The sequence below is a fragment of the Bacillus sp. DJP31 genome (assembly GCF_049310945.1).
Lineage (GTDB): Bacteria > Bacillota > Bacilli > Bacillales > SA4 > Bacillus_BS.
The window spans coordinates 1-55,733 of sequence record NZ_JBMERO010000024.1 but is presented as its reverse complement, the minus strand read 5'-3'; the positions used below and the strand labels follow the sequence as shown (position 1 = coordinate 55,733).

The window sequence follows — 55,733 nt, the reverse complement described above, 5'->3', positions numbered from 1 at the left end:
ACTTTTTCGCGATAGCGAAAATAGCTTTCAATAGTTCCCTCACAAAAGTGAAAGGAACCTTCATCTGTATGAATACAGATGTTTTGTTACATTTTTGACAAGGACTAGAAAGTCCTAGTCAAGCTTGACGTTCTGTTTAGTTTTCAAAGAACTTGTGTGCCGCTCTCAAAAGCGACTTTATAAATATACCATCATTGTAAAGAATCGTCAACACTAATTTAATTTTTTTACAAACAATTAAACAATTAATATTTGCTTTTCAAATATTTTTTCGCGACAACGTTTATAACTATAACACCTTCATTCATTTTTTTCAACAGGAAATATTTTCATATAAGTTTGAAACTAATTTTCGGCATAGATATTACAAAAAAAGCCCGCTGAGGTTCTCAGCAAGGCTTTTGTTTATTACTCTGATTTTATATTTTCTCTATGTCTCATCTGCGGAAATAATAGTACATCTCTAATAGAAGGGGCATTAGTCAATAACATCACTAATCGATCGATCCCGATTCCAAGTCCTCCCGTTGGAGGCATTCCATACTCCAGCGCTTCAATGAAATCCTCATCCATCTCTTGAGCTTCATCATTTCCTTGCTCTTTTTCTTTTAGTTGTGCTTCAAAACGTTCTCTTTGATCAATTGGGTCATTTAGTTCAGTAAAGGCATTTGCATGTTCTCTAGCGACAATAAATAGCTCAAAACGATCAGTAAAGCGAGGATCCTCTGGATTTTTCTTAGCTAAAGGAGAGATTTCAACTGGGTGTCCATATATAAAGGTCGGCTGAATTAGTTTTTCTTCTATCTTTTGTTCAAAGAATTCATTTACGATATGCCCATATAGCATATGCTCACTTATTTCTACACTGTGTTCTTTAGCGAGTTGTCTTGCTTCCTCTAATGACATCTCTCTCCAAAAGTCTACACCTACATATTCCTTAACTGCATCAACCATATGAAGTCTTGTCCATTGAGGTGATAAGTTTATCGTGTACTCTCCATATTGCACGGTAGTAGTTCCTAACACTTCTTGTGCGATATGAGCGACTACATTTTCAGTTAGGGACATGATGTCATTGAAATCTGCATATGCTGCATACAATTCAAGCATTGTAAATTCAGGGTTATGTCTAGTAGATACCCCTTCATTCCTAAATACTCGACCAATTTCATAGACCTTTTCTAAGCCACCAACTATTAACCGTTTTAAATGGAGCTCAATTGCGATACGCATATAAAGAGTCATATCTAATGCATTGTGATGAGTCACGAACGGACGTGCCGATGCTCCTCCAGCAATCGAGTGCATGGTTGGCGTTTCAACCTCTAAGTATCCTTGGTTATCAAGGTATCTTCTCATTGACTGGATAATTTTACTTCTCATAATAAATGTATCACGGCTTGCTGGATTCATAATTAAATCCAAGTAACGCTGTCTATACCGTTGTTCCACGTCCTTTAAACCGTGGTATTTTTCTGGCAAAGGCTTGAGTGATTTTGTCAGTAATTCAAAACTAGTAGTCTTGATGGACAATTCCCCGACTTGTGTTTTAAAAACAAATCCAGTCACTCCAACAATATCTCCGATGTCCGCAGTGTCAAAAATTTCATAGGCCTCTTCCCCAACAGCATCTTGTCGAATATATAGTTGAATTTGCCCGCCTAAATCTTGAATATGTGTGAATCCTGCTTTACCTTTTCCACGCTTTGTCATAATTCGGCCAGCGATCGTAACCTCGATATTCTGTCTATCTAGTTCTTCTTTAGAAGCTTCACCATAAAGGGAAGTCAACCCCACAGATGTATGTGAACGTTCAAAACGTTTTCCAAATGGATCTAATCCTTTTTCACGTAGCTTATGTAATTTTTCCCGGCGCACCTTTACCTGATCATTCAACTCTTCAAAACTCAACATTCTCACTCCAAACTTAATGGGTTTTATTTATAAATGAATAAAACTGCCAGTAGCGTACAGGCAGTGGGCAATCTTCTTTATGGGTATTATAGGTCAGTCTGATAGGTAAGTCAAACGATTAAACGACTTGAACTTCGTTTCGCTCTCTTGCTTCTACCTCTTCTACTAAATAAGACAATAACGTAACTAAATCACTTCTGGTGTTACAGTCGTTAATGCTATTTCGTACCTTTGCATTTCCTTTTATTCCTTTTAAATACCAAGCAGCATGTTTACGCATTTCTCTAACAGCAATCATTTCACCTTTAAGAGCTATTAATCGGTCTAAATGAAGAATACAAACATCAATTTTTTTTCTGATCGATGGCTCTTCCATAAGCACACCTGTTTCTAGGTATTTAACGGTTTGATAGATCATCCAAGGGTTACCAAGAGCAGCACGACCTATCATGACTCCATCAACACCCGTTTCCTCTAGCATGCGCTTTGCATCTTGAGGAGTCTGTATATCACCGTTTCCAATCACAGGAATCGATACCGCTTGTTTAACTTCTTTAATAATGTCCCAGTTTGCATGACCTTCGTACATTTGAACTCTCGTTCTTCCGTGAAGAGCCACGGCCTTTCCACCTGCACGTTCAACCGCTCTAGCATTTTCAACCGCAAAAATACGATCTGAATCCCAGCCCATTCTCATTTTTACAGTAACAGGCTTATCAACAGCATCTGCTACAGCTGCGACCATTTCATAAATTTTATTAGGATCTAGAAGCCATTTAGCACCCGCATCACATTTTGTGATTTTCGGTACAGGACAGCCCATATTGATATCGATAATATCAGCTGTTGTATTTTTATCTACAAATTTAGCAGCTTCCACTAAGGTATCTTTTTCACCACCAAATATTTGGAGGCTAAGAGGTTTCTCGCGTTCATCTATATAGAGCATTCCCATTGTTTTGGCATTTTTATAAAGAATAGCTTTGTCACTGACCATCTCTGCACAAACAAGACCTGCACCAAATTCTTTTACTGTTAGACGAAAAGCGGCGTTACATACTCCGGCCATGGGAGCAAGAACGACTTGGTTTTTCATCTGAATATCACCTATTTTTAGCATGGATTAACCTCCTTTTTAGTTTTCTTTTGGTGTTAAATCTTCTATTGAAATATTAAGTGACTCTGCGACACTATTTAGCAGCTCTTCACTAGGCGCTCTATTTCCACGTTCAATTTCCCCAAGTATTGAAACCGAGATACCCAAATACTTGGCAAAACCTTCTTGTGTATAGCCCTTTAGTTTTCGAAAAGCTCGTATACGCCTTCCCCACATCGAAGCTTCCATATTTGAACCCCATCTCTATCTAGTTGTTCCATATATATATCTTTCACTTTTCGTCCATTAACGGTTAGCTCTTGATCAATCTCAAAGAGTGGGACAATAACAAATGCCCGTTCGTGCATTCTTGGATGTGGAACAATTAAGTCTTCTGCTATAATATTCTCTTGGTTGTATAACAAAATGTCAAGGTCTAAAGTTCTTGGCCCCCACTTCATCTCCCTATTCCTACCAAGTACTAATTCAATGTTTTGTATAACAGATAAGAGTTCATGCGGAGACATACTAGTAGAAATTTCTATAACCATATTCAGAAAAGAATCTTGTTCTGTAAATCCAACAGGCTCTGTTTCATATATTGAAGAATAATTAAGGATTTTTATTCGTTCATTTTTCACTAATGCTTTTATAGATTCTTCTAAATAATAAACTCTTTCCTGGATGTTGGAACCAATACCAATAAAAACCCTATTCTTCATGCCTACTCCTTGTCAAGACAACACTGACAGATTGGTAATAGCCTGGAATAGGAGGGTCAGGTTTAATTAATTTTAATGTACATTCTTGAATCAAGGGAAACTCGTTTAAGAGCTTCTCACATAGGTCCTCTGCTAGAGATTCAATCAGCTTTTTAGGTTCTTCGCCTTCGACGATACGGCGACAAAGGTCATATACTTGTGCATAATTGACTGTATCATTCAAATCATCACTTTTTCCCGCTTTTGTTAAATCTAATGAAAGGGAAAGATCCACAATAAATCGCTGACCAAGTTTCGTTTCCTCTTGTAAAACTCCATGATACCCATAAAACATCATCTGTTGAAGTTCAATCTTATCGATGCTGTCCATCTCCTTTGCCAACTAGAGTGTCCATGACCTTCGCCATTCTTGAGATAGGCTGTACATCATGAACACGCATGATACTGCATCCCTTTTGAATACCTAGACATACCGTTGCACCTGTTCCTTCCATTCTCTCACTAGGTGGAAGATCAAGAATTCGGCCTATAAAGGCTTTTCTGGATGTGCCCAATAAGACAGGATAACCCAGTGCTACGATTTGATCCATATTCTGTAGCACATTAATATTCATGTCAAAATCCTTTGCAAAGCCAATACCAGGATCTAGAATAATGTGTTCATCTTTTACTCCTGAAGCTTTAGCGATGGATATACTCTCCATTAGGTCTTTAATAACATCACGCATTAAATGCGTATAATTTTTATTATCACGATTATGCATTAAGACAATTGGCACATTATAATGTGCAGCAACTTGTGCCATCTTTGGATCCGCTTTAGCACCCCATACATCATTAATCATATGTGCACCCGCTTCAATAGCCCTTTTCGCAACCTCAGCTTTATATGTATCAATTGAGATGGGAGCATCAATACTCGAAGAAAGAGCTTTTATCACAGGAATTATTCTTTCCAATTCCGTATCAAGAGCCACTTCACTGGCCCCCGGTCTGGTTGACTCTCCCCCTACATCTAACAGATCTGCCCCGTTTTGAATCATGTATCTAGCATGGTCAACTGCAGCCGGAATGTTTGTGAAGTTCCCACCATCTGAGAATGAATCTGGAGTAACGTTTAATATGCCCATGATGTAGGTCTTTTTTTTACTATCTAGTTGATATGAGCCACAAGGGATAATTGTATTTATAAATGTAGACAATTTTCATCATACCTCTCCACCCTAGTTTCATTGTTTAGAGTATGTGTTTTAATTCATTATATTTTTTCTGCAACCACCTTGTTATATGTCTCTCACTTTTAGGAAATAGTTTATGTTCTATTTTGTATAAAGGAATAATCTCCTGAATAGAGTTAGTTATAAAAGCCTCATCACTTGATAATAGATCATCTAAACTAAAAAATCCTTCTTTATAGGTTATTTTCGCCTCTTCAAGTAGCTTTAAAACAAACTGTCTAGTAATTCCATTCAGGATTCCTGTCTCGATGTGAGGGGTGTACACGATTCGATCCTTTACCCAGAAGAGATTTGACACAATACCTTCAGCAACAAAACCCTCTTTTGTTAAGAAAATCCCTTCGAGTTCTGTATTTTGTCCAATTTCTTGTTTGCCCAAGATATTATTTAAATAATGGTGGGATTTTAACCGGTAGGATCCTTCCGGAGTATTACGACGTATTTTAAGAAAGACGCCCTTCTTCTCCTTCACCATTTCAGGTATCTGCTTGACGTAAATGATTGTTGTAGAATCTTTATAAGGTTCTGTTATTAGACCAAGACCACTTGGACCCGCTGAAACATTAAGACGGATGTAAGCATCTTGAAGTTTATTTTTATGAAGGATCTGTTGAATAGCATCAACGACCTGTTCATTAGTTACATCCCACTGTATTTGAAGCTCTGTTAATCCTTTTCGCAAACGGTGTAAATGATCAACTAATAAAAAAGGATGACCTTGATAGACTCGAAACGTTTCAAATAGCCCAAGGCCATACATAAATCCGTGGTCAAATACGGAAATAACTGCTTCTTCTTCTTTTATGATTTGGCCATTTAAATAGATGTACATACCACGGGTTCACCTTTTTTTCCATACAACTCAACAAAGTTCTTCAAAAGTTGTTTTCCAGAAGAAGTCATGATTGATTCTGGGTGGAATTGAACTCCTTCGATTGGTAATTCCTTATGACGAATTGCCATGATTTCTTGCTCTTGTGTCCATGCAGTAATTTCAAAAGTATCTGGTAGACTTTCCTTCTTTACAATCAAGGAATGGTATCTAGTTGCTACAAAAGGGAGTTCAAGCCCTTTGAAAATCGTTTTTCCATTATGATGGATTGGGGAGGTTTTTCCATGCATTAAACGCTCGGCTCTCACGACTTCACCACCAAAAACTTGAGCAATTGACTGATGACCTAAACAAACTCCGAAGATCGGTATTTTTCCTGCAAAGTATTCGATTGCCTTTAAACTTATTCCCGCTTCATTTGGACTACAAGGACCTGGTGATATCATTAATAAGGAAGGATTTAGCGCCTCAATCTCTTCAATTGTAATTTGGTCATTTCTTTTTACAACTAATTCTTGCCCTAGCTCTCCTAAATATTGAACTAGATTAAATGTAAATGAGTCATAGTTATCAATCATTAAAATCATTCTCTTCTCTCCTCTACTCAGCTACTTTTTGTCTATTCTCTTTCTCTTCAGCCACTTCTTTAGCCTGCCATAAAGCCTTTGCCTTCTTTAACGATTCTTTATATTCGAAATCTGGGTTGGAATCGATGACTACTCCTGCACCCGCCTGGATGTAAGCTATCCCTTCCATTACCATCATCGTTCGAATCGAAATATTCAAGCACATATCTCCATTATACCCTATCCAGCCAATTGATCCTGTGTAAATACCTCTTCTAACGGGTTCTAGTTCCTCGATAATCTCCATTGTTCTTATCTTTGGAGCACCCGTAATGGTACCTCCAGGAAATACGGCATTTATAACATCATATGCATCATATCGATTTAACAATGTGCCTTTTACGTTAGAAACGATGTGCATAACATGAGAGTAACGCTCAATGACCATGAATTCATCAACCTGTACCGTCCCATATTGACAAACTCTACCTAGGTCATTTCTCTCGAGATCGACTAGCATCACATGCTCTGCGCGTTCCTTTTCATTGTCAATTAGCTCGCGGGCTAGCTTTTCATCCTCCATTTCATCCTTGCCTCTCGAACGGGTACCTGCAATTGGTCTCGTACTTACTTGATCCCCATCCTTTTGAATAAGCAACTCCGGGGACCCACTAACTATTTGAAAATCAGGTGTGTGCATGTAAGCCATGTATGGAGATGGATTGATTTCCCTTAACACTGAATAAACATCTATCGCATTCACCAGTAGGGCTTGTGCCTGTCTAACAGAAAGGTTAACTTGAAAGACATCCCCTGCGGATATATATTCCTTTATTTTTTTTACTGCTTGTCCAAATTGAGGTTCTGTAAGGGACACTTGTAACTCATCCGCTACAGTTGGAGTCAAGGTGCTTGCCTCGTCCTTACCTTCATTAGATATAGTGGTTGTTTCCCAAACTTTTTGCAAGTATAGTAATCTTTCCTCTGCATCTGACTGTTCATTTTTCTCCATGCATACAATTATATAAAGCATTTCTTCTTGATGATCAAAGACAAATACATCGTCGAAGATCATGAAAAATAAATCTGGAACATCCAAATCATCAATTGAACTCTGTGGTAATTTCTCAATATACCTTGCATAGTCATAACTCAAAAAGCCAATCGCTCCTCCTTGAAAAAATGGAAGACTTAGATTGGTTTCTATCTGAGCTTCTTTCATCCAGTCTCTCATTAAAAGTAGAGGATTACCTGTTTGAGTAGTTGTCTTACCTAGGTTGGATATTTCTAAGATATTGTTCTTACCTTTTAGGATAGCAACTGGATCTAACCCCATTACGCTATACCTACCACCTCTTCCACTTTCAAGAAGTGCATGATGGGTATTTTCTCTGCTAATGTATTGGTAGAAAGGAAACCAGCTTTCCTTTTGTATGCTTATTTTTTTATAGAACGGATATTTCTTCCCCATATGACACTCTCCTAGTAAAGTTACTTATATTTTACATGATTCCGTGAAAGCGGACATCTTTTTCGTTCATTATTTCAAATGAACTTTATGGGAAAAGTCACTTGGAAAATAGGAGTACAAAAGGCAAAAGCAACCCATTTTGCTCAGGTATAGCAGATGTCCTTAAGAATTATAGGCGCATTTTCGCCCTTGGCCGCGCGGTTTTGTGACCTCAGGCGAGCTTGACGCTGGTGCAGGATGTATATAAAGCATCTACTTCCTACTATAAAAAAAAGCAACCCTTTGCAGGCTGCCTACTCTTCAAATTGATATAGTGCTGTAGTTAGATAACGCTCTCCATTACTCGGAATAATGGCAAGCACTTTTTTACCTTTCCCTAATTCTTTTGCAACTTTTATTGCGGCAAAAATGGCTGCACCAGAGGAAATACCACCAAGTAGACCTTCTTCACGAGCCGCACGTCTTGCATACTCGAAAGCTTCTTCAGTCTTCACATGGATAATTTCGTCGTAAATCTTTGTATCCAAAATTTCCGGAATAAAATTTGCCCCAATTCCTTGTAGCTTGTGTGGTCCTGGCTTTCCACCTGCCAAAATAGGAGAATCAAGGGGCTCAACTGCATATATCTTAATTGTTGGATAATTCTCTTTTAAAAATAAACCGGCACCTGTAATCGTACCACCCGTGCCAATCCCGGAAACGAAGGCATCTAGTTGTTCTCCCATTTGCTTAACGATTTCTGGACCTGTTGTTAAACGATGAACCTCAGGATTTGCTGCATTTTTAAACTGCTGTGGCATGAAGTAACCGTGTTCAATAGACAGTTCTTCCGCTTTCTTCACAGCCCCGTTCATCCCTTCAGATCCTGGGGTTAAAACAAGTTCTGCCCCATAGGCACGAAGTAGATTGCGTCGCTCCATGCTCATCGTTTCAGGCATTGAAACAATCAGCTTATATCCCTTTGCTGCAGCTACCATCGCTAACCCAATCCCTGTGTTTCCACTAGTTGGTTCAATGATTGTGTCTCCTAATTTTAATGTTCCGTTCTTTTCAGCCGTCTCCACCATAGCTAGCGCGATCCGATCTTTTACACTACTTCCAGGGTTCATAAATTCTAATTTCAAATAAACTTCAGCCATATCTTCATCGACAAGATTATTTAATTTAACAATGGGTGTTTCCCCAATTAGTTCTGTAATTGAATTTGCCACTCTCATCTAAAGCACCCCTTAATTCCTAGTATTATTATAGGTTTTATTTAAAATTTAACAAAAGGTGTTAGAATTGTCAATTATTTCGACTTATCATAAAACCAATTGACATCAACTTCATCCCAAAATTGTTCAGCTGTTACCTTGCCTTCAATTTGTCCTAAAGCTAGCTGTCTACGAATATGATCCTTTATGTCGTCATAAGAAAACTCTTTTCCTTCCAATGTCTCGTGAAGAAAGAGAACTGCATATTCTTCTCCTATTTGAATTGGACCTTCCCACTTCTTTTCTTCTAATGTTGAAAGAAGCACATCATATTCTTTAGGTAAATATCCACTTTCTCTTGTAACAAAACCTAGATCTCCTCCATCATTTGAAGAAAATTCGTCTGTTGATTTTTCCATTGCTAAAACGGAGAATTCAGAACCAGCTTTTAGCTCATCAAGCACTGTTTGGGCTTCTTCCTTTGTTTTAACCTTTATGTGCGAAAGATGATAGGTAGTTGGAATTTGGAAAAGAGTTTGATTTTCGTTATAAAACTCTTGGATAAGTTCCTCTGGGATTGTTACATCTCTTGTTAACATTTCCTCTAACAATAGGTCATATTTAATCTGTTCTTTCCATTCTTCTTGATCAGATATTTCTTCATTTTCTACTGAATTATACATAGCTTTGATCATTAGTAATTCTTGCTCAACGGTTTCATCTGATACTTTAATAGTATGTTTGTCTGCGAGCTGATAAATCACTTCTCGGTTAATTATTTCTTTTAGTGTTTCTTTTCCATATAACTTTTCTAACTGATTCAGCCAATCCTGATGTGTAATATTTAGATCTCCTACTGTTGCTACAACCTCATCGGTAGCAGAAGAGGCTGTTTTTACAAGAGCAGGTATCGCTAGTCTCTCCTGCTTACCCGTAAACCACATTCCTAATGTAAGACAATTCGTTGCAACTAGAATGAAGACTGCCACCCATACCCCTTTGTTATTCAAATTTCTCTCTCCCTATATAACTATTCTTTAGCTATTCTTTAGGTAATAAATTTTCTAGCTCTTCTTTTGTGAGTTCGTATCGTTCGTTACAGAAATGACATTGTGCTTCTGCTTTTCCCTCTTTTTCAATCATATCTTCAATTTCTTCCTTGCCTAAGCTCTGGATCGCGCTCTCAATTCGTTCCTTTGAGCAGTAACAGTGAAACCCAATAGGGAATTGACCTATTACTTTTACTGTCCCTTCACCCAGAACTTCATCTAAGATTTCCTCTGGAGTTAATCCTTTTTGAATCAGCTTTGAGACAGGCTCAATTGTTTGTAGCCTTTTTTCAATTGCATCAATCGTTTCATTGCTAGTACCAGGGAGTAATTGAATGATAAAGCCACCCGATGCTAAAATTGTATGATCGGGGTTTACTAAAACCCCCACACCAACTGAGGAGGGAACTTGTTCTGAAGTGGCAAAATAATACGTGAAGTCCTCTCCAAGTTCACCCGAGACAATAGGAACCTGTCCTGAGAAATATTCCTTTAATCCTTGGTCTTTCGCAACAGCTAGATAGCCATCTGTTCCAACTGCTCTTGCAACATCTAGTTTTCCAGCTTTGTTCAAATCAAAATGAACATGCGGATTTGTCACATAGCCACGAACTTGTCCTTTACCATCACTGTCGACAATGATTGTTCCAATTGGTCCGCCGCCCTCTATCTTAATCGATAATTTGTCATTCCCTTTAAGCATAGCCCCCATCATAACACCAGCGGTAATAGCACGCCCTAGAGCCGCTGAAGCAGTTGGCCATGTGTCATGGCGTTTTTGGGCTTCACCTACTGTTTCCGTTGTTCGTACAGCAAAAGCACGAACTTGTCCTTCATGGGCTAATGCTCGAATTAAATAATCAGACATTAAAATGTCCCCTTTCTACTTCCACGTTTCTTTGGTTGCGTAAATAAATCATATATAGTCCTTTTAACGTAAGAAAAGGATCAATGATATCAATGACAGTAGATTCATTTGAAATCAATGAGGCAAGCCCACCTGTTGCGATAACCTTTGGATTGGTGCCAGATTCTTGTTTCATCCGTGTAACAATTCCCTCAACTTGTCCAACATATCCATATACAATTCCCGCTTGCATGGCACTTACTGTATTTTTCCCCACAATGGTTTCTGGCCTTGCAATTTCTATACGAGGGAGCTTAGCGGCCTTTGAATATAAAGCTTCTGTGGATATATTGATTCCAGGAGCTATGGCTCCACCCATGTATTGCTTCTCTTCATTTATGTAACAATACGTAGTAGCTGTGCCGAAGTCAACAATAATGAGTGGACTACCATATTGCGCAATACCTGCCACTGCGTTTACTATTCGATCCGCACCAACTTCTCTTGGATTTTCGTACTTAATATTTAACCCCGTCTTGATTCCCGGTCCAACGATAAGAGCATTCAAATGAAAGTATTTCTGACACATACGCTCTAATGGAAACATAATAGGGGGAACAACAGAAGATATAATAATTCCCGTTATATCCGAAAATGTGATTCCCTCGTGGAGCAGTAGAGACTTAATGAGCATGCCATACTCATCCTCTGTCTTATTACGATTCGTCTCAAACCTCCAATGGTACTTTAATTTCTCTTTATCAAAAACACCTAATACTGTATTGGTATTCCCTACATCTAGCACAAAAATCATATCTATCACCTTCTAAATTTTCTCGAATTTACTTTGAACCCAACTATAACTATCTTATCATAATTTACCTTTTACCCGAGCTTTTCTTGAACTACATTCTGTAAAAATGACTTTAGAAAACACTTCATTTAGTCATGAACCAAATGAGGTCTCACTTTTAGTAAATTTGTCTGATGAAAAAAAATAAGAAGCTTGGGCCTAAGCCCGAGCTTCTTATTTTTCTTCATCTAATGGTTCTTCTTTTTTGGTAGAAATAGTAACTTTTATTTCGTCGATCTTTTCTTCTTTAGGAATTTTCACGATAGGTTCAGGAAGTTTTCCTTCTTCAACTAGGTGCTTAATCTGTCTAGCATCTAGTGTTTCTACTTCTAACAATGTCTGAGCAACTAATTCAAGCTTATCACGATTGTCAGTCAGAATTTGTTTAGCCTTTTCAAAGGATTCCTTAATAAATCGCTGGATCTCTAAGTCAATTTCGTAGGCGAATTTCTCACTGTAATTCTGTTCGTTATGAAAATCTCTACCTAAGAAAACTTGACCGCCTTGAGCCTGACCAAATTGAAGAGGTCCAAGTCTTTCGCTCATTCCATATTCGGTAACCATTTTACGAGCAATTCCGGTAGCACGCTGAAAGTCATTATGCGCACCGGTACTTGCTTCACCAAATACAAGTTCCTCTGCAACGCGTCCACCTAGTAAACCTGTAATCTTATCAAGTAGCTCCGGCTTTGTCATAAAGTAACGGTCTTCTTTCGGAAGCATGACTGCATACCCTCCAGCTTGACCCCTCGGTACGATTGTTACTTTGTGAACGATATCCGCTTCACTTAACACAGTGCCGATAATGACATGTCCAGCCTCATGATAGGCAACAATGTTTCGTTCCTTTTTTGAGATAACACGACTCTTCTTAGCTGGACCCGCGATTACTCGGTCTGTTGCTTCGTCGATATCTTCGTTATCAATTTTCTTTTTACTATGTCTTGCAGCTACAAGCGCCGCTTCATTTAAAAGATTTTCAAGATCAGCACCTGAGAAGCCTGGTGTCCGCATTGCAATAGCTTTCAGATCAATATCATCAGAAAGAGGTTTATTTCTTGAATGAACCTTCAGTACAGCTTCACGACCCTTAATATCTGGGCGGTCAACTGTAATTTGACGGTCAAAACGTCCAGGTCGTAACAAGGCAGGATCTAAGATGTCTGGACGGTTTGTAGCAGCTACAATAATAACTCCTTCATTGGCACCGAATCCATCCATCTCAACAAGTAACTGGTTTAGCGTCTGCTCTCGTTCATCATGGCCTCCACCTAAACCAGCACCACGCTGACGTCCAACTGCATCAATCTCATCTATAAAGATAATACAAGGTGCATTTTTCTTGGCATTTTCAAATAAGTCACGAACACGTGAAGCTCCAACCCCAACAAACATTTCAACAAAGTCAGATCCACTAATTGAGAAGAATGGAACTCCTGCTTCTCCAGCAGTAGCTCGAGCGAGTAGGGTTTTACCTGTTCCTGGTGGACCCACTAGTAGAATTCCTTTTGGAATCCGTGCACCTAATTCAGTAAACTTACGAGGATCCTTTAAAAACTCCACTACTTCAACAAGCTCTTGCTTTTCCTCGTCAGCACCCGCAACATCTTTGAAGCGAACCTTTTTCTTTTCTTCACTGTAAAGCTTAGCCTTACTCTTACCGAAGTTCATGACACGACTACCGCCGCCTTGAGCTTGGTTTAATAAGAAGAAGAATAAAATAAAGATAATGACAAACGGGATAATGGATGTAAAGAATGTTACCCATCCACTTGTTTCTTCTGCAGTCTGGATATCCACCTTTTTCTGTTGTGCTAATTCCTCAATACGTTCAAGTGCTTGAGGACTATTTGTTACATATGTAAGAAATGTCTTGTCTTCATCTTTGCCATAAGCCTCTAACCTACCTCGAACTTCAAAGACGCCTAGTTTTGGTTGCATTGTTATTTCAGTTACTTCTCCATTATCAAGGTGTTGAATGAACTCATCATATGTTAATTCATCAACTGGCTGGTTTGAACCTGTAAAGAAACTAACAACCCCAATTACGACTAAAAATATTAATAGATAAAAGATGGTATTACGGAAGATCCGATTCATCCCTTTCCTCCTCCCATGTATACAAACTATGTTAAATCGTACCATATAATAACAGTGTATTACAAATCATTGCCTTTAGCCTACTAATACGATTTATTATGCATTCTGATAAACTTCTGGCTTCAAGACACCTATATAAGGAAGATTGCGATATCTTTCTGCATAATCCAAGCCGTATCCAACTACAAACTCATCTGGTACGATAAACCCTACAAAATCAGCTTTAATATCGGCCTTTCTTCCTGTTGGCTTATCAAGCAGTGTAACAATTTTGATTGACTTGGCTTTCCTGTATTTGAATAGCTCTACAAGATAACTTAAGGTTAGGCCACTATCGATGATATCTTCAATAATCAAGATATCTCTTCCTTCAACTGATGTATCTAAATCCTTAATGATCTTCACTTCACCAGAAGAGACCGTAGAGTTACCATAACTTGAAACGTCCATAAAGTCCATTTCGAGATGGGTATTGACTCTTTTTAATAAATCTCCCATAAACGGCATAGCGCCTTTTAGTACACCAACAGCTAAAGGAAATCGATTATTGTATTCCTTTGTTAAACGCTCACCTAACTCTTTTACCTTTTCTTGAATATCACTCTCAGAAATGAGTACTTTTTCAATTTCTTCATGCATGCTTGCGATCCTCCTAGAAGTCATTCCCTTTTGAAAAATAGAACTGTATACAATGTTTGATGCTTATCAACAGTTTCAAACCTAGATTTCTTTAGTCCTGGTATCCATAGAATTTGACCTTCTTGATTTGCTACAATCGGCCAAGATGCCCTATCATGATGAGGAATTTTTTCATCAATAAAGATATCTTTTATCTTCCTTGATCCATTCATACCCTTTAATTGAATTCTGTCTCCCTGCTCTCGGTTCCTTACAGTTAAAGGAGAGCTGTTATAGGTAGCGTCTAAAATAAACATAGAATTGCTCGTTGTGGTAGGGTATTGACGGTGTTCCTCCACCCATAATTCTTGCCCATTGGGAAAAAGAATCTTGTCCTTATTCATAAGACAATAAGAATACTTATATACCTTATCCTCTTCGAACGTAAACATGCATGCATCATAAGAACGTTTGATGATTAAACCTTGGGGAAAGTGTAAAGTGCCTGATGGACGAACACTTACAATCAAATGAAAAATTTGTTCGATATGTAAAAAACATAAAGAACTAGGAACTGAATGATATAGATAAGTTAATATTAGATGAAGTCCCCTTCTTTGTAAAGGAATAGGCAATTCTAAAAGTGCCTTAATTGAGAGTTCTATCTGGTTGTCATTTTTCTTTTTAATTACTGTATTCATTCTCTCGATTGTTAATTCCTCTAAAAAGCATTCATCTTCAATTTGTCTTTCGCTAAATTGCTGAAACATCTCGTGTACATTAGGGTTCTCTTTTTTTACAAAAGGTATTATCACATTACGAAAACGATTCCTTGTATAAATATCTTTTGTGTTTGAAAGATCGAACTTGGGCTCTAGCTCGAATTTTTTGCAGTATGAGAGAATTTCCGCTTTACTAACCGGTAACAAAGGACGAATGACATAACCCTCATGCCACGTTCGTTTCGGTAGAATTCCTGAAATAGCTTTCCCTAATGCGCCTCTTACTAATCTCATCAGTATGGTTTCTACTTGGTCATCCCCGTGTTGAGCCAGTGCCAATATACTTGCCTTATGTTTATCCGATACCTCTTTAAAAAAGGCATAACGACATTCCCTTGCAGCAACCTGACTTGATATACCTTGCTCTTTTTGATACGTAGTGACATTTATTTGTGTCACTTCACACGGTATTTGATGTTGACGACAATAGGACTCTACAAATTTCAATTCTGCGGCTGATTCCTCACCACGAAACATGTGGTCAATATGTGCAGCAACTATATTCCAGCCTTCCCTTTCTCGGTTCGTCCACAAGAAATGTAACAACGCGAGAGAATCAGGACCTCCGGATACGCCTACTACAATGGTGCTATTAGGTTCGACTAAATGATGTTTAGTCATGAAACGTCTAATTTTTTCTTCCATATGCAACGGTCCAATTCATTCTTAGTATATAGCTTGCTTGGTTATCGTATCACTTATTTTTAAATTAACCAAATAAAGTGACGCTTGTGACAGACTCCAATAATTCAGCAACTAGGATATAGAAGGCTAAATTAACTGACCATAAATATAAAGGATATAGGCTAAAAATAAAAAGAGAAGAATTAATAAGGTCTCCAGTGTCCCCTTTTTTTCCTTCGTCTTTTTTACTGTTCGTTGTTGATTTCTAGTATTCGTAGAAGTTTGTGTTTTTGTCTGGATATTTCTTTTTTTCGGTGGGGCCGTCACACTTGCTTTACTCATAGAGATCACAAGGTCTCGTCTCATGTCCAATGCTTTCGTATATTTACCTTCAATCGCACCAAGGAGAACGTCCTGGTATTTTCTAAGAGCGGAGTGTGTGGTAATCATTTGTTTGATTTGTTGGGGCCCATCATTACCTTTAGAAAAACGCTTTGGATAAGCTGCATTTATCATGATCATTGCCACTGCAAACAAGTCATATGACGGCTCTGCAACTCTCGATCCAAGCCCCCAATATCCACGATCAAAGAATTCAGTAAATTCTTTGATGGACCTACCTTGGATGGTAACCCCCCCAACATCTAACCAACGAATTCTAGGTGGAGGGCCTGTTACTAATAAGTTATCTGGCTTTAAATCACCAAACACCCAACCCTCTTGATGTAATCTATCTAGATCAAGCAAGAGTTGTGAACAAAGAATACCTGACCATTCCTCACCTCGGTTCGCAACAAAATGCAAAAAGTTCTCGCCCTTTACATATTCCATTGCATAAAATGGAACAGTCATTCTGAGTTCAGATCGGTGCCAATCATCCACATCTAATAAAGAAGGCCCAAGGGAAGATCCTTGGACCTTTGAAAAGTGTTTAAGAACATTCACTTCAGAAGTTATGGACATACTGTTATCATTTAACTTTAGTGCAACTAAACCACTTGTACTACTCGCTAGATAGACGACTCCGTTCGCTCCATATCCTAGCGGTTTTAATATCCGATATGATTGTTTATGCCATTTACCTGTGATAACAGTCCCTGAGGAGGCTTTACATGCCTGATTCTTCAAAGTATTGTTCATCACGGGAAATCAAACTCCTTAGTGATCGTTTCTTTTCAAAGTGAGACAAGGCTGCACGAAGGGCTGGCCCAGTTGGAGTAATTCCCCCAGATGTCAGCTTTGGGAAAACCGATGTCAGTGTCTCAAGCTTTGGCGTCCAATCTAAAATCCTCTCTACTTCTTTCTTTTTCCCAGGAAATACGAATACTGAGAATTTATTATCCCCCATTCTTGCATTCAAGCTTAAGGATAAGTCTAGTATAGCTTCTTTTACAGTTGGTAGTTTATCCTTCATACTAGCACTCGTATCTACTAAAACTAGAACCTCTAATTCAACCGTCTCTCCAAGCTCATCAACAACTTCCATAACCTCGCCACGTTTATCCGGTGGTAAGTCCTCCATCGATGTCTTGGATCCTAGTATTTGCTGTAATTCTTTATTTACAAAACCTTGTAGTGTTTGAGTCATAGCTTTCCTTGTCACCATTTGAACGGTATGTGATAATTGCTTCGCATAGACGATCTGACTAACTCCGCCACCCGACATGGCGATTCCATCAATCTCTTGCATGCCCTTTTCCTCTATTGTATCTTCTTCCAGTACACCAATAACATTTACAGTAATTCCTTGTTCTTTAGCTAAAGCAGCCATCGCTATCGGGTCTTCCCCCTGATTTGAACAACCATCTGTAATTAAAAGGATTTGCTTTATCGTCCCTTTCCTCACTTTTATCCCCTCCTCCATAATGTAGTACCATCATGGACGGAAAGTAGGGCTTTTATACGTTTCTATCACTTTTTTTAATCTGATAGTCTGTTAAACTTTATTCTCTACATCACTCTCTTTCGATTAAGAGGAATCGCTGCCCATACAGGCAGGTTTCTCTTAATTTTTGCAACAACAATGGTCATATCATCCTCAATTTGGCCACCTCTAGTACGAATCACTTCTTCCATAATGATATCTGCTATTTCCTGAGGATCTTCTGTTTTTAATTCTTTAATTTTTCTTTTCATCCATATATCATAATTCTCAACATGCTTTGGACCCTCGAATATTCCATCACTCATCATAATCAATAAGTCTCCAGCCTTTAATTGTTCACTGACAACATCTACATCAAACTCTTGAATGATGCCCATAGGCAAGTTGCTAGCTTCTATATCCATGACTCTGTCTCCGCGCTTTATGAAGCTCGGTGTGGAACCTATCTTCAGAAATTTTGCACTAGCATCCTGTAGATCGATCATTGCTAAATCTAGCGTTGCAAAAATTTCATCTGTTGTTCGTAAGGAGAGGATTGAGTTCACAGATTTAATCGCAACCTTTTCTTCTATTCCGCTTTTCAAAATCTTTTGCAAGAGTAGTAGTGTTTCGTTGCTTTCTAAATGAGCTCTTTCTCCATTTCCCATGCCATCACTAATCGCAATGGCGTATTTTCCTGCGCCTAACTCAATAGTAGAATAACTATCGCCTGATACTAAGCCGCCACCTTTTGCTGCATTGGCAATCCCGGTCTCAATGACATATGCTTTCGCAGAGCCAAAGCTGACGTGACAATTTCCGTTGGGATAGGCTGCGCACTCTTCTTTTTTAACTGCGATCGTTTCTCCTAAAATTTCGGATAGTATAGGGGCAATTAATTTCTCGCATTCTCCTCTTCCGTTACAATATGGAACACTCATCTCGATATCTACGTTTCCTTGTTCAAGGCTATAAATATCTGCATGACCAACTTCTATTCCAAAATCTCTTAGAGCATCAAGAATTTGTTCTTCCTGAATTGAATGATTTTCCCGCTCTCTTTGGATCTCTTTTGCAAAGTCGCCCATTACTTGTGATACTCCGAGTAATTGGTCAGCAACTAGACGTCTACTTTCGATTACTTGTTTTTTAAGTTTTTGATTAGCTTGATAATAGGTTAACTCGTATTGTATCGCTTCGGTTACTTTAGAAGATTTGACACAATATTTATCCCATTCTCTTTGAAAGGAACTGTTTCTTTGTGGCGGATATTCTTCTGATTCTTGCATAATCTTATGCATATGCTCATAGGTTGTAGAGAAGTTCTTCGACCAGCAATGCTCCTTTTTAAAACAGGTTTGACATGTCTTTTCAGTCACATTACTAAATAAATAATCAAGTTCTCTCTCATCATCTTTTACCTCACCGGTTAATCCATATTGAGAGAAACTTTTTGATAAAGCTTGAAAGACACTGGAAAATTGTTCAACTCTATTTGCTGTCACATCTCTTATTTTCCTTAAATATTGCTGTTGCTCTGTCGCATGCTCTGCTGTTCCTGGAATGAATCTTGCAATTTTGGAAATGAAGGATTGTGGTGTTAAGAAAAACAAGGAAATTGCCACAAGTGATTCAAACACTGTATTTAATAATACACTTTGATTTTCTCCATAAAGACCAATCAATAAAGTAGCAATTAACAATCCTACACCAACACCAAACTTCCTACCTTCTTTTAATAAACCTCCTAGTAATCCTGAAAATGCGAGTAAACTCATTTGGGCAAGGCTTGCTACATTTGCGAGACTTAAGATTAGTCCCATCACGACACCTACCGTTGATCCGATAGTGGCCCCTGCACAGAATGAAAAGATCAATACTAAGTATCTAGAGAAAATATGCTCAATCGACATATCATAAACGGTCCAACCAATTGTACCCGTTAGAATAGAGGCTAATAGAATGATTAATGAAATAATTTCTTCTGTTTTTAAGGCTTGCTTTCTTTTTTTGAGACTTATAAGAGGGACGCTTTGAAGGAAAATGACGGTTAGTATAAAGCTTAGTCCTGCTTCAACTGACAGCATTGTTAGATTATAGAGACTCATCTCGTTAGTAATCATGAAAGTGAAAATGAGATTTGCAAAAAGACCCGATCCCAAAACAATATAAGGTAATGCCTTCACCAAGGAATAGTTAAATCGATTTACAAGTAGTCGGATGGCTAGAAATAGGAGAATCGCTGTGAATACAAGACCTGCTTGCTCCACTCCGACTGATGCTGCTCCTGCTACTAATGTAATCATAGCAAGAATCGATTTGTCCCTCTTCATCGTAAAAACAGCAGCAAAAAACGGCAAAGTAAACGGCATAATTTGTTCTAGAATGATGGCTCTTCCTAAAAGAAAGCCAATTATCATAATTAGTAGTCCCTTTTGGAATAATAAGCTTTCTACCTTTTGTTGTAACTTTATTATCACATGTGACAAAGAGCTCTGCACCCGATCTACAATCGTTACTTCTGCTAATGCCCCAGCGACATTCCTTCCAGTTTCGTGCATAATATCTCCCCTTAGCGAATATTATAGTTGGTAGTTAGTATACCTAGTCATTCTCTAGTTTTTTGTCAAAAGAACAAGACAAGTTACAGAAATTGTTCGACTATTTTCACTAAATAAGACACAAAACGTAATTTTTTTGACGTTTTTTTCTGACAATTCATTCGAATTTGTGTTTTTGAACAAATAAAAAAACTGTATCTATTAAGATACAGTTTTTTTTAGGTTATAGCGGCGGAGGGAGTCGAACCCACGACCTCACGGGTATGAACCGTACGCTCTAGCCAGCTGAGCTACACCGCCATAATGATATATGTTACTTTTTTGTGACACTTTACGCAAGTACGTCCCGATCTCAGAAGTTCTTGCAAGATGCGGCTCAATCGTTACTCTGAAGCCTTTTCGAAGAAGCTTATTCGGGCGCGCTCTAGCCAGCTGAGCTACACCGCCATGATAAAAAAGTGACCAGGCACAATTGATATCTTACCGTCGATACATAGGAAAGTCAATAAGAATTTGTCGAGAATTAAATTGAAAATAACAGAAAAAATAGTTCTTGTCAGAATCACTCGAGGAATTGCAATAAAGTTCACGATACAGCTTTCATAAAAAAAATCGAGAACCATAATTAGCTCTCGATTAGTAATCTATATTATTAAGGACAGCAAGTACTAACCGCGTCTTGCCCCACGTCCACCTCGTTTTGATTCAGTAGCACGTTTAAGGGTAGATAGACGATCTTCACTATCTTTTAGAAAACGGTTCATTTTTTGTTCGAACGTCTCTTGCTCGAATTTGTCTCGGTAACCTCCGCCGCCTTGACGGTTAGAATTGCGCGGGCGTTGTGAGCTTGGGCGTGATGATGATGATGATGATGATGGTGAACTAGGTTGTGGTGGTCTTTCTTTTGCCTTTTTAATGGAGAGACCAATCTTTCCATCCTTCTCAACATTGATGACCTTTACCTCAACTTCGTCTCCAACCTTTAAGTGTTCATTGATATCCTTAACGTAATTGTCAGCCACTTCACTAATATGAACTAGACCTGTTGAGCCTCCTGGCAGTTCCACAAACGCTCCGAAATTCGTAATTCCTGTTACCTTACCTTGTACCTTGCTGCCTACTTCAATTGACATAAAAAAATTGCTCCTCCTTAAAATAAATCATAAATCAAATTGTCTTCATTATACCTAAACAGAATTTATAGTGTCAATAAGACTCAGATTCCTCAGGAACGGAAAATATAATTTCATCTACTTCTGATAAAAAATAATCACGCCTGGCAATCTTAGCTATATACTCATCGTCATTTAATTTTACGATTTCTTCTTCTAGCTTTCCTTGCTCTTTTTCCATTTCCTTGAGATCACTCTGTAATTTTTCTCTCTCCATCATTTTATTTTCAAATGTGGCACTTTGTGATAAAAATGTCGAGATCATTAAGTACCCAATAACGGAAAGGATAATTCCAAATGCAGTTAAACGTCTTGCTAATCCTCGGCGACGGTGTGAAACGAGCTTCTGACGCTGTTCAACTACTTTTTGATAGTCTGATTGAATTTGTCTAATCTTATCATTTTTAAATGTGGCCATGCTCGTCTACATCCTCCTAACCTCGGAAGTTTTTCAACCAATTTCTCACAATTATTCTTAAATTCTTTATCTTATTTTGAATTCCTGCTATTTTGTAAAAAAACATCTTGATTTTTTTAGGAACCAACCTCCAAAGTAACATTCCCAGCCATTTAATCGGGGTTAATAAAACCTTGATGAAGAAAGCTAGTACATTCAGAGTTAGTTTCCATATGCTTATTAAAAAAACAAGTAGTATTTGGATTATATAGCGAATTGGTTTAATTATCAAGACTGTTGTAAGTTTAGCCATAAAATTATATGCCCCAACCACAAGCTTGGTTAGAATTTCTAAAAAACTCATGTAGGCAGATTTCAGTAGACTTTGATAAGCTGCATACCCACATACTATAGCCAGAAACACGTAGAAACGCAATTCCCCTTCATTAACAATTAATAATGTATAAAAAATAATGAGTCCTTGAACGATCCAAAACACGAGGTCATTAATAAATACAAACCACCTTGCACGACTAGGTCGCTTTAAAAAGCGACCATATGTATCGAGCGCAGCTCCAACCCAGCTTCCCATCCCAAACATGGCAAGCATGGTATAGAATTGAACGGTAAGACTCATCGGAATAGCTTGCCAAAGAGTCCTTTAGCCTTTTCCCCGTGGTTATCATCTAAATATACAATATCCAGAATTCTCCCTTTGATTGAAACAACACCTTTATCAACATCAAGGTTTTTCATTTGTAAGCCTTGACCGCGAATGGCTAATATCCCCATAACTGTTTCTAACAAGAACTCTTCATTATCGAAGCTTTCTACCTGTTTAACCCCTGTTATTTCTAAAATTCTTCTCCCTCTCATCACAACATCATGTTCGGGTGCCGTCGTTTTATTCTGCGTTCCTGTATCGTAATATTGACTCATCATTCATCCCCCACTCATTAAATTGACTTTTATAGTAAGTGTATGTGGGAAATGGGGTTTTAGAACAAGCTCTCTTTATAGAGATTCCTCTGAAGCAATTTTCTCTTCTTTTACTACTGTGTAAAGTTGTGTTGCTTCGTCCTTTTTAGATGTTTCCTGAATGGAATCGATTTGAACAGTCACAAGCTTTTGCCCAAATCTAATCATTAACGTATCACCGATTTTCACGTTAGAACTTGCCTTGGACTCTAGTCCATTTATCATAATTCTTCCTTGATCTGCTACTTCTTTTGCTAAAGTACGACGTTTAATCAGTCTTGATACCTTTAAAAATTTATCCAACCTCATAAATGACCCTCCTTCCTATTTCTTTTTCTTAGACTCTTCCCAAAGTAAATCTAGTTCTTCGAGAGAAAGGTCCGTTATTTTGAGCTTTTTTTCATGAATTCTATTTTCCATGTATTGAAATCGCTTCATAAATTTTTGGTTTGTTTGTGAAATCGCGACTTCTGGATCGATTTGATAAAACCTGCCCAAGTTTACTAAGGCAAAGAGAATGTCACCAAACTCCTTTGAAGCTATGTCTTTAGTAGAATTCTGTTGGATTTCCATTTGAAACTCTTGTATTTCTTCATGAATCTTATCCCAAATTGGATCGACCTCTTCCCAATCAAAACCAACTTTTGCTGCTTTCTTTTGTATCTTATAGGCCATTAACAATCCAGGGAAGCTTTTGGGGATGTCATCAAATATAGATTCAACAGTCTTTTCCTTTTTCTCCTGCTTCTTGATTTCATCCCAGTGCTTCATGACATCAGAGGCATTCTCAGCCGTCTTATCACCAAAAACATGCGGATGTCGTCGAATCATTTTTTCTGTAACAGTTCGGATAACGTCGTTTATCGTAAACCAACCTTCGTCTTCTCCGATCTGTGCATGAAGCATAACCTGCAGCAGGACATCGCCAAGCTCTTCAATAAGGTGAGCGTCATCTTCTTCATCGATGGCTTCTATTGCTTCGTAAGCTTCTTCAAGTAAATAGGGCTTTAAAGAGATGTGGGTCTGCTCTTTATCCCAAGGGCAACCGTTAGGACCTCTTAATGCTGCGATAACAGAACGGAAAGTATCAAACTCCTGAATTAGAATGGCCTCTTCTTGGACAGGTGGAACGTATACGGTTGTTAGATTGTTTAAATTCATTCCGTGATCTAGCTCATATAGAGGAACCTTTTTTACAACCTGATTAGATGTACCAGCTGCTGTCACGATGTAAACTTCATAGTTATCAGGTAATCGCTGCATCAAAGTTAGCTTTACTTCTGATGCAACTAGCTGGTTATATACTTGGCAAATAACGATATGCTGCTTTATTTGTAATTCTGCACCTCGGAGATCTGTCCCATCTACCATTTGGAACCCTTGAATAGGATCTATTTCTAAAGCTGTAAACAAGGGATCCAAGAAACTGTTTCCACCTTCAATGACAACCTGAACACCTTCGATACGTTTATCTAGTAGCAATTGTACCGTTTTTTCTGCGACAAGGGGATGACCAGGTACAGCATAATAAATGTCATTCTCCTCTACTTTTTTACATAGGATTTCAACAATTTCTGTGTATACCTGTTCAAACTGATCATGCTTTTCATAAATTTCATCAAAGCTAGCAATGTTCGTTCCTTCTGTTTCTAATTCACGTATAACAGGATGATCCTTTGTTCTAGCATATAAAAGGGAACAATTCTGAATGGTTTTGTACATTTTCACAGATAGCTGATCTAGCTCACCTGCCCCAAGACCTATCACAAATATGGTATGTTTCAAACTCTTTCCTCCTCAACCTTTAAATCATTTTGCTTTTACTTTCTTCATATCATTCCATCCTGATAGCTCCTTTTTATCGAAAATCCTCAGCAAGATTATGAGGCCAAGGAAGACAATTCCCCCTACCAGCGAAGCACTTAAAGCAAAAAGAGAACTGACCAACCGACTATCTTCTAACGTGAATATTTTAAAATAGACCCATTCATATCCTTTTAAGGCGCCCCACATGCCTATCCCGGCGAGTGCTGTTTTGATAATGAGCTCAAACCGAAAAATAGAGCGGTAACCAAGCTTTCTATGTAGCATCAGACCAGTTAATACAGTCATCACACCAACAGCTATGACTGAAGATATAGCTGCTCCGAGTGTTTGATGCACTGGAATCAACCAACCATTTAAAGCCCACTTAACACTTACTCCAATTAGAACAAAGAACGCTGTAAGTCGGATATATCCTAAACCTTGTAAGATAGCAGAAGATGTTAGAGTCAACGATGTAAACAAAATGGTCACACTTAGAACAGATAGTATGTTAGAACCCGCCATATCTGTGAATAGCATGAAATTGGTGTATTTCATAATAGAGATTAGGCCAAGGACCGCTCCTGTCCCTACTACCAAGCTGATTTTCAAGGCTAGACGGGATTTTTCATGGATGAGGGCATTATTTTTCTCTAAAACTGCCTTTGCAATGGTTGGCACTAAAGATAAGGATAGTGATGTTGCCAATACAACACCTAGCTGTAATAAAGGTTGACCTCGGTCATATACCCCTTTGGTTACCATTGCCTCATTAGTACCTTGACCTGACTGAAGTAACAGCGTATATAGCGTGAATGAATCTACTAGTTGTAGAAGTACAAGAATCAGTCCAGTTGTACAAATTGCCATACTGCTTATTAATAATGTTTTAAATGGAAATGCTCGTATGCTTCGTTTTGAAAAAACAGCTATGTATTCTCTCCAAATTATTGTCCCAGTATTTCCATCTCTACTTCTAAAGAAAAGCAGCACTGCAATTGCTGCAAAGCCTCCGGTAATTGACCCTAAGACAGCACCTGCTCCAACCTCATAATAATTAAATCCTTCAGAGACAAGATAATAAGTTAAAAGCAAAATAGTTGCTACACGAATAAATTGTTCTACAATCTGTGATAATGCAGTAGGAACCATGTTTTCATGCCCTTGAAATTTCCCTCTTGATACAGCCAATAACGGTAAAAGTAAAAAACTAAAAGAAACCATCTTGATCGGCAAGTTAAGCAATGGATCACCCATCCATGTAGCAATCCTTGTTGAAAATCCATATAGGATACTGAATAGAAGTAAGCCGAACACTAGAAGTGTGCACAAGCTAAATGTGAGAATCCTACGTTCACTAGCCTTTGAATCTTCTCTAACTTCTGAAATCATTTTTGATATAACTACCGGAAAACCATACAAAGAGAGTGCAAGTGCAATACCGTAAAATGGATAAACTTGCTGATATATAAAGAAGCCTACATCTCCCGCAATATTTTGATAAGGTATTCGGTACATTGCACTAAGGATTTTTGACAGTAGACCCGCTATTGTTAGTAGAAGAGTACCATGCAAAAAGGTTTGTTTTCTTGAGTTAAAGACCTGCATTCCCTTAGCTTCCTTTCATTGTAAGTTGCGCAAATATTATAACACACTTGGAAAGCTGGGACGCTTTTGATTAGCAACGTACTTTGGGCTTTATAAAATAGCAATGGGACAGCTTTTGCTGTCCCATTTCAGTACGTTATGACTCCATTTGCCTTGCTAAGAACCCTGCGGCTGTTTCAACTGCTTTTTGCTCAACTTCGCCTACTGTTTTTTCTTTCGAAAGGATAACCACAGCTCCAATAGGATCTCCGTTGGCTATGATAGGCCCGATTGTGTAAGAAGCAATGGTTTCTTCGATTCCTTCCACAATCGCCACTTGTTTTTCTGTTGTCTCAATTACTGGGCTTCTATCTTCCATTGATTTTTCAAGAATCTCACTAATATTTTTATTTAAGTATTCCTTTTTTGAACCTCCCGAACATGCTATGAATACATCTCGATCACAAATTAAAATGGTATGTCCTAAGCTATCGAATAATGCATCTGCGTATTCTCTTGCGAAATCACCTAGCTCACTTATAGGAGAGTATTTCTTTAAAATGACTTCACCATCACGATCAACAAAGATTTCAAGTGGATCTCCCTCACGAATTCGAAGTGTTCTTCTTATTTCTTTCGGAATGACCACACGACCTAAATCATCAATTCGACGAACTATTCCAGTTGCTTTCATCTTAAGATGCCTCACTTTCATATGATGATGGATAATTCTTGGTGACTGAGTTGTTATTACCATTTTTGTATAAATCACCTTTTGTTGAGATTAGTATCCTACACATAATGAGTTCTATACGTAAGCACTCTTAAAAATATCTCGATTGGAATAAGTTACTAATTCGTGCTTATTTTAAGAAAAATCTCTTTAACTAGGTACTGATTCCTTCTTAAACAAAGCTGGTATTTTTGACAATATCTTACCCGCTGTTGTAAACCATTGATCTGCTGAGAGGCCTTTTGTGTCAATAATTAGTTTGATTTTATTATTATCCATACCAAAATTAATATAAGGAGCAATTTTGTTTGCCTGAACAAAAAGTTTACCAGAATCGATGACTCGGCTATCTGCTTCATTTAATACCATAATGATCTCATTCTTTACTTGCTTAATCGATTCTACCTTGGCCAAAATAGCTAATATCTTTAGTTCAGATAGTTTGAGTAAGTAATCTACTTCAAGTGGATAGTCCCCATACCTGTCGATCATCTCTTCTTGTAGCTCTATTAACTCTTCCTTTGAAGAAATCCCCTTAAACCGTTTGTATATCTCTATCTTTTGCCTTCCATCTTTTATATACACTTCCGGTAAATAGGCATCAAGGTCAACGTCAATTTCAACTTTTGCTACCTTACTCTCTTTTCTTGTACCTCGTTTTGCTTCAACAGCATCCTGAAGCATCTGGGAATAAAGATCAAAACCAACAGAATCAATAAATCCATGTTGCTGAGCACCCAGTAAGTTTCCAGCTCCGCGTATCGATAAATCCCTCATCGCAATCTTAAATCCTGACCCTAGCTCTGTGAATTCTTTAATGGACTGTAATCTTTTTTCAGCTACTTCTGTTAGCACCTTATCTCGTCTGTAGGTGAAATAAGCATAGGCAACCCGATTAGACCTGCCTACTCGACCTCGAAGCTGATAGAGCTGAGACAGACCCATCTTATCTGCTTCATGAACAATCAATGTATTAACATTTGGTATATCCACACCTGTTTCAATAATGGTCGTGCTTACTAAAACATCAGCTTCTCCCTCGAGAAAAGTAAGCATAACAGACTCTAATTCATTCTCATTCATTTTCCCATGGGCAGAAATGACTTTAGCCTCTGGAACAAGCATTGAGATTTCTCCCACTTTTCGTTCAATATCCTCTACTCGATTGTAGAGAAAGTAAACTTGACCACCCCTTGCAAGCTCACGCTCAATCGCTTCTCTTGTAAGAGCACCATTATACTCCATTACATATGTTTGCACAGGGAAGCGGTTTTCAGGTGGTGTTTCGATTACCGATAGATCCCGGACCCCAAGCATTGACATGTGAAGAGTTCTTGGGATTGGAGTTGCTGTCAATGTTAATACATCAACATTCGTTTTAAATTGTTTAATCTTTTCTTTATGCGTTACACCAAATCGTTGCTCTTCATCAATAATAAGTAGTCCGATGTCCTTGTACTGAATATCCTTAGATAGGAGACGATGGGTTCCTATTACGATATCAATCGTTCCCTGTTTAAGGCCTTTAATGGTTTCGGTTTGCTGCTTTTTCCCTCTGAAACGATTTAATAACCCAATTTCAATTGGATGATCTTGAAAACGTTCTTTAATGGTCTCGTAATGTTGCTGAGCTAGAATAGTCGTCGGAACAAGGAAAGCAACTTGTTTTCCGTCCATAATCGCTTTAAAAGCAGCACGAATGGCCACTTCCGTTTTTCCATAACCAACATCTCCGCACAGGAGTCGGTCCATCGGTCTTTCCCGCTCCATATCTTGCTTAATTTCCTCAATTGAACGTAATTGATCTTCTGTTTCTTGATAAGGAAAGGACGTTTCAAATTCATGTTGCTCGATACCATCCTTTGAGAAGGCATGTCCTCTACTTGCCTCTCGTTCCGCATATAGTTTGATTAGGTCGTCCGCGATATCTTGTACAGAGGACTCTACCTTCGTTTTAACCTTCTTCCAGTCGGTACCACCTAATTTATAAACCTTTGGTTCCTTACCTTCAGAGGCTACATATTTTTGCACTTGGTCAAATTGATCAATTGGCACATATAACTTGTCATTGCCCAGATATTTAATATGAATATAATCCTTGTGAACACCGTTAATCTCGAGCGTCTCAATGCCTAGATATTTTCCGATACCGTGGTTGATATGAACCACATAATCCCCTAATTTTAATTCAGAATAATTCTTTATTCGCTCTGCATTTGAGAGCTTCTGCTTTTTTTGGGTACGCTTTGGGGCCTGCCTTTTGAACAATTCCTCTTCTGTGATTACCGCTACCTTTTGCATCGGAAACTCAAAGCCATCTTTTAGATTGCCTTGCATGATTTGAATTCTGCCCCTTACAAGAGGATCGTTTTTATTAATTTTGACTGCATCGATTTCATAGTCCTCTAATACATGCTCTAGTTTTTTGACCCTCTCCTCTGTTGCACCAAGGAAAACTACTGCATACTGGGATTTTTTCCATCGATCTAATTCTGCGGTTAATACATTCATTTGACCATGAAAGGATTGCATTGATTTGCATGACATATTCACGATGTTTTGTGGATTCGTATGTGGCACATGTCGTAAAAATAAAGACATATAAATCACGGCTTTTTGTGCTCGGTATAAAATTGTATTAAAAGAATGAGAAAATTGGACATCATGAATAATTTCACCATCTGCTAGTAGAGAGGTATACCATTCTAATTCCTCTTTTTCTAATGTTTCAGACATTTCTTGGACACGGCTAATCTCGTCTATGATTACAATCCCGTCTTGAGGCAAATAATCTAGTAAACTAGCAGGATTTTCATAGAATATTGATAGATACTTAAACATCTGCTGAAGTACCTGTCCGTTTTTCACTTGCTCTAATTCATGGGAAATATTTTCAGCGAGCAACTTTTTGACTTTATCGTCTTTTAGTTTTTTTAAGGATTGCCCTAACCCTTGTTCAAGCTTTTTGCTACCACGTTCTAACTCATCATCATCAAAAAGCATTTCTGTTGCAGGGCCAAATATAATTGAGTCCAGCTTATCTTTTGATCTTTGCGTTTCTATTTCAAAGGTACGAATAGAATCAACCTCTGTATCAAATAGTTCAATTCTAACTGGTAACTCCTCCGTGAGAGGATATATATCAATAATTCCTCCACGAATGCTAAATTCCCCAGGAGTGGATACCATCGAACCCCTCTCATACCCCAGTTTAACTAATTGAGAAGTTAACTCATCAATCGATAGATCATCACCTACCTGGATAAGTTGCTGTACACTTTTCCATTTGTCTCTACTCGGAATGAGTCTTCTTAAGCCAGCGACTGGAACTATCATAACTCCCTTGTTAAACTGACTCCAATAATTCAATACTTCGATTCTTTGACTCTTTAACTCAGGACTAGCAATTCCTATCTCAGAAGATATTAGTTCATTAACTGGATATAAAAACACTTCGTCTTCAGGAATAAGTTCAATTAAATCATCATAAAGCTTCTGGGCGTGGAAGAGGTTGTGAGTCACCACGAGCTGCGGCCTTTGTAAGGTTGAATAGATAGAGGAGATTAGCACTGTTCTTGCTGAGCCTGATAAACCAGCTACCAACTGCTCTCTTAATTTACCATCTAAGCCATTTATAATTACTTTTACTTCTTCATTGTTCATAAAGAGGTCCTTTAAACCTTGCAATATGAGTCCCCTCCTCTCATTATTTCGTATATCTCAATCAGTGAAAAATTTAATCCAAACAGAAAAACGCCTTGGCACATAATCCAAAGCTTACTGTATAAATGTCTGGTTTTCATGAAAATGAGGATTTCTATTTAATGCTTCATGGCAATCTTCGCATATTGTCTTCACTTGTATATCTCCATTATCCTGATAAGATATCATATCGACACGCTCTTCATTATCTAATTGATGGAAGCCGAGTTGTTCACTGAATACCGACTTTCTATCAATTATTCCAACGTTTACCCCACAATGGCGGCATAAATAGTGAATGGACATCATGTACCTCCTAGCATTCCTTTACCATTATTATGAACGCTATGGGAGTTTCTTATTCAATATTGTATGTATATGATAGGCGAAAATACCGATTTCGTAAAACTTCACTCATTGTGATAAGCGAAAAGCAAGGACTGGTACCTTAGGATCGGTTGAAAAGATTCATCACATCAAGAAACGTGTGATTTGTCCATTTTTCACAGGCATCGGCCGACGCTTTAATCGAATCTACTACATCTGGAATTTCTTCAGGTGAAAATTTTCCTAACACATAATCTGGAACTTTCATCCCGTTTTGCGGACGGTCTACCCCAATTCGGATTCTCTTAAATTCCTGTGTCCCTGTGTGCTGAATAATCGATTTCATTCCATTGTGACCGCCAGCACTACCCTTTGTCCGAAGACGTATCTTTCCTACAGGCAAATCCAAGTCATCATAAATAACAATAATATCATCTATGCTGATCTGGTAGTAATCCATTAGTGAACGTACAGATTCACCAGAAAGGTTCATATACGTTAATGGTTTTAATAGGACTACTTTTTCATTATGAATGACGCCCGTTCCAAAAAGTCCTTTAAATTTTTCTTTATCAAGAGATATGGTATGGCGATGAGCAAGCTCATCCACGGCAATAAACCCGACATTATGTCTAGTTTGTGCATACTGTCTGCCAGGGTTACCCAGTCCGATTATTAGTTTCATTATGTACCTCCAAAAGCATCGATCCGTTATTAGTCAAATTAAAAATGATAGGTTACCTAACATATACTTCATTTTACCCTTTTTATTTATATTTTGAAACTCTTCAGTTGGGAACACAAAGAAAAAACGCAACCTTTCTCGAGGTTACGTTGTTTCTCTAGTTTTTACACACTCACTTTATTTCTCTTTTTTGTCACCAGCTGTACCTTCATTTGTAACTTGTCCGCTTTGAGTTTCGCCTGCTTCAACTGTGTCCTCTTGCTTAGGTGGAAGAACAGATGCAATGACTTGATCATCATCATGATTAATTTCGTATTTTGCATTTGCCTTGATATCGCTAACCTGAATGTTTTCATTAACATTGAGATTCGTTATGTCTACCTCAATAACAGATGGAATATCACCAGGGAGTGCAGTTATGCTCAGTTGGTGAGCTGCTTGTTGAAGAACTCCACCTGACTTCACACCAATTGATTCACCTACTAAATGGAGAACTACCTCGACACTAACTTCTGATAACATGTCCACTACATAGAAGTCAGCATGAATAATTTCAGATTTTAGAGGATCAGTTTGTAGATCGTGAAGCATAACCTGAAGATTTTCTCCATTTCCAGACAAAGTTAAAATTCCATTTCGTCCTACCTCTTTGATTGCCTTTCTAAAATCAACACTATTAATAGCAACAGGTTTACTTTCCTTTTTCTTTCCGTAAACCACAGCTGGAAAACTACCATTTTGTCTAAGAATTCGGTTCTCGGAATGCTTTAGATTCGTTCTTTCTTCCATTTTTAGTGTCATTGTAGCCATAAAAAAATTCCTCCATTTGATAAAGATAATATAGGTTGCCCTATTTACCTTTACCCAATAGAAGAAAATCTAAACAATTTATTCATCTAATAATTTTTTTAGTCAAACAACATGCTTATAGATTGCTTTTCATGCACACGAATAATGGCTTCTCCAATTAAAGGAGCAACAGACAGCTCCGTTACCTTTTCTACCTTTTTCTCATCACTCAAAACAATAGAGTTCGTTACAACTAATTCTTTTATCTTTGAATTGTGAATACGCTCAATTGCTGGTCCAGAAAGAACAGGGTGTGTGCAGCATGCATAAACCTCCCTTGCACCATTTTCAATTAATGCATTTGCTGCCAATGTGATAGTTCCAGCCGTATCAATAATATCATCAATTAAAATAGCCGTTTTACCTTCGATATTGCCGACAATATTCATCACTTCAGCAACGTTAGGCTTTGGACGTCTTTTATCAATAATAGCAATTGGGGCTTTTAATCGGTCCGCCATTTTTCTAGCACGTGTTACTCCACCATGATCTGGAGACACAATAACGATATCATTTAGATTTTTCCCTTCGAAATAATCAGCCAAAATAGGTACTCCCATTAAGTGGTCGATTGGAATATCAAAGAAGCCTTGAATTTGTGGAGCATGCAAATCTAATGTAATCACACGACTTGCTCCTGCTGTTTCAAGTAGATTGGCTACAAGCTTAGCTGTGATTGGTTCACGCGATCTTGCTTTTCGGTCTTGCCTAGCATATCCATAGTAAGGCATAACGATATTAATTGTATTGGCAGAAGCTCTTTTCAAGGCATCAATCATGATTAAAAGTTCCATAATATGCTCATTTACTGGTGCACTCGTTGATTGAACAACATACACATCACAGCCACGGATACTTTCTTCAATATTGATTTGAATTTCTCCATCACTGAACCTAGAAACTGAACATTTACCCAACTCCACTCCAATGACATTTGCGATCTCTGAAGCAAGCTTTGGATTAGAATTTAATGTAAATAGTTTTAAACTTGAATCGGAATATTTAGACATGAGTCTTTGAACCCCTCCACATAGGTTATTCTTTGCTTGTTAAACGACTCGCATAGTTCTCTTTATTTACTTGTCTTGCTCTCGCTATCGCTAAAGACCCGCCAGGAATATCTTTATTAATTGTTGATCCAGCAGCTACATATGCATTTTTCCCTACAGTTACAGGAGCAATTAAGTTTGAATTACATCCAATAAATGCTCCGTCTTCAATCGTGGTTAAATATTTCTTTTTTCCATCATAGTTGACTGTAATAGATCCGCATCCTAAATTAACATCAGATCCAATTAATGCATCCCCAATATAGCTAAGGTGGGACGCTTTACTTCCCTTGCCAAATACAGCTTTCTTCACTTCTACAAAGTTCCCTATCTTCACATTATCCATAATTTCTGATTCGGGACGGATGTGGGCGAATGGACCAATCGCGACATGGTCTCCAATTGAACTATTATGAGCAACAGATTGCCTAATGATTGTATTGTTTCCAATTTGACAATCCCTTATCTCCGTATTTGGACCAAGGATTGAATCTGATCCTATTATGGACTTCCCTGTAATCATCGTTCCAGGATAAATGACAGTATCTGCACCAATCATTGTATCAGCTGAAATATACGTGTTAGACGGATCAATAATTGTTACACCATTGACCATATGCTTACGATTAACTCGATCTTTCATAAAGGCCTCGGCCTGTGATAAGGCAACACGGTCATTGACTCCTAGTGTCTCTTCAAACTGCTCCGTTTGATAGGCTGAGACCGTGTCACCTGCATTCTTTAATATTTCAATAACATCTGGTAGGTAGTATTCGCCTTGTACATTTTCATTTGAAACCTGTTTTAATGCTTGGAAAAGGGATTCATTATCAAAGCAGTAGGTTCCCGTGTTTATTTCTTGAACCATTCTCTCTTCATCGGTTGCATCCTTATGCTCAACAATTCTTAAAACGTCTCCGTTCGACTCACGAATAATTCGACCATATCCCGTTGGATCCTTAGCATAAGCAGTTAGGATACTTGCCTTAGCACCTAATTTCTCGTGATGCATGAGGAGAGCTTCCATTGTTTCAGCTCTAATTAAAGGAGTGTCCCCGCAGATAATAAGAGTGGTACCTTTTTCACCCTCAAGTAAAGAGCTTGCCTGCATGACGGCGTGTGCAGTACCCAATTGTTCCTCCTGAAGAGAATACTGACTTCTCTCTCCGATGAGGGACTGAACAAGGTCAGCTCCAAATCCGATGACGGTAACAATTTTATGTAATCCTAGTGTAGAAACTTGATCTATGACATGCTCTACCATTGGTTTTCCACATACTGGATGAAGCACTTTGTAGAGCTTTGATTTCATACGAGTTCCTTGACCTGCTGCTAGAACAATGGCATACCGATTCGTCATAGTAACCCCCAAATTCATATTTTTACCTTCAGAAAATTTGTTAAAATAAATCAAATAAAGCTGAATGTGAACCTGATTATCCACTACGAATATATCTTAAAAAAGGTTCTATTTCAAGGAAACATAATAAGTAAGAATTGTTCAGACAATAATTGACGTATTTTAGACATATAATAGGTAATATTTGGCGAGTTTATGTATAAGACCAACAAGACCTCTAAGTAGGGCCTTTCTTACTAGTTTAGGGCATAAAAAAGAGCCTTGTCTAAAGGACAAAGACTCTCTAAAAGAACTTAAGATGCTCCCGCTTCTTCAAGTTCAACTTCTAGCTCAATCTCAAGTTCACCTACACGATGATACTCTGCTAATACGGCATCCTGGATTTTTCCGCGAGTGGATGAATTAATTGGGTGAGCGATATCACGAAACTCCCCATCAGGAGTGCGCTTGCTTGGCATTGCAACAAACAAACCATTGTTTCCGTCAATAACTCTAATATCATGAACGACGAATTCATGATTAAATGTAATTGATGCGATTGCTCGCATACGTCCTTCGGTATTCACGCGGCGTAATCTTACGTCTGTAACTTCCATTCTTGTTCACCACCTTTTACCATGATAAATCTTAGTTAAACTAATTCAACAGAATTTTCCGTTTTCCTGCTAATTATAAAAATATTTTTTAAATAATCATTAAAAATGCGCACACTATAGTCCCGTTTGTGAAATAGTTCTAATTCCTTATGAGTTTCCCAAAAAAAAAAGCCTACCTTCGCATTTGAGGGTAGACTTTCTAGATTTATTTTGTCCAAGCGATTACTTCAATTTCTACTTTTACGTCCTTTGGCAGTCTAGCTACTTCCACACATGATCTCGCAGGTTTATGTTCTGAAAAGTATTCACTATACACTTCATTAAAGGAAACAAAGTCATTCATGTCCTTTAGGAAGACCGTTGTTTTTACAACCGTTTTGTATTCAGCGCCTGCTTCTTCTAAAACTGCCTTTAGATTTTTAAAGACTTGATGAGTCTGTTCATGGATGTCTCCCGTGATCAATCCGCCCTCAGCTGTTAATGGTATTTGGCCTGAGCTATAAAACATATTGTTGATAATAATTCCCTGTGAATACGGTCCTATTGCTTGAGGAGCATTATTCGTTTGAACTACCTTCATTCCACTCACCTCCAAGATTTGGTACAACACGATCATAATGAGTAATAAAATTCCCTGCTACTACTTTTATGGCTTTTTCTTTCATATTAACTTCAGATAGTTGAACAAGTGAATAATAATCATCTACCAATCTCTCGTCTAAATCCTCTGACTCAACCATGACTCCTATTCCAGCAACCTTTGCCTGAAATTCTTCAAGTAAACTGACCATGCCATTAATGGTTCCGCCTGCTTTCATAAAATCATCAATAATAAGGACGTTAGACCCTATTTTTAGACTTTTTCTTGCTAGTAACATCGTTTGGATTCTCTTGGAGGAGCCTGATACATAATTAATACTCACCGTTGAACCTTCTGTTACTTTGCTGTCACTTCTTACGATCACGACAGGAACATGTAGATAATTGGCTACTGCATACGCTAAAGGAATGCCTTTTGTCTCCACTGTCATCACAACATCTACTTTTTTATTAGCAAACAAAGAGGCGAACATAAGACCAATTTTTTGTACAAGTGCTGGGTTCCCTAAAATGTCTGTTAAATATAAGTATCCACCTGGTAAGAGACGGTCCGGCTTCTCAAAAATCTCGCACAACTCATCTATAAACAAAGTGGCTTCTATTTTTGATAGGCTAGGGATAAATTTAACGCCACCTGCTGCTCCGGCTACCGTTGAAAGAGAACCTACACCTGATTCTTCAAAGGTTTGTTTAATAATACCTAAGTCCTCACTTATAGAGGATTTTGCCGATTGGTATCGTTCTGCAAAATATGTAAGTGGAATTAACTCATTGGGATGCTGTATCAAATAATAGGTCATATCTATAAGTCTTCCGCTCCGCTTAATTTTCATCATGGCCTCACCACCTTAAATCCGAATATTATAAGATAATATAACATTTATATACGGATTTAATCAAGATGGTTTATGTCTCCAAGCATTCTTACCGCATATACTTGGTCACAAAATCCCCTTAAACCATTGTAAACACGTTGCAATCTTGAGTCATGATGAACAAGACCAAATACAGTGGGTCCACTTCCACTCATTAAAACAGCATCTGCTCCAAACTTTTTCATTTGATCCTTTATTTGAGCAACTTCTGGATGAAGTTTTAATGTCACATCTTCTAAAACATTTCCCATCAACTGACAAATCCCATCATAATCTTTATTAGTAATCGCTTGCACCATCCCACCAACATTCGGATGACGTACACTTGAAAGATCAAGCTGCCCGTATACTTCACCTGTCGAAACACCAATAGTCGGCTTGGCTAGGACGACCCAGCAATGAGGAGGGGGCTCAATATGATGGATCCTTTCTCCTCGACCTGTAGCTAAGGCTGTCCCACCATAAACACAGAAGGAAACATCTGAACCAATTTCAGAGCCAATCTCAGCTAGCTCATCTAAGCTTAGGTTCAATCCCCAAAGTTTATTAAGTCCTCTTAACGTTGCAGCTGCGTCACTACTACCACCCGCTAGACCAGCAGCTACTGGAATGGTTTTTGCGATGGTGATGGCAACACCTTTAGAAACATTAAATCGCTCCTTCAACACATTTGCTGCTTGATAGGCTAAATTCCGGTTGTCATCAGGAACAAACCGGTTGTGTGAGCTTATTTTTATTTGATTTGAATCTAAAAGAGCAAGCTCAACCCTATCAGCTAAGTCGATTGTGGTCATGACCATTTCCACTTCGTGATATCCATCCTCTCTTTTACGGAGGACATCTAAGGAAAGGTTTATTTTGGCTGGTGCCTTAACTAGGATTCTCAAACTATCACCTACTTTACGAACTTCCATTTATTCCGATATTGTACCATAAAACATCTGACGAATAACTAACACTAAGTCAACTTTTAACAAAAGTATGGTTAAAACAAGCCTATTATAAACATAGACGATGGAAAAGCAGTGAAATCAGATCTAAAATAGCACTAAGTTGTATAAATTTCTTCTAGCTAGGACCGGAGCTTATTAATAAACTATTGAAAAAACCATGTAAAATACAAAAAAGACGCCTCGGTTCTCCTTGAGGCGTCTGTCGTAGCTTATGATTGGTTATGTTGTTTTTGTAGTAGTTGATTTTGTGCCATTTCGACTGCACGTTTTACCATGCTGCCAGCCTCTTTTGAAGTTATTCCTCCCCAACCAGTTTGCTGGACTATATCATAAAATCCTAGCTCCTTGGCAAGTTCGTCTTTAAAATGCTCAGACATAACTCCTCTACGTCTACTCATACGAAAAACAGCTCCTTTCCAATACTACGACATCACTAGTATTGGAAAGGAGCTGTTTAAATTATTGTTCCTAATTTATCCAGTTGAAATTATTGAACTGAAAGTGCAATGCTTCCAATGGTTTTATCATCAAAAAAGGTTAATTCTACCGTTTCTGTTAGTACATCTGCATAGCTGTATGAAACACGTTCAAAGGAATTCTCATCTTGGTCTAGTTCGATGACAAAAACAGCTGGATAGGTTTCGGCAAGTACACCTGAACGTTCGATTGTCTTTCTACGCCCACCATTTGCCCGAAGAGTTAAACGTCTACCTAAGTTACCGTCAAGAGCTTGTTTTATTTCCAACAATGTTTTACCCATGTCACTCCACCTCGCTATGTTAATAATAGTAGCATAAACCAGACCGAAAGTCAAACAAACGATAAATTATAACAATGAATAAGAAGCGTTGTCAATTACTAAAATTCAACAAATTTTTAATCTAACGTAAGTATTTTGTCTATATCCGACAGATCTATGCATAAATTCGTCGATTTTTATTTTTTGCCCAAATCAAAAAAACCCTAATGCATGTATCATTAGAGTATAATTCATTCGTCATGTTGTTTAAATGGCATTCCCGTTCGTAAAACTCCTCTAGTCTCAATACCACCAAGCCCCTTGTCTCCTGTTAATGTATTTCGTACAACGTCCCAAACGTTAATACGATCCATAAATGGAGTGAAACTAATCTTTGCTACGATATAAACCGGGTCGAGTGCATGGATATTGACTCTTGATGGTGAACTTGCAAAGTTTGCTCCTGCCCGTATCAACGACTCGAAGTGAGATTGACAAGCTCCAGCAAAAATAACAAGCTGATCTAAGTGTGGAACCTTTTTTCTTGCCTCTATAACGGTTTGGACAAAATCCCTTGAATGACGGTACGCCTTTAAATCATTGACTTTACCTTTTGATTTTGAATAGGCATCATGCCCTGTTATGACGAGAATATCTGGTCTAATTTGTTCTAATAACGAAACAATCCGCTCAGGCATCTCTACTTCACTACAGTGAACACCATATACAGGAACTCCAATTTTCTCATATAAGGCTAAGCACTTTTTTAAGTATGTGTGATCACCATCTAAGTGAAGAACCTTTCCAGGCATTTGGAAGAAATCATTAGTTGCACTATAGCCGCTAGTAGCTTCATATTCATTCTTTTCCCTTATTAAATGATAATCTTGCTTAAATAAAGTAAAGGAGTTATCCTGCTTTTCTTTCTCAATATTATGATATTGCTTTCGCTCGTCATCATCTAACAGCTTTAGATCTGAGAATGGAGCATCCGCAATTAGTCTAAAGTCCTCACCGTATAAGACTGCCTTTTTTCCTTTGTTGAGCTCATCCTTTATCTCAATGACTCTAAATAACACGTCGCAATTATATGACAACCGCGCCACCCTTGCCCCTACATCTACGATCATTATTCTCCCTCCCATATGTTATGGGGATTCACTAAAAGCATAATTAATCCTCTCCATAGCCTATGGGATATTATAAATAAAGTGCATACGTAAGGTTTGTTTTCTTAAAAAACAAAAGACCCAGCATCATGCCAGGTCTTTGTCAGGTAAGCTTATGATTTAAATTTTACGACTATATAAAGCATTGCTGAGACGACCGAAATCTTCAATGGAAAGTGATTCTCCTCTTCGCTCAGGAGCAATATTCACTTCTCCAAGGGCTTCAATAATTTGGTCTTTAGAAAACCATTGAGGTAGACTGTGGATTAGATTATTTAGAATCGTCTTCCTCCTTTGAGCAAAGCTTCCTCGAACAACTGTGAAGAAGAAATCTTCATCTTCCACAGAGACCGCTGGATGCTCGCGTCGCATTAAACGAATTACAGCTGAGTCCACGTTAGGCTGAGGGATGAATACTGTCCTGGGCACGGTAAGAACAGTTCTAGCTTCTGTATAATATTGAACAGCAATCGAGAGTGACCCGTAGGCCTTCGAGTTGGGGGCTGCTGTCATTCTATCTGCCACTTCCTTTTGAAGCATGACCACAATACCTTTTAGAGGCAATCTCTCTTCTAAAAGTTTCATTAGGATTGGTGTTGTCACATAGTATGGGAGGTTTGCCACAACCATGATGTCCTTTATCTCTTCGAATTCAGTTTGTATCACATCTTTCACATTAGCTTTAAGAACATCCTCGTGAATGATTTTTACATTTGGATAGGGAGATAATGTATCTTCTAATATAGGTAATAAACGTTGATCAATTTCAAATGCCACTACCTTCTTTGCTCTTTTTGCTAACTGCTCTGTAAGAGCACCTATTCCAGGTCCAATTTCAATTGCGCCTCTTTCATCATTGAGTTCTGCAATATCAACTATGTTATTTAATATATTCGTATCAATGATGAAGTTTTGCCCTAGACTTTTCTTAAAGGAAAACCCATATTTCTTCATTATTTCTTTTGTTCGAGTGGGGGTTGCTATATCTTTTATCACTTAATTTCCTCCTGAAGCACTTGTTTTATTGCTTGCTCAAATTGTTCTCTAGGGATTTGAAACATCATTAAGCGTTTGTAGAGCTGTTTTCCATTTGTATAACCAATCTTTAGCAAGATACCTAGCTTTTCTCTTCGACTTTTTGCTTTTTCACCCGCAATTAGTCCTAAATAGATCAATTCGTCCCAACCAATCTCTTCCTTAATTTCGATCATTTCTTGCTGAACCTCTAAAAGAGCAGCCCTAATTACATCAATTCTTGCGTGTTCAACTCCTACCTTTTTATTTTTTTTATCTAAAGCATCCTGCTTGCGAATAAATGCATGCTTGCAGCCCGGAACATTCTGTGCGACAATTTTCCTTATTTTTTCACCCGGATAATCTGGATCTGTAAAAATAATGACTCCTCTGGTTTCTTGTGCTAGCCTTATTTTCTGTAAGGTGACCTCATTAATGGCTGAACCGTTTGTTTCAATTGTATCAGCATCTACTGCTCTTTGAATGGCCGTTGTGTCGTCTTTACCTTCAACCACAATAATTTCTTTTATTTTCATTTTTTCCTCCGAAGCTTGAAACCTTTATTCGTATTGTTACGTCTTATGTAGTAGATAATACATTTCCTAAAAACTATATCTTTTTTGTATCCCTTTCTATTATAGCGTAAAAACGAAAAAAAACAGGGGAACATAATCCCCTGTAGAAGGTACCATATTTATTTTAATATCTTGATTTTAACCCTTTTATTTCCCCATCTAAAAGCTTCAGTTGTTGTAGGAAAGAAGACATCAATCTTATGGCCTCTAATAGCAGACCCAGTGTCCCCAGCAATTGCGTAACCGTATCCTTCAACATATACCTTTGTACCTAAAGGAATAACACTTGGATCTACAGCAATTACTTTAACATTTGGGTTAGACTTTAAGTTGATACCCGTTTTCGTAACTCCTGAACAACCATTGCAAAATGCGGTGAAAGCTGTTGAACTAACATAGAATTCATTCGCGACTTCACCACTACCTCTAGAAACCTGAGGCTGTTGAACCACTTTTGTTCCAACGGCTACAACACGGTCCTTACTCTCTGCTACTGTCTCTGTCTTAATTAATTCTCTCGATACTTCTTTACCATTTTCAATGATTACTTCAAAATGCTTTGCAATTTTACCATTTAGTCCTTGATCAAGTACCTTTTGTGTTCCTTTTGTCAAATTAGAGTCTTTCTTTGTAACAACAGCATAATCTACGGATTCTTCCACTACATCGGTGACCTTTTCAACTCTCGTTACGGAAACGGTAGAGTCTGCTTGAACCAGTGCTTCTGTGCCTGGTTCAATACGGTCTAAATCATTTAGTGTTACTTTTTGCTGTTCTAAAAGGTCAGCGACAGTAGTCGAAGTCGTCCATATCTGCTTTTCTTCTCCGCCGACATTTAAGGTTAGTTGAAATGCGCTTTCAACTATTATCTTCATCTGTGCCTTGATTGAAGCATTGAGTCCTGGCTCTACTTTATCATGTTCTGTTACATTGATTGCTTGTGCTTCTAATAAGTCTTGCACTGATTCCGTTGTCGTCCATATCTTGGTTGATTCTTTATTTATGACTAGATCGACTGGAACAGCAGCTTTCCAAATGATTTTTGTATCATTTTTTATGACGGATTCTAAGCTTGGTTCGATATAATCTTCTTCCCTTAACTCGATTGCTTGTTCTGCTAAAACATCTGCAACTGTATTTGCATGCGTTTTAACGGCTGTTTCCTCACCATTTAATGTCAGGGTAACCGATTGCTTCGTCCACTCATAAGCTCCATAGCCTATAAGCCCTGCAAAAACTAGGAAACTACTAACAATCATAACAAGTTTTTTTGTCGTCATAGATTCAGAAAACTGCTTTTTCATGTTGTTAATCCCGATGAAAAACGCCTCCTTCTCTCCCTGAGAAATTATAAGGAGTTAAAGTGTATTTGTCAAACTAGCCCCCCGCCTGAGACTGTAAGCCCTATTATAGCAACTCATCCTAAAATAGAAAGGAAGACTTGTCGACAAGTTTATCCTATGAAAAGATAGAGTTTTGTAGAACTTATTTGGATCGTTTACAATAGGACAAGGTTTGTTTTGTTTCGACAAGTTTTTTTACTAGAGTAGACCAAATATTTGACGAGCATTGTCGTATGTTTTATGGACAAGCTCTTCATATGAAATTCCTTTTAACTCTGCCAGTTCCTTAGCTACTAAAGACACATAGCTTGGTTCATTCCTTTTTCCACGAAATGGATGTGGTGTTAGGTAGGGACAATCCGTCTCAATCAACAATCGATCTAACGGAATTTCTCTCGCAACTTCCTTCGTTTTTTTAGCATTCTTAAACGTTACGGGTCCACCAAAGGAAATATAGAAATTCATGTCTATACATTCATTGGCTACTTCAAGGCTGCCAGTAAAACAATGCATAATTCCACCAACCTCAGAAGCCTTTTCTTCCTTCAGAACATCAAGAATATCCTGAGTGGCCTCGCGGTTATGAATGATAATCGGCAGCTTCACTTTACGAGCTAAGCGAATTTGTTTGCGAAAAACCTCTATTTGGATCTCTTTTGGAGACTTATCCCAATAATAATCAAGTCCCATTTCCCCTAGTGCAACTACTTTGGGATGAGCAGAAAGCTTTTCAATCCAAGTTAGATCTTCATCTGTCATATCTATCGCATCTACTGGATGCCATCCAATGGCAGCATAAAGGAATGAGTGGGTTTCAACCAATTCAATCGCTTTGTTAATGGTTGACCTATCAAAACCAACCACAACCATATTTTTTACACCTTCATCTAAGGCCCGCTCTATCACTTCTTCTAGGTCTTCTTTATATTGATCAGCATTTAGATGAACGTGAGTATCAAATAACATAGACAATCTCCTTCTCTATTTTATCATAGAATTCTTTTACATAGCTTGCACTTACTTTACAGTTTCATTACAAATCCAGGTTCTTCAGTAATCCTAGTAAAGTAAAAGGATTAAATTACTATTTAAAGTATAAGAAAATGAATAAATAGGTGTTCTAATAAGAACACCTATTATCCGCATGGTTTTGAACTATTTTACCTTAGAACCATTTGGCAAACTTTGATCAACAGTAGCTAACGAAAGAATGCCATCTTTTTCTCCTGCAAGGATCATACCTTCTGATAATTCTCCTCTTAATGTTACAGGCTTAAGATTCGTTACACATATCACTTTTTTACCAATCATCTCTTCTGGCTTATAAAACTTGGCAATCCCTGAAACAACTTGCCTCTTTTCATAGCCTAAGTCCAATTGGATTTTCAAAAGTTTATCTGCCTTTTTTACTGGTTCCGCGAAGGTGACCTCAGCCACTCGTAATTCTACTTTCATGAACTCATCAATAGAAATCTCAGGTAAAGCTTCAATCTCGGCAGTCTTAACTGATTCTTCCTGTATGGAGACCGTCCCTTGCATTTGTTGTTTAATATACTCCACTTCATCTTTTAAATCTAAGCGCGGAAATATAGGGTTTCCTTGAACGACCTTTGTTCCCTCTGGCACAATTCCATATTGATCCATAGTATCCCACGAAGTGACTTCTGAATCTTGGATACCAAGTTGTTCCCATACGAGCTTAGGGGTTCTAGTTAAGAACGGTTGAAGCATAATTGATACGTTTCTTAGTGATTCAACAAGATGGGTCATAACTGAGCCAAGAACGACACTCTGAGAATCATCCTTCGCAATTACCCATGGTTGTGTTTCATCTATATATTTATTGGTTCGTGAAACTAACCCCCAGATAACACTCAGTGCAACAGAAAACTGCATTTCCTCCATTGCCTCTTCAACTTTCTGCTTCGTTTCCTTTGTTAAATTCTCAAGCTGTTCGTCATATTCATTGTGTGTACCTGTATATACAGGTACAACCCCATCAAAGTATTTTTGAATCATTGCGACTGTTCGATTTAATAAGTTTCCTAAATCGTTCGCTAAATCAAAGTTTATTCTTTCAATAAATCCTTCTGGCGTAAAGACACCATCAGATCCAAATGGAACTTCTCTTAGCAAGTAGTACCTTAGGGAATCTAATCCATAACGGTCAATTAATGTAACGGGGTCCACAACATTTCCTTTTGACTTGGACATTTTTCCATCCTTCATTAATAGCCAACCGTGGGCAAATACCTTTTTGGGTAGAGGTAAATCTAATGCCATGAGCATAATTGGCCAATAAATGGTATGGAAACGGACAATTTCTTTCCCAACTAAATGAACATTTGCAGGCCAGAATTTTTGATAGTTCTCCTCATTGTCTGTGCCATATCCTAGTGCTGTTATATAGTTCGATAGAGCATCAATCCATACATAAATGACATGCTTTGAATTACCTGGGACCTTTATTCCCCAGTCAAACGTTGTTCTGGACACAGCTAAATCCTCAAGTCCAGGTTTGATAAAGTTATTAATCATTTCATTTTTTCTTGACTCAGGTTGGATGAATCCAGGGTTTTCTTCATAAAATTGCAAAAGTCGATCTGCGTATTTGCTCATCCTAAAGAAGTAAGACTCTTCTTTTACCTTTTCAACAGCACGTTTACAATCAGGGCACTTTTCATCTTCTAACTGTCTTTCCGTGTAAAACGATTCACACGGTGTACAATACCAGCCCTCATATTCATCTATGTAGATATCACCTTGTTCCACTAACCGTGCAAATATTTTCTCCACTACTTGGACATGTCGATCCTCTGTGGTTCTAATAAAATCATCATGGGTAATCTCAAGCTTCTCCCAAAGCTCCTTTATGCCTGACACAATATCATCTACATATTTTTGTGGAGTTACTCCTTTTTCTTCCGCATTTCGTTGAATCTTTTGACCATGCTCATCCGTACCCGTTAGATAATGAACATCGAATCCTCTTAACCTTTTATAGCGTGCCATGGCATCCCCTGCAACTGTTGTATAGGCATGTCCAATATGTAATTTTCCACTTGGATAATAGATCGGCGTTGTAATATAAAAAGTCTTCTTGTTTGTCATTTACATAACCTCCATCACTTTAAAACTAAAATATTTTTAACCCATTATCATCTTATCAAAGCTTGTCCAAACAACAAACTAAATTACTGAAATTACCCACATTATATGAGTTCCTACTCCTACAATCATCTATTCCTACTATAATAAAAAATTATACATTTTCCTAGGATGTCGCTACATAATTTGTTTGCTTTATCCAATATGTGGGTAAAGTCTTAGTAGAGTTTGGAACTTTGTTGAAATATTTGTCGAAAAACTATTGAATATTGTCGAAGTATCATTATAATTAAGCTTGTATGGATTTGAAAAAAAGTAAAAAGATGTATGCACTAAAATCTATACATACTATTACCTTCAGTATTCATTGAGTTTTTCAATGAAAATTTCACATCTTTTTATAAAAGAAGAGATTGACGAATATGTCAATCACTGGTATTATAAAGATACAGCACGTGTCGAATAATGACGAAAAACAATGAAATTTGTATAAAGAGGGAAATAGGAGAGGGGAAGTTCAAATATGAAATCTACAGGTATTGTTCGTAAGGTTGATGAATTAGGTCGTGTGGTTATTCCAATAGAATTAAGACGTACATTAGGTATTGCAGAGAAAGATGCTTTAGAAATTTATGTTGATAACGAAAAAATTATTTTAAAGAAATATAAAGCAAACATGACTTGCCAAGTAACTGGTGAAATTAATGATGAAAACATCTCCCTTGCTGGTGGGAAAATCATTCTTAGCCGCGAAGGTGCAGAGCAAATTTTATCCGAAATCCAAAACAGCTTAACTTCAAAATAATAAAGAAGAGCATCTCTAGATACCCTAGGATGCTCTTTTTTATTTGATATGAAATTCTTCATATACTTCTCGTTTTTGTACTTTTCGATCCATTGATACTTGTTTAATAGCTTCTTTTGAGGACATGTTCTGTTGCTCTATATACAATTCTATGTGTTCTTTAACAGACATGCTTTTCCACCAAATTTCTTCATTTGTAACCTCATCCTCAGTTGATCCCTCAACCAATAAACAGCATTCACCTTTTACTTCAGTGTTCTCTAGATACTCCTTCACTTCGCCAACTGTTCCTCTTATAAACTCTTCGAACTTTTTTGTAAGCTCTCTACTAATGACGATTCGTCGCTCCCCTAACATTTCACCTAAGACGTTAATGGTTTCCTTTAGTCTATGGGGTGACTCATAGAATATCATCGTACTACGTATTGTTCTCAATCGTTCTAATTCTTTTTTCTTGTCTTTCTTTTGACGGGGAAGAAACCCAAAGAAAAAGAATGTTTGAGGAGGTAATCCAGAAGCTATTAAAGCTGTTAGTGCGGCGTTTGCACCCGGAAGAGGAATAACAGGAAATGCATTTTCAAGTGCTAGAATCACTAATTCATAGCCAGGGTCTGATATGGTTGGCATACCCGCGTCACTGACTAGGGCAATTCTCTTACCATCCTTTAAGTCCTCCAGAAGACGATTACCGCTTTTTTCCTTATTATGCTCATGGTAGCTAATTATAGGTGTTGTTATTTCGTAATAATTACACAGCTTTCTTGTAACCCTCGTATCTTCTGCAGCTATAAGGTGTGCCTCTTTTAGAATCCGAATGGCACGGAAGGTCATATCCTCAAGATTGCCAATCGGTGTAGGCACTAAATACAAGGCTGCTCCTTCTTCATTATGAAAACTTTTTTGCTGTAACATTTTCAACACTTCTTTCTAGTAGATATTACTCTATATTTCATCTATTTAGCTCCATTGCAACTTCAAAAAAATCACTTTTCCCCATAAAGTATTAAATGTAACTCCTTTGTATACTCTCCACTTTCATTATAGACTATCAGTGGTGGTAAAACCTTTAAATCTGGATGACCATCCTTAATTCCCTCTATAAGAATGGTGTTTGCATCTCTCCCAAGCTTTGGGTAGACAAACTGAAGTCTCTTTGGCTCTAACCGATAGGTTCTCATCAATGTCAAGATATCTAATAATCGTCCTGGACGATGCACGAAGGCTACCTTCCCCCCTGGACGAACAAGCTGACTGCTTACTCGTACAACATCTTCTAAGTTGCAATAGATCTCATGTCTAGCAATAGCCAAATGTTCGTTATTATTTTTTTCACTACTAGGCGGAGTAGGGAAATATGGAGGATTACAGGTTACAATATCATATTTTCCATGTCCTAACTTTAATGGCATGTCTTTAATATTTCCTTGTATAATATTAATTTGACCCTCAAGTTGATTATATTCAATACTCCGCTTTGCCATTTTATAGATTCTTTCTTGAATCTCGACACCTGTAATAGCTCCTTTTGTACGGGAGCTTAGCAGAAGGGGGATCACACCGTTTCCTGTACATAGATCGATTAAATTCCCTTTTTGAATGGGTACGTACACAAAACGAGCTAATAGGACCGTATCGAGTGAAAAGGCAAAGACAGACGGGCTTTGAATGATTCTTAAGTCTTCTGCTAGCAAGTAATCTAATCGTTCATCATCATGCAGTTCAACCATTTATTTTATCCCCCTTTCCTTAAACTTAATTTATTCATTCAATTTATAACAAATTAATTAGGTAAATACTAGTTTATCATTCAACTCTTATGAAGAAATAATGCTAAAGCCATTAATTATTATGAATATCTATACTGAGTCAAACAAAGTCATCTATGAAAAACAACCTTTCCTATACCAGGAAAGGCCATACTTGGTCACTTTTTATTTAAGAAGGATAGACAGAATAAACAATCTCCTTCTTTTCTGATACTACCATAATGAACATTACAAATGTGAAAGCCTTCATGATAGAGTCTTGCCAGATTATCATAACCTTCACCGATATCCACAGGTTTTAATTCTTTCAAGTCATCTTGATCAATTTGCTTTTGTTCTTCCTCGACCAATGCTCGGTCAAGACGATTTCGCAAATGTTCGTTTTCTATTCTAATATGATTGTTTTCTTCAACTAGCTCGGCTAAATGTAATTTAAATTCACTGAGTTGTTTAGTTAAATGGCCGATCTGGTCTTCCATGCTACTAACAGAGTTCAATATCTCTTTTTTATCCACTTGCAACACCTCTTAATCTGTAGCTTGGATAGAAACGGCTCCTTCACGGATTAACTCATCAAGTGTATATTCAACAACGCTTTCCTTGTCGGAAAGTTCTACTTGAATTAGACGTTCTAAAATATTTAACCCAATGACTCTTCCCCTCCCATTGGGTGTTTCAATTGACTCGCCCATATCTGGAAGTGCTTCCTTTGCTGATTCATATTCATCGTTCTCATATTTTAGGCAGCACATCAATCGCCCGCAGAGCCCTGATATTTTAGAAGGATTTAATGACAAATTCTGATCTTTGGCCATCTTAATAGATACAGGCTCAAAGTCACCTAGGAATGTTGAACAACAGAGCATTCTTCCACAAGGACCGATACCACCAAGCATTTTCGCCTCGTCTCTTACACCAATCTGACGTAATTCTATTCTCGTGCGAAAAACAGCCGCTAGGTCTTTTACAAGTTCTCGAAAATCAACTCTACCATCTGCTGTAAAGTAGAAAATCACTTTATTCCGATCAAACGTATATTCGACATCAACGAGCTTCATATCTAAAGCATGCTCCAAAACCTTCTCTTCACAAACCTGATAAGCTTCTGTTGCAGCTTTTTTATTTTCTTCTACTGTCTGCTTATCCTTAGGATCCGCAATACGGATGACCTTTTTTAAAGGAAGAACAACATCTTCATCATCTACTTTTTTATTGCTTATAACAACTTTTCCATATTCAATTCCTCTTACTGTCTCAACAATAACAAATTCTTCATTTGGAATGTTGAACTCCCCTGGATCAAAATAATATATTTTACCCGCTTTTTTAAAGCGCACTCCAACTACATCATACAAGCTAGGATACCTCCTGCAAATTTAGTACCAATTGTTCCATCAACAATTGAGATTGAACATTAGCACTTAAGCGTTTCTTTGCCTCTAAAATTGCGCTCATGTTTTGAATGACACACTTTTGAGTCATTGGGAGGGCATGTTTTTTTAGTTGATTCATTTGATCGCTAAATACAACCGAATCTACTTCTCCAATGATTATTGAAAGTAAATCTCTATAGTAAACTAACAATAGATCTAGACCACGTTCAGTTTGTTCTCGATCTTTAAAGTGCAGGAGCCATTTCTCCTGTATAAAAAACAGACTTTGCTTAGAGTCTAATACTTCACATAATTGTAACACTACTTTTCTCGCCTCTGCAAACCAATCATCTTGAGTGAGAGCTAAAGCTTGATCTAGACTATTGGTTAGCTGAACAGCTAACCTCGCATGAACACTACTCACTCCTTGTAATTCAAGCTGTGACACAAGGATTTGTCTAGGTGCAGCTTGAAAGGAAAGTGATTGACATCTCGATATAATCGTGTCTAGCATCTGGTTTATTTGTTCCGTTAAAAGAATTGCGGTTGTATGTTGGTTTGGCTCTTCTAGAAACTTTAACAAACTATTAGAAGCATTTAAAGTCATTTTATCTGCATGATTTATGATATAAAATTTCTGCTTAGACTCTACACCTGTTTTTGAAAATTCCTCTTGTAGATGCTGAATTTGTTGCTTTTTTATAGATAATCCATCCGGTTCTACTATATGAATATCTGGGTGATTACCAGATTCAATTCTTCGGCAATTAACGCAAGTATGACACGGAGTCCATACCTGAGGATCCTTACAAAATAAAGTTTTTGCTAGGAATTTGGCAATCTCTTTTTTACCAGTCCCACGTTCACCATCAAATAAATAGGCGTGAGCTAATCTGTTCTTACTTAAGCTATTCGTCAGCATTTTTGTGACAACAGGCTGCTGGATAGATAAATCATCCCACGTCAATCTCATTGGTCATCACTCACTCACGTATATAAGTTAATAAGCAGGCCTTTGATTTCTCCTATTTTACCAAGAATATCAATTGCTTTACTCTCTTTTTTGACTACCTCATCGGCTAATTCGACTAACTTTTGATCAACTTGTTCAACTGTCTTTAATGTACGACTATGTCCACTAGCTGTCCAGCTATGAGATTGTTTCAAATCCATACCAAAATCTACAGCTTGCTTCACAAACTTTTTTACAAGGCTTTTATATTTCGCCAAGTCCTTAAAGTTTTGAGAACGGGAAAGCCGATCACCCTGATTACCTATCTCAGACATGAGTTTGTGAAGCTGCTCCATATGCAGCTTGTTTTCTTGCTTTTGAACAATCTCACCAAAACGTGATTGTCCATTCACTTGAATCTTAGACTCTTGTCGGCTCTTTTCCATTGTCGGTCGTATTTCTTGATTTATTTTCATGTGAGTAGCTACCTCCGTTAAAATTGGTGAAATCCTTCTACTGGCAAGACGAAAACAGTAGCACCACCAACTTCAACTTCCACTGGGTATGGTACATATGAATCAGCATTTCCTCCCATCGGCGAGATAGGAGCAACTAACTGTTCACGGTGCTTACAATTTTCTTTAATGATTTCTAGTGCCTTTGGTACACGAATATCATCCGTACCAATCAGAAACGTAGTATTCCCTGACTTTAAAAATCCACCTGTACTTGCCAATTTGGTCGCACGAAAATTTGACTTCACTAATGCACTTGATAGACGATTACTATCTTTATCTTGAATCACAGCCATAATTAGTTTCATCAATAAGTGCCTCCTCTATCTTAACACGTTTTCATGTTGTACACATTTTCTGATATATGGTAATTGTTTTGTCATTTGTACATCATTTTCCTTTATTATAAACAAGTTCAATCATTACTGAAACTGTTTTCATTGCTAATCTACCAAGGTTTGTGCCGTTCGACAAGTTATGACAAATAACTTGCGTCTATGTGCTCCTTAATAACCTCAATCGTATCAGTGAAAACCTTCTCCACGGTTTGAGCTGCGTTAATCTTTATGATTCTATGGGGATTTCTCTCAATGAGGATTTGATACCCATCTCTTACTTTATAATGAAAATCCATCTTCTCTAGATCTAGGCGATTTACCTCACGATTATGATTTTGGTTAATTCTCTTAAAGCCTTCCTCTGGATCTATATCAAAGTAGAGAGTCTTCGTTGGCATGGTTTTCTCAATCGCAAACTCGTTAATTAAGAGAACCTCTTCTATCCCTAGTCCTCTTGCATAGCCTTGATACGCAAGCGAACTATCAATAAACCGGTCACAAAGAACAATATACCCATCTTTAATGGCTGGTAAAACCTTTTCTATTAAATGTTGTCTTCTGGCTGCAGCGTAAAGTAAAGCTTCCGTGCGTCCATCCATCTCTACATTTTCTGGATTTAAGATAATGGAGCGAATTTGCTCAGCAATTCTACTACCACCTGGCTCTCTTGTGTACAAGACTTTAAAATTTTCCTTTTGTAGCTGTTCTACTACAAGTTGAACGATGGTTGTTTTACCAGCACCTTCTGGACCTTCAATTGATATAAATAGACCACTCATTTAATTTTCTCCTCTTTTTCACCTTCGTAGATGTTAATCTTGTTATTCACTAGACCGCCTTGAAACTTTGCCCCCATCTTCCCAAGGAACTCCAACTGTTCAAGGTGTTTACTTGTAATGATCTCCCCTTGCAGTAGTAACGGTATTCCAGGGGGATAAGGTACAATAGTCTGGGCCGAAACTTTATTAACACTTTCGTCAAGATGAACGGCTGCTGTCTTCATCGATTTTAACTCAAAATATGAAAGTGGATTCATTGATTGTATAGGTTCATTTGCTATATATCTTTTGTCTTCTTTCATTATAGTTGGCTCTATCCCTAGTAATGCCTGCTGAATTTTGAATGTAATCATGTTGATGTCGATCTCTTCTAACGGTAGAACACACAATACATTTAGTGGGTCCGCTAACTCGGTATAAATACCCGTATTCTCTAAAAGTGCCTGAATCTCATAGCCTGACAAACGACACCTGCTTTGTATTGTTACTTTCAAAGGGTCTTGTTGAATTTCTCGATTTGTCGATAGGATAACAGACAATTGAGGGATGCTTGATAGCTTTTCTCGAAACTCCTCATACTGCTGAACAATTCTAACGATACCCTGCTCTTTCTTATTTGCTAAATAATAACGAGCTAAATCTAGAGATGCCATGATTGGATAGGATGGGCTACTTGATTGTAACGATTTCAAATAAAAAGTCAGGCCTTCAATAGGTACTAACTCGCTTTGAAAATGAAGGAATGATCCCATTGTCATAGCAGGTAGCGTCTTGTGTGCAGATTGAACAACGATGTCAGCACCACATTTTATTGAGGACTCTGGAAAGGGACTTCCAACACCGAAATGAGCACCATGTGCTTCATCTACCAAGACCGGTACATCTATATCATGCGCACTTTTTATAATGTTTTTCAAATCATATGTATGACCATAATAGCTTGGATTTGTAAGGATAATAGCCTTTGCTTTTGGATACTTCTCTAGTGCCTGTATGACTTCTCTCTCATGGACATACGTTGGCACTTGGAAATCGGTATCGAACTCGGGTGAAAGAAATATAGGTCTAGCCCCAGCCAAAACAAGGGCATTCATGATGGATTTATGACAATTACGTTGAACGAGTACCAAGTCATTCTGCTGGCAAACAGCGAGAACCATAGATAGGTTTCCCACAGTTGTGCCATTTACTAAAAAAAAGGACCTCCTTGATTCATATAACGAAGAAAGTAAGTCTTCCGCTTCTAAAATGACTTCAGTTGGTTCATGTAGATCATCAAGCCCCGACAGTTCTGTCACATCGAGAGGGAGGATGCTTTTGTATGATTCGATCCCTTTATCCGGAAAAACTCTTCCATACTTATGTCCCGGTACATGTAAGGAAATAGGTCGTTTTTTAATATGATTCAGCAATGCGTCGTATAAAGGTGTATTTAGTTGATTCATCATACTTCCCTTTCTAATAGCTCTCTAAGTATTATACACTTTTAAAATAATTTGAGGCATAAGGAAAAGAGGAAGCTCCTTGATTAGACCCGATAAAGCAAAAGTTCTTATATCTGGTGATATTCTGTACAATTACAATAAAAAGCCGCCCAATTCACCCCCTCTTTAATTTAAATTTGAAGAAGGGGTATTCCTGGTAACATTTAGAGATTCAGAACATTTGACCTTGAATTGCATAAACATCACTTTGACAAGTCATGTTTTTGCGTAAGACAAATCATGGTACGGTAACCCTTATTCAGGAAGCTTTGGCTAGGCGCTGGAACAAGACAAAAAAAACCCTCGGAAGGGGAGGGAATTAAGAAAGTATCTTCGGTTTTGTGATCTTGCGCATCTGTTGTAAATAAAACTTATACATCGGATGGCTGGTCTGAGTATTGATCATTTCGTTCTCACATTCTATACATAAAAATGAGGTATAAACATGGATGCCCTTTTCTTTTTCTTGCTCACAAATCATACACGTTTCCCCAATAAATTCTCTTTTTCTCATGACACTCATTTACTCCACCTCCAGTACTAGCATTCCCAGATAACCTAAATGTATACACAATTTAAAATTCATTTAATTTTGTATCCTATAAATCCTATTGTATGTAAATACGTTTACTACTGTGTATGTCTTCACATAAAAAACACCATATTACTCAACCTTTTGTTCTAATAAAGGTACTACATATTCAATGCATGATTTTCTGCTAAATACTCATTATCTATTAATTCGTTTCTACGATTAAATACTTTTCTCTAGGTTCTTAACTTTATTTCGTTGGTTCCACATATCTACATCTTTTAATTTTTTAATTAAACGAAACTTCTGTTCTGAAGAAACTTTTACTTGCTCTTCTTCAGCCTAGGTATAAATAACGATCACCCTGAGAAATCTAAATAAAAGAAGGTGGGGTTATTTATGTTAAGTAAAGTTGTACTTTGGACGATGCTAATTGCTCCATGGTTCTCATTGTTCTTATTAAAGAAGGAAGATATTAAACGTTTTATGCCTGTAGCCATCTTGGCTGCTTTTTTAATGGTTCTTTATAATTAAGTGTCATGATTTAATCCAGAATCTAAAGCGTGCACGTATGGAAAATCGCTTAGAAGCTCGATTAAAACATTACACAAAATATCGATTTCTTATAATCGATGAACACCTTAACCATGGAATGAATCATATTTTTCTCTCGTACATCAATCTCATAATTCGTTAATTGACTAATGTTTCGACGAACGAAAGTTGATTATTAATGCTGAAGTCCACGACTTCATTTACATGTTGCGTCATTTGCTTACGCTTTAAATACTCTAGATTCTGCACTAATTGCTGAAAACTATTGTTCATCATTTATACACCTCGCCTATGGCAGCTAAATTTTGTTTGGCCAAATCATCGATATCTGGATAATAAGGAACGGCTTTGGATAGCTCTTCTTTGTAGTGTTCCTTCTTATAATTGATTTTCGATTGACTTAGGGAATGCTGCACAAGTAACATTGGTTATTTACCGATTGAAACTGAAGATGCAAAATTGTTCTTTCAGTTAATCGATATGCGATATGAAAAGCTTAGTACCATCCTGACAACGAACGTGAACTTTAAAGCGTGGGACGAAGTCTTCCAGGATACAAAGTTGGCAAATGCCATATTAGATCGTGTTTTACATCACGCAACAGTCGTTAGCATCGTTGGACAGTCATATCGCATCAAGAACCATTTGGATAAAGAAAACGAGGAATTTTGTGCATCTTTAAAC

The 55,733-nt window shown here is 37.7% G+C and carries 58 protein-coding genes, 1 tRNA gene and 2 pseudogenes; 3 read left to right on the top strand and 58 right to left on the bottom strand.

Going from position 1 to position 55,733, the window contains the following annotated elements; genetic code table 11:
- Positions 1-408: 408 nt before the first annotated feature.
- The 46 genes from lysS to metG all read right to left on the bottom strand — a co-directional run bounded on the left by lysS (position 409) and on the right by metG (position 45,953).
- Positions 409-1,911, bottom strand: a complete 1,503-nt coding sequence (gene lysS / locus ACOI1C_RS17830) for a lysine--tRNA ligase (protein WP_422511946.1) — start codon at positions 1,909-1,911, stop codon at positions 409-411.
- A gap of 121 nt (positions 1,912-2,032) precedes the next feature.
- Positions 2,033-3,034 carry a tRNA dihydrouridine synthase DusB gene (dusB, locus tag ACOI1C_RS17825; protein WP_422511945.1) on the bottom strand — a complete coding sequence of 334 codons (1,002 nt, stop codon included), beginning with the start codon at positions 3,032-3,034 and terminating at the stop codon, positions 2,033-2,035.
- A gap of 15 nt (positions 3,035-3,049) precedes the next feature.
- Positions 3,050-3,259 carry a helix-turn-helix domain-containing protein gene (locus ACOI1C_RS17820; RefSeq protein WP_422511944.1) on the bottom strand — a complete coding sequence of 70 codons (210 nt, stop codon included), beginning with the start codon at positions 3,257-3,259 and terminating at the stop codon, positions 3,050-3,052.
- Positions 3,211-3,732, bottom strand: a complete 522-nt coding sequence (folK, locus tag ACOI1C_RS17815; protein WP_422511943.1) for a 2-amino-4-hydroxy-6-hydroxymethyldihydropteridine diphosphokinase — start codon at positions 3,730-3,732, stop codon at positions 3,211-3,213. Before folK ends, ACOI1C_RS17820 begins: the two co-directional genes overlap by 49 nt.
- Entirely contained in the window at positions 3,722-4,093 is a 372-nt protein-coding gene (gene folB / locus ACOI1C_RS17810; RefSeq protein WP_422511951.1) for a dihydroneopterin aldolase, read from the bottom strand. The genes folK and folB overlap by 11 nt, the downstream gene beginning before the upstream one ends.
- A complete protein-coding gene (gene folP, locus ACOI1C_RS17805; RefSeq protein ID WP_422511950.1) occupies positions 4,086-4,862 on the bottom strand; it encodes a dihydropteroate synthase in 777 nt (258 codons plus the stop codon). The genes folB and folP overlap by 8 nt, the downstream gene beginning before the upstream one ends.
- 106 nt (positions 4,863-4,968) lie before the next feature.
- Positions 4,969-5,802: an aminodeoxychorismate lyase gene (pabC, locus tag ACOI1C_RS17800; protein ID WP_422511942.1), complete on the bottom strand. Its 834-nt coding sequence runs from the start codon at positions 5,800-5,802 to the stop codon at positions 4,969-4,971.
- The gene (pabA, locus tag ACOI1C_RS17795) at positions 5,787-6,389 is read right to left on the bottom strand and encodes an aminodeoxychorismate/anthranilate synthase component II (RefSeq protein ID WP_422511941.1); all 603 of its coding nucleotides are present in this window, start codon (positions 6,387-6,389) and stop codon (positions 5,787-5,789) included. The genes pabC and pabA overlap by 16 nt, the downstream gene beginning before the upstream one ends.
- Positions 6,390-6,402: 13 nt before the next feature.
- Positions 6,403-7,839, bottom strand: coding sequence for an anthranilate synthase component I family protein (locus tag ACOI1C_RS17790; protein ID WP_422511940.1), 1,437 nt, complete (start codon positions 7,837-7,839; stop codon positions 6,403-6,405).
- Between the two features lie 293 nt (positions 7,840-8,132).
- Positions 8,133-9,056 (bottom strand): cysteine synthase A, encoded by a 924-nt coding sequence (gene cysK / locus ACOI1C_RS17785; protein ID WP_422511939.1) that lies wholly within the window; start codon positions 9,054-9,056, stop codon positions 8,133-8,135.
- Positions 9,057-9,130: 74 nt separating this feature from the next.
- The gene (locus ACOI1C_RS17780) at positions 9,131-10,045 is read right to left on the bottom strand and encodes a peptidyl-prolyl cis-trans isomerase (RefSeq protein WP_422511938.1); all 915 of its coding nucleotides are present in this window, start codon (positions 10,043-10,045) and stop codon (positions 9,131-9,133) included.
- Between the two features lie 31 nt (positions 10,046-10,076).
- Complete coding sequence (hslO, locus tag ACOI1C_RS17775; RefSeq protein WP_422511937.1) at positions 10,077-10,952, bottom strand: Hsp33 family molecular chaperone HslO; 876 nt, start codon at positions 10,950-10,952, stop codon at positions 10,077-10,079.
- Positions 10,945-11,745, bottom strand: coding sequence for a type III pantothenate kinase (locus tag ACOI1C_RS17770; protein WP_422511936.1), 801 nt, complete (start codon positions 11,743-11,745; stop codon positions 10,945-10,947). The genes hslO and ACOI1C_RS17770 overlap by 8 nt, the downstream gene beginning before the upstream one ends.
- Before the next feature lie 213 nt (positions 11,746-11,958).
- Entirely contained in the window at positions 11,959-13,884 is a 1,926-nt protein-coding gene (ftsH, locus tag ACOI1C_RS17765; RefSeq protein ID WP_422511935.1) for an ATP-dependent zinc metalloprotease FtsH, read from the bottom strand.
- Positions 13,885-13,980: 96 nt separating this feature from the next.
- Positions 13,981-14,523 (bottom strand): hypoxanthine phosphoribosyltransferase, encoded by a 543-nt coding sequence (hpt, locus tag ACOI1C_RS17760; RefSeq protein WP_422511934.1) that lies wholly within the window; start codon positions 14,521-14,523, stop codon positions 13,981-13,983.
- A 20-nt stretch (positions 14,524-14,543) separates the two neighbouring features.
- Positions 14,544-15,929 carry a tRNA lysidine(34) synthetase TilS gene (gene tilS / locus ACOI1C_RS17755; protein ID WP_422511933.1) on the bottom strand — a complete coding sequence of 462 codons (1,386 nt, stop codon included), beginning with the start codon at positions 15,927-15,929 and terminating at the stop codon, positions 14,544-14,546.
- A gap of 126 nt (positions 15,930-16,055) precedes the next feature.
- Positions 16,056-17,051 (bottom strand): protein kinase domain-containing protein, encoded by a 996-nt coding sequence (locus tag ACOI1C_RS17750; RefSeq protein ID WP_422511932.1) that lies wholly within the window; start codon positions 17,049-17,051, stop codon positions 16,056-16,058.
- Entirely contained in the window at positions 17,017-17,754 is a 738-nt protein-coding gene (locus tag ACOI1C_RS17745; protein ID WP_422511931.1) for a VWA domain-containing protein, read from the bottom strand. The genes ACOI1C_RS17750 and ACOI1C_RS17745 overlap by 35 nt, the downstream gene beginning before the upstream one ends.
- Before the next feature lie 104 nt (positions 17,755-17,858).
- The gene (gene spoIIE / locus ACOI1C_RS17740; protein WP_422511930.1) at positions 17,859-20,333 is read right to left on the bottom strand and encodes a stage II sporulation protein E; all 2,475 of its coding nucleotides are present in this window, start codon (positions 20,331-20,333) and stop codon (positions 17,859-17,861) included.
- Positions 20,334-20,559: 226 nt separating this feature from the next.
- A tRNA-Met gene (locus ACOI1C_RS17735) sits at positions 20,560-20,633 on the bottom strand.
- 368 nt (positions 20,634-21,001) lie between these two features.
- Positions 21,002-21,466, bottom strand: a complete 465-nt coding sequence (locus ACOI1C_RS17730) for a S1 domain-containing RNA-binding protein (protein ID WP_422511929.1) — start codon at positions 21,464-21,466, stop codon at positions 21,002-21,004.
- A gap of 73 nt (positions 21,467-21,539) precedes the next feature.
- Complete coding sequence (locus ACOI1C_RS17725) at positions 21,540-21,923, bottom strand: FtsB family cell division protein (protein WP_422511928.1); 384 nt, start codon at positions 21,921-21,923, stop codon at positions 21,540-21,542.
- Between the two features lie 16 nt (positions 21,924-21,939).
- Positions 21,940-22,539 carry a spore cortex biosynthesis protein YabQ gene (yabQ, locus tag ACOI1C_RS17720; RefSeq protein WP_422511927.1) on the bottom strand — a complete coding sequence of 200 codons (600 nt, stop codon included), beginning with the start codon at positions 22,537-22,539 and terminating at the stop codon, positions 21,940-21,942.
- Positions 22,536-22,841, bottom strand: coding sequence for a sporulation protein YabP (yabP, locus tag ACOI1C_RS17715; protein WP_422511926.1), 306 nt, complete (start codon positions 22,839-22,841; stop codon positions 22,536-22,538). The genes yabQ and yabP overlap by 4 nt, the downstream gene beginning before the upstream one ends.
- 75 nt (positions 22,842-22,916) lie before the next feature.
- Entirely contained in the window at positions 22,917-23,189 is a 273-nt protein-coding gene (locus tag ACOI1C_RS17710; protein WP_422511925.1) for an RNA-binding S4 domain-containing protein, read from the bottom strand.
- A gap of 15 nt (positions 23,190-23,204) precedes the next feature.
- Complete coding sequence (gene mazG, locus ACOI1C_RS17705; RefSeq protein ID WP_422511924.1) at positions 23,205-24,665, bottom strand: nucleoside triphosphate pyrophosphohydrolase; 1,461 nt, start codon at positions 24,663-24,665, stop codon at positions 23,205-23,207.
- Between the two features lie 24 nt (positions 24,666-24,689).
- Complete coding sequence (locus tag ACOI1C_RS17700) at positions 24,690-26,294, bottom strand: putative polysaccharide biosynthesis protein (protein ID WP_422511923.1); 1,605 nt, start codon at positions 26,292-26,294, stop codon at positions 24,690-24,692.
- A 136-nt stretch (positions 26,295-26,430) separates the two neighbouring features.
- On the bottom strand, positions 26,431-26,967 hold the full coding sequence (gene spoVT, locus ACOI1C_RS17695; protein WP_422511949.1) for a stage V sporulation protein T: 537 nt from the start codon (positions 26,965-26,967) through the stop codon (positions 26,431-26,433).
- Positions 26,968-27,156: 189 nt separating this feature from the next.
- Positions 27,157-30,693: a transcription-repair coupling factor gene (gene mfd / locus ACOI1C_RS17690; RefSeq protein WP_422511922.1), complete on the bottom strand. Its 3,537-nt coding sequence runs from the start codon at positions 30,691-30,693 to the stop codon at positions 27,157-27,159.
- Between the two features lie 90 nt (positions 30,694-30,783).
- Positions 30,784-31,014, bottom strand: a complete 231-nt coding sequence (locus tag ACOI1C_RS17685; protein WP_422511921.1) for an anti-sigma-F factor Fin — start codon at positions 31,012-31,014, stop codon at positions 30,784-30,786.
- A gap of 142 nt (positions 31,015-31,156) precedes the next feature.
- Positions 31,157-31,720 carry an aminoacyl-tRNA hydrolase gene (pth, locus tag ACOI1C_RS17680; protein WP_422511920.1) on the bottom strand — a complete coding sequence of 188 codons (564 nt, stop codon included), beginning with the start codon at positions 31,718-31,720 and terminating at the stop codon, positions 31,157-31,159.
- 177 nt (positions 31,721-31,897) lie between these two features.
- Complete coding sequence (locus ACOI1C_RS17675) at positions 31,898-32,530, bottom strand: 50S ribosomal protein L25/general stress protein Ctc (protein WP_422511919.1); 633 nt, start codon at positions 32,528-32,530, stop codon at positions 31,898-31,900.
- 98 nt (positions 32,531-32,628) lie between these two features.
- Positions 32,629-33,579, bottom strand: a complete 951-nt coding sequence (locus tag ACOI1C_RS17670) for a ribose-phosphate diphosphokinase (RefSeq protein ID WP_422511918.1) — start codon at positions 33,577-33,579, stop codon at positions 32,629-32,631.
- Positions 33,580-33,604: 25 nt separating this feature from the next.
- Positions 33,605-34,978, bottom strand: a complete 1,374-nt coding sequence (gene glmU / locus ACOI1C_RS17665; RefSeq protein ID WP_422511917.1) for a bifunctional UDP-N-acetylglucosamine diphosphorylase/glucosamine-1-phosphate N-acetyltransferase GlmU — start codon at positions 34,976-34,978, stop codon at positions 33,605-33,607.
- A gap of 293 nt (positions 34,979-35,271) precedes the next feature.
- The gene (gene spoVG / locus ACOI1C_RS17660; RefSeq protein ID WP_422511916.1) at positions 35,272-35,574 is read right to left on the bottom strand and encodes a septation regulator SpoVG; all 303 of its coding nucleotides are present in this window, start codon (positions 35,572-35,574) and stop codon (positions 35,272-35,274) included.
- Positions 35,575-35,779: 205 nt separating this feature from the next.
- Entirely contained in the window at positions 35,780-36,154 is a 375-nt protein-coding gene (locus ACOI1C_RS17655; protein ID WP_422511915.1) for a RidA family protein, read from the bottom strand.
- A complete protein-coding gene (gene purR / locus ACOI1C_RS17650) occupies positions 36,132-37,007 on the bottom strand; it encodes a pur operon repressor (protein ID WP_422511948.1) in 876 nt (291 codons plus the stop codon). The genes ACOI1C_RS17655 and purR overlap by 23 nt, the downstream gene beginning before the upstream one ends.
- Before the next feature lie 59 nt (positions 37,008-37,066).
- The gene (gene ispE, locus ACOI1C_RS17645; RefSeq protein ID WP_422511914.1) at positions 37,067-37,936 is read right to left on the bottom strand and encodes a 4-(cytidine 5'-diphospho)-2-C-methyl-D-erythritol kinase; all 870 of its coding nucleotides are present in this window, start codon (positions 37,934-37,936) and stop codon (positions 37,067-37,069) included.
- Between the two features lie 275 nt (positions 37,937-38,211).
- Entirely contained in the window at positions 38,212-38,400 is a 189-nt protein-coding gene (locus tag ACOI1C_RS17640; RefSeq protein WP_422511913.1) for a small, acid-soluble spore protein, alpha/beta type, read from the bottom strand.
- A gap of 89 nt (positions 38,401-38,489) precedes the next feature.
- Entirely contained in the window at positions 38,490-38,762 is a 273-nt protein-coding gene (veg, locus tag ACOI1C_RS17635) for a biofilm formation stimulator Veg (protein ID WP_422511912.1), read from the bottom strand.
- A gap of 230 nt (positions 38,763-38,992) precedes the next feature.
- A complete protein-coding gene (gene yabG, locus ACOI1C_RS17630; RefSeq protein ID WP_422511911.1) occupies positions 38,993-39,871 on the bottom strand; it encodes a sporulation peptidase YabG in 879 nt (292 codons plus the stop codon).
- A gap of 159 nt (positions 39,872-40,030) precedes the next feature.
- Positions 40,031-40,864, bottom strand: a complete 834-nt coding sequence (gene rsmA / locus ACOI1C_RS17625) for a 16S rRNA (adenine(1518)-N(6)/adenine(1519)-N(6))-dimethyltransferase RsmA (protein ID WP_422511947.1) — start codon at positions 40,862-40,864, stop codon at positions 40,031-40,033.
- 38 nt (positions 40,865-40,902) lie between these two features.
- A complete protein-coding gene (rnmV, locus tag ACOI1C_RS17620) occupies positions 40,903-41,460 on the bottom strand; it encodes a ribonuclease M5 (protein WP_422511910.1) in 558 nt (185 codons plus the stop codon).
- Positions 41,461-41,618: 158 nt separating this feature from the next.
- Positions 41,619-42,803, bottom strand: coding sequence for a ubiquitin-like domain-containing protein (locus ACOI1C_RS17615; RefSeq protein ID WP_422511909.1), 1,185 nt, complete (start codon positions 42,801-42,803; stop codon positions 41,619-41,621).
- Positions 42,804-43,040: 237 nt separating this feature from the next.
- Positions 43,041-43,808, bottom strand: coding sequence for a TatD family hydrolase (locus ACOI1C_RS17610; RefSeq protein WP_422511908.1), 768 nt, complete (start codon positions 43,806-43,808; stop codon positions 43,041-43,043).
- A 189-nt stretch (positions 43,809-43,997) separates the two neighbouring features.
- Positions 43,998-45,953 carry a methionine--tRNA ligase gene (gene metG / locus ACOI1C_RS17605; RefSeq protein ID WP_422511907.1) on the bottom strand — a complete coding sequence of 652 codons (1,956 nt, stop codon included), beginning with the start codon at positions 45,951-45,953 and terminating at the stop codon, positions 43,998-44,000.
- Positions 45,954-46,473: 520 nt separating this feature from the next.
- Here metG and ACOI1C_RS17600 point away from each other — a divergent pair.
- The gene (locus tag ACOI1C_RS17600) at positions 46,474-46,755 is read left to right on the top strand and encodes an AbrB/MazE/SpoVT family DNA-binding domain-containing protein (RefSeq protein ID WP_422511906.1); all 282 of its coding nucleotides are present in this window, start codon (positions 46,474-46,476) and stop codon (positions 46,753-46,755) included.
- Between the two features lie 39 nt (positions 46,756-46,794).
- Here the strand turns inward: ACOI1C_RS17600 and rsmI are convergent, their stop codons facing one another.
- The 10 genes from rsmI to ACOI1C_RS17550 all read right to left on the bottom strand — a co-directional run bounded on the left by rsmI (position 46,795) and on the right by ACOI1C_RS17550 (position 54,485).
- Entirely contained in the window at positions 46,795-47,667 is an 873-nt protein-coding gene (gene rsmI / locus ACOI1C_RS17595) for a 16S rRNA (cytidine(1402)-2'-O)-methyltransferase (RefSeq protein ID WP_422511905.1), read from the bottom strand.
- A 71-nt stretch (positions 47,668-47,738) separates the two neighbouring features.
- A complete protein-coding gene (locus ACOI1C_RS17590) occupies positions 47,739-48,482 on the bottom strand; it encodes a tRNA1(Val) (adenine(37)-N6)-methyltransferase (RefSeq protein WP_422511904.1) in 744 nt (247 codons plus the stop codon).
- Between the two features lie 197 nt (positions 48,483-48,679).
- A complete protein-coding gene (gene yabA / locus ACOI1C_RS17585; protein ID WP_422511903.1) occupies positions 48,680-49,036 on the bottom strand; it encodes a DNA replication initiation control protein YabA in 357 nt (118 codons plus the stop codon).
- A 12-nt stretch (positions 49,037-49,048) separates the two neighbouring features.
- Positions 49,049-49,876, bottom strand: coding sequence for a PSP1 domain-containing protein (locus ACOI1C_RS17580; RefSeq protein ID WP_422511902.1), 828 nt, complete (start codon positions 49,874-49,876; stop codon positions 49,049-49,051).
- Between the two features lies 1 nt (position 49,877).
- The gene (gene holB / locus ACOI1C_RS17575; RefSeq protein ID WP_422511901.1) at positions 49,878-50,867 is read right to left on the bottom strand and encodes a DNA polymerase III subunit delta'; all 990 of its coding nucleotides are present in this window, start codon (positions 50,865-50,867) and stop codon (positions 49,878-49,880) included.
- A gap of 14 nt (positions 50,868-50,881) precedes the next feature.
- Positions 50,882-51,322 (bottom strand): YaaR family protein, encoded by a 441-nt coding sequence (locus ACOI1C_RS17570; RefSeq protein WP_422511900.1) that lies wholly within the window; start codon positions 51,320-51,322, stop codon positions 50,882-50,884.
- A 17-nt stretch (positions 51,323-51,339) separates the two neighbouring features.
- Entirely contained in the window at positions 51,340-51,669 is a 330-nt protein-coding gene (locus tag ACOI1C_RS17565) for a cyclic-di-AMP receptor (RefSeq protein ID WP_422511899.1), read from the bottom strand.
- Between the two features lie 167 nt (positions 51,670-51,836).
- The gene (tmk, locus tag ACOI1C_RS17560) at positions 51,837-52,478 is read right to left on the bottom strand and encodes a dTMP kinase (protein ID WP_422511898.1); all 642 of its coding nucleotides are present in this window, start codon (positions 52,476-52,478) and stop codon (positions 51,837-51,839) included.
- A complete protein-coding gene (locus tag ACOI1C_RS17555; protein ID WP_422511897.1) occupies positions 52,475-53,923 on the bottom strand; it encodes an aminotransferase class I/II-fold pyridoxal phosphate-dependent enzyme in 1,449 nt (482 codons plus the stop codon). Before ACOI1C_RS17555 ends, tmk begins: the two co-directional genes overlap by 4 nt.
- Positions 53,924-54,281: 358 nt before the next feature.
- The gene (locus tag ACOI1C_RS17550) at positions 54,282-54,485 is read right to left on the bottom strand and encodes a sigma factor G inhibitor Gin (RefSeq protein WP_422511896.1); all 204 of its coding nucleotides are present in this window, start codon (positions 54,483-54,485) and stop codon (positions 54,282-54,284) included.
- 408 nt (positions 54,486-54,893) lie between these two features.
- Between ACOI1C_RS17550 and ACOI1C_RS17545 the strand changes: the two genes are divergently transcribed.
- Positions 54,894-55,028 (top strand): hypothetical protein, encoded by a 135-nt coding sequence (locus ACOI1C_RS17545; protein WP_422511895.1) that lies wholly within the window; start codon positions 54,894-54,896, stop codon positions 55,026-55,028.
- A gap of 159 nt (positions 55,029-55,187) precedes the next feature.
- Here the strand turns inward: ACOI1C_RS17545 and ACOI1C_RS17540 are convergent, their stop codons facing one another.
- Complete coding sequence (locus ACOI1C_RS17540; protein ID WP_422511894.1) at positions 55,188-55,322, bottom strand: hypothetical protein; 135 nt, start codon at positions 55,320-55,322, stop codon at positions 55,188-55,190.
- Positions 55,322-55,471: pseudogene (locus ACOI1C_RS17535) on the bottom strand (IS21 family transposase); the annotation flags it as partial. The gene ACOI1C_RS17540 and the pseudogene ACOI1C_RS17535, both read right to left, overlap by 1 nt.
- Before the next feature lies 1 nt (position 55,472).
- Here ACOI1C_RS17535 and ACOI1C_RS17530 point away from each other — a divergent pair.
- A pseudogene (locus ACOI1C_RS17530) lies at positions 55,473-55,733 on the top strand (ATP-binding protein); the annotation flags it as partial.

Coding starts and splice junctions, on each gene's coding strand:
- dusB (WP_422511945.1), bottom strand. CDS start 3,034: ATGCTAAAAATAGGTGATATTCAGATGAAAAACCAAGTCGTTCTTGCT.
- ACOI1C_RS17820 (WP_422511944.1), bottom strand. CDS start 3,259: ATGGAAGCTTCGATGTGGGGAAGGCGTATACGAGCTTTTCGAAAACTA.
- folK (WP_422511943.1), bottom strand. CDS start 3,732: ATGAAGAATAGGGTTTTTATTGGTATTGGTTCCAACATCCAGGAAAGA.
- folP (WP_422511950.1), bottom strand. CDS start 4,862: ATGGGCATATTAAACGTTACTCCAGATTCATTCTCAGATGGTGGGAAC.
- pabC (WP_422511942.1), bottom strand. CDS start 5,802: ATGTACATCTATTTAAATGGCCAAATCATAAAAGAAGAAGAAGCAGTT.
- pabA (WP_422511941.1), bottom strand. CDS start 6,389: ATGATTTTAATGATTGATAACTATGACTCATTTACATTTAATCTAGTT.
- ACOI1C_RS17790 (WP_422511940.1), bottom strand. CDS start 7,839: ATGGGGAAGAAATATCCGTTCTATAAAAAAATAAGCATACAAAAGGAA.
- cysK (WP_422511939.1), bottom strand. CDS start 9,056: ATGAGAGTGGCAAATTCAATTACAGAACTAATTGGGGAAACACCCATT.
- hslO (WP_422511937.1), bottom strand. CDS start 10,952: ATGTCTGATTATTTAATTCGAGCATTAGCCCATGAAGGACAAGTTCGT.
- ACOI1C_RS17770 (WP_422511936.1), bottom strand. CDS start 11,745: ATGATTTTTGTGCTAGATGTAGGGAATACCAATACAGTATTAGGTGTT.
- ftsH (WP_422511935.1), bottom strand. CDS start 13,884: ATGAATCGGATCTTCCGTAATACCATCTTTTATCTATTAATATTTTTA.
- hpt (WP_422511934.1), bottom strand. CDS start 14,523: ATGCATGAAGAAATTGAAAAAGTACTCATTTCTGAGAGTGATATTCAA.
- tilS (WP_422511933.1), bottom strand. CDS start 15,929: ATGGAAGAAAAAATTAGACGTTTCATGACTAAACATCATTTAGTCGAA.
- spoIIE (WP_422511930.1), bottom strand. CDS start 20,333: ATGCACGAAACTGGAAGGAATGTCGCTGGGGCATTAGCAGAAGTAACG.
- ACOI1C_RS17730 (WP_422511929.1), bottom strand. CDS start 21,466: ATGTCAATTGAAGTAGGCAGCAAGGTACAAGGTAAGGTAACAGGAATT.
- ACOI1C_RS17725 (WP_422511928.1), bottom strand. CDS start 21,923: ATGGCCACATTTAAAAATGATAAGATTAGACAAATTCAATCAGACTAT.
- yabQ (WP_422511927.1), bottom strand. CDS start 22,539: ATGAGTCTTACCGTTCAATTCTATACCATGCTTGCCATGTTTGGGATG.
- yabP (WP_422511926.1), bottom strand. CDS start 22,841: ATGAGTCAATATTACGATACAGGAACGCAGAATAAAACGACGGCACCC.
- ACOI1C_RS17710 (WP_422511925.1), bottom strand. CDS start 23,189: ATGAGGTTGGATAAATTTTTAAAGGTATCAAGACTGATTAAACGTCGT.
- ACOI1C_RS17700 (WP_422511923.1), bottom strand. CDS start 26,294: ATGCAGGTCTTTAACTCAAGAAAACAAACCTTTTTGCATGGTACTCTT.
- spoVT (WP_422511949.1), bottom strand. CDS start 26,967: ATGAAAGCAACTGGAATAGTTCGTCGAATTGATGATTTAGGTCGTGTG.
- ACOI1C_RS17685 (WP_422511921.1), bottom strand. CDS start 31,014: ATGTCCATTCACTATTTATGCCGCCATTGTGGGGTAAACGTTGGAATA.
- pth (WP_422511920.1), bottom strand. CDS start 31,720: ATGAAACTAATAATCGGACTGGGTAACCCTGGCAGACAGTATGCACAA.
- ACOI1C_RS17675 (WP_422511919.1), bottom strand. CDS start 32,530: ATGGCTACAATGACACTAAAAATGGAAGAAAGAACGAATCTAAAGCAT.
- ACOI1C_RS17670 (WP_422511918.1), bottom strand. CDS start 33,579: ATGTCTAAATATTCCGATTCAAGTTTAAAACTATTTACATTAAATTCT.
- glmU (WP_422511917.1), bottom strand. CDS start 34,978: ATGACGAATCGGTATGCCATTGTTCTAGCAGCAGGTCAAGGAACTCGT.
- spoVG (WP_422511916.1), bottom strand. CDS start 35,574: ATGGAAGTTACAGACGTAAGATTACGCCGCGTGAATACCGAAGGACGT.
- ACOI1C_RS17655 (WP_422511915.1), bottom strand. CDS start 36,154: ATGAAGGTAGTTCAAACGAATAATGCTCCTCAAGCAATAGGACCGTAT.
- purR (WP_422511948.1), bottom strand. CDS start 37,007: ATGAAAATTAAGCGGAGCGGAAGACTTATAGATATGACCTATTATTTG.
- ACOI1C_RS17640 (WP_422511913.1), bottom strand. CDS start 38,400: ATGAGTAGACGTAGAGGAGTTATGTCTGAGCATTTTAAAGACGAACTT.
- veg (WP_422511912.1), bottom strand. CDS start 38,762: ATGGGTAAAACATTGTTGGAAATAAAACAAGCTCTTGACGGTAACTTA.
- yabG (WP_422511911.1), bottom strand. CDS start 39,871: ATGATCGTAGATGTAGGGGCAAGGGTGGCGCGGTTGTCATATAATTGC.
- rsmA (WP_422511947.1), bottom strand. CDS start 40,864: ATGAAGAAATATGGGTTTTCCTTTAAGAAAAGTCTAGGGCAAAACTTC.
- rnmV (WP_422511910.1), bottom strand. CDS start 41,460: ATGAAAATAAAAGAAATTATTGTGGTTGAAGGTAAAGACGACACAACG.
- ACOI1C_RS17615 (WP_422511909.1), bottom strand. CDS start 42,803: ATGAAAAAGCAGTTTTCTGAATCTATGACGACAAAAAAACTTGTTATG.
- ACOI1C_RS17610 (WP_422511908.1), bottom strand. CDS start 43,808: ATGTTATTTGATACTCACGTTCATCTAAATGCTGATCAATATAAAGAA.
- metG (WP_422511907.1), bottom strand. CDS start 45,953: ATGACAAACAAGAAGACTTTTTATATTACAACGCCGATCTATTATCCA.
- ACOI1C_RS17600 (WP_422511906.1), top strand. CDS start 46,474: ATGAAATCTACAGGTATTGTTCGTAAGGTTGATGAATTAGGTCGTGTG.
- rsmI (WP_422511905.1), bottom strand. CDS start 47,667: ATGTTACAGCAAAAAAGTTTTCATAATGAAGAAGGAGCAGCCTTGTAT.
- ACOI1C_RS17590 (WP_422511904.1), bottom strand. CDS start 48,482: ATGGTTGAACTGCATGATGATGAACGATTAGATTACTTGCTAGCAGAA.
- holB (WP_422511901.1), bottom strand. CDS start 50,867: ATGAGATTGACGTGGGATGATTTATCTATCCAGCAGCCTGTTGTCACA.
- ACOI1C_RS17570 (WP_422511900.1), bottom strand. CDS start 51,322: ATGAAAATAAATCAAGAAATACGACCGACAATGGAAAAGAGCCGACAA.
- ACOI1C_RS17565 (WP_422511899.1), bottom strand. CDS start 51,669: ATGAAACTAATTATGGCTGTGATTCAAGATAAAGATAGTAATCGTCTA.
- tmk (WP_422511898.1), bottom strand. CDS start 52,478: ATGAGTGGTCTATTTATATCAATTGAAGGTCCAGAAGGTGCTGGTAAA.
- ACOI1C_RS17555 (WP_422511897.1), bottom strand. CDS start 53,923: ATGAATCAACTAAATACACCTTTATACGACGCATTGCTGAATCATATT.
- ACOI1C_RS17550 (WP_422511896.1), bottom strand. CDS start 54,485: ATGAGTGTCATGAGAAAAAGAGAATTTATTGGGGAAACGTGTATGATT.
- ACOI1C_RS17545 (WP_422511895.1), top strand. CDS start 54,894: ATGTTAAGTAAAGTTGTACTTTGGACGATGCTAATTGCTCCATGGTTC.
- ACOI1C_RS17540 (WP_422511894.1), bottom strand. CDS start 55,322: ATGAACAATAGTTTTCAGCAATTAGTGCAGAATCTAGAGTATTTAAAG.